Annotated in this window: 53 protein-coding genes, 1 other RNA gene, 1 pseudogene and 2 other annotated features (1 of these 57 cut by a window edge); of the genes and pseudogenes, 46 read left to right on the forward strand and 9 right to left on the reverse strand. The window is 36.2% G+C overall.

The features are described from left to right. The 5 genes from I580_RS17065 to cydC form a co-directional block, all read left to right on the forward strand. On the forward strand, nt 1–1,704 hold a 1,704-nt coding region (locus I580_RS17065; RefSeq protein WP_016249797.1), incomplete at its 5' end, for a hypothetical protein. Between the two features lie 583 nt (nt 1,705–2,287). Further along, nucleotides 2,288–3,703 carry a cytochrome ubiquinol oxidase subunit I gene (locus I580_RS07585; RefSeq protein ID WP_010771371.1) on the forward strand — a complete coding sequence of 472 codons (1,416 nt, stop codon included), beginning with the start codon at nt 2,288–2,290 and terminating at the stop codon, nt 3,701–3,703. Beyond that, nucleotides 3,700–4,725, forward strand: coding sequence for a cytochrome d ubiquinol oxidase subunit II (gene cydB / locus I580_RS07590; protein ID WP_010771372.1), 1,026 nt, complete (start codon nt 3,700–3,702; stop codon nt 4,723–4,725). The genes I580_RS07585 and cydB overlap by 4 nt, the downstream gene beginning before the upstream one ends. Next, nucleotides 4,722–6,452 carry a thiol reductant ABC exporter subunit CydD gene (cydD, locus tag I580_RS07595; RefSeq protein ID WP_010771373.1) on the forward strand — a complete coding sequence of 577 codons (1,731 nt, stop codon included), beginning with the start codon at nt 4,722–4,724 and terminating at the stop codon, nt 6,450–6,452. The genes cydB and cydD overlap by 4 nt, the downstream gene beginning before the upstream one ends. Then, on the forward strand, nt 6,452–8,212 hold the full coding sequence (gene cydC / locus I580_RS07600; RefSeq protein WP_010771374.1) for a thiol reductant ABC exporter subunit CydC: 1,761 nt from the start codon (nt 6,452–6,454) through the stop codon (nt 8,210–8,212). Before cydD ends, cydC begins: the two co-directional genes overlap by 1 nt. Nucleotides 8,213–8,388: 176 nt before the next feature. Here cydC and I580_RS07605 read toward each other — a convergent pair whose 3' ends face one another. After that, nucleotides 8,389–9,369 carry a polyprenyl synthetase family protein gene (locus I580_RS07605; protein WP_010771375.1) on the reverse strand — a complete coding sequence of 327 codons (981 nt, stop codon included), beginning with the start codon at nt 9,367–9,369 and terminating at the stop codon, nt 8,389–8,391. A 118-nt stretch (nt 9,370–9,487) separates the two neighbouring features. On the opposite strand from I580_RS07605, the gene I580_RS07610 reads away from it, so the two are divergent. From I580_RS07610 to rlmN, 8 genes are all read left to right on the forward strand, one after another. Continuing rightward, nucleotides 9,488–10,393, forward strand: coding sequence for a prenyltransferase (locus tag I580_RS07610; protein ID WP_034860177.1), 906 nt, complete (start codon nt 9,488–9,490; stop codon nt 10,391–10,393). 30 nt (nt 10,394–10,423) lie between these two features. Further along, nucleotides 10,424–11,635 (forward strand): NAD(P)/FAD-dependent oxidoreductase, encoded by a 1,212-nt coding sequence (locus I580_RS07615; protein WP_010771377.1) that lies wholly within the window; start codon nt 10,424–10,426, stop codon nt 11,633–11,635. 14 nt (nt 11,636–11,649) lie between these two features. Continuing rightward, nucleotides 11,650–11,870 (forward strand) — a binding site (T-box leader). A gap of 69 nt (nt 11,871–11,939) precedes the next feature. Further along, nucleotides 11,940–13,328: a Na+/H+ antiporter NhaC gene (nhaC, locus tag I580_RS07620; protein WP_010771378.1), complete on the forward strand. Its 1,389-nt coding sequence runs from the start codon at nt 11,940–11,942 to the stop codon at nt 13,326–13,328. A 108-nt stretch (nt 13,329–13,436) separates the two neighbouring features. Beyond that, complete coding sequence (locus tag I580_RS07625) at nt 13,437–15,809, forward strand: DNA translocase FtsK (protein WP_010771379.1); 2,373 nt, start codon at nt 13,437–13,439, stop codon at nt 15,807–15,809. Nucleotides 15,810–16,122: 313 nt separating this feature from the next. Beyond that, on the forward strand, nt 16,123–16,824 hold the full coding sequence (locus tag I580_RS07630) for a GntR family transcriptional regulator (RefSeq protein WP_010771380.1): 702 nt from the start codon (nt 16,123–16,125) through the stop codon (nt 16,822–16,824). 108 nt (nt 16,825–16,932) lie between these two features. Beyond that, nucleotides 16,933–17,682 carry an ABC transporter ATP-binding protein gene (locus I580_RS07635; RefSeq protein WP_010771381.1) on the forward strand — a complete coding sequence of 250 codons (750 nt, stop codon included), beginning with the start codon at nt 16,933–16,935 and terminating at the stop codon, nt 17,680–17,682. Beyond that, entirely contained in the window at nt 17,672–19,498 is a 1,827-nt protein-coding gene (locus I580_RS07640) for an FtsX-like permease family protein (protein ID WP_010771382.1), read from the forward strand. The genes I580_RS07635 and I580_RS07640 overlap by 11 nt, the downstream gene beginning before the upstream one ends. Nucleotides 19,499–19,816: 318 nt before the next feature. Further along, nucleotides 19,817–20,887 carry a dual-specificity RNA methyltransferase RlmN gene (gene rlmN, locus I580_RS07645; protein WP_010771383.1) on the forward strand — a complete coding sequence of 357 codons (1,071 nt, stop codon included), beginning with the start codon at nt 19,817–19,819 and terminating at the stop codon, nt 20,885–20,887. 177 nt (nt 20,888–21,064) lie between these two features. Here the strand turns inward: rlmN and I580_RS07650 are convergent, their stop codons facing one another. The 3 genes from I580_RS07650 to I580_RS07660 all read right to left on the reverse strand — a co-directional run bounded on the left by I580_RS07650 (nt 21,065) and on the right by I580_RS07660 (nt 23,721). Next, a complete protein-coding gene (locus I580_RS07650) occupies nt 21,065–21,994 on the reverse strand; it encodes a LysR family transcriptional regulator (protein WP_010771384.1) in 930 nt (309 codons plus the stop codon). A 180-nt stretch (nt 21,995–22,174) separates the two neighbouring features. After that, a complete protein-coding gene (locus tag I580_RS07655; protein WP_010771385.1) occupies nt 22,175–22,942 on the reverse strand; it encodes a DeoR/GlpR family DNA-binding transcription regulator in 768 nt (255 codons plus the stop codon). 14 nt (nt 22,943–22,956) lie between these two features. Then, nucleotides 22,957–23,721, reverse strand: a complete 765-nt coding sequence (locus I580_RS07660) for a hypothetical protein (protein WP_034860178.1) — start codon at nt 23,719–23,721, stop codon at nt 22,957–22,959. 196 nt (nt 23,722–23,917) lie between these two features. Between I580_RS07660 and ulaG the strand changes: the two genes are divergently transcribed. From ulaG to I580_RS07745, 17 genes are all read left to right on the forward strand, one after another. After that, nucleotides 23,918–24,982 (forward strand): L-ascorbate 6-phosphate lactonase, encoded by a 1,065-nt coding sequence (gene ulaG / locus I580_RS07665; RefSeq protein WP_010771387.1) that lies wholly within the window; start codon nt 23,918–23,920, stop codon nt 24,980–24,982. A gap of 15 nt (nt 24,983–24,997) precedes the next feature. Continuing rightward, entirely contained in the window at nt 24,998–25,456 is a 459-nt protein-coding gene (locus I580_RS07670) for a PTS sugar transporter subunit IIA (RefSeq protein WP_010771388.1), read from the forward strand. Nucleotides 25,457–25,471: 15 nt separating this feature from the next. Then, the gene (gene ulaA / locus I580_RS07675; RefSeq protein ID WP_010771389.1) at nt 25,472–26,950 is read left to right on the forward strand and encodes a PTS ascorbate transporter subunit IIC; all 1,479 of its coding nucleotides are present in this window, start codon (nt 25,472–25,474) and stop codon (nt 26,948–26,950) included. 127 nt (nt 26,951–27,077) lie between these two features. Continuing rightward, nucleotides 27,078–27,377, forward strand: coding sequence for a PTS sugar transporter subunit IIB (locus I580_RS07680; protein ID WP_010771390.1), 300 nt, complete (start codon nt 27,078–27,080; stop codon nt 27,375–27,377). Nucleotides 27,378–27,741: 364 nt separating this feature from the next. Next, the gene (locus I580_RS07685) at nt 27,742–28,380 is read left to right on the forward strand and encodes a 3-keto-L-gulonate-6-phosphate decarboxylase UlaD (RefSeq protein WP_010771391.1); all 639 of its coding nucleotides are present in this window, start codon (nt 27,742–27,744) and stop codon (nt 28,378–28,380) included. A gap of 5 nt (nt 28,381–28,385) precedes the next feature. Then, the gene (locus I580_RS07690; RefSeq protein WP_010771392.1) at nt 28,386–29,246 is read left to right on the forward strand and encodes an L-ribulose-5-phosphate 3-epimerase; all 861 of its coding nucleotides are present in this window, start codon (nt 28,386–28,388) and stop codon (nt 29,244–29,246) included. 16 nt (nt 29,247–29,262) lie between these two features. Then, nucleotides 29,263–29,946: an L-ribulose-5-phosphate 4-epimerase gene (locus I580_RS07695; RefSeq protein ID WP_034860245.1), complete on the forward strand. Its 684-nt coding sequence runs from the start codon at nt 29,263–29,265 to the stop codon at nt 29,944–29,946. Between the two features lie 140 nt (nt 29,947–30,086). Next, on the forward strand, nt 30,087–31,418 hold the full coding sequence (locus I580_RS07700; RefSeq protein ID WP_010771394.1) for an APC family permease: 1,332 nt from the start codon (nt 30,087–30,089) through the stop codon (nt 31,416–31,418). 523 nt (nt 31,419–31,941) lie between these two features. After that, nucleotides 31,942–32,904: a competence type IV pilus ATPase ComGA gene (gene comGA, locus I580_RS07705; RefSeq protein ID WP_010771395.1), complete on the forward strand. Its 963-nt coding sequence runs from the start codon at nt 31,942–31,944 to the stop codon at nt 32,902–32,904. Next, the gene (comGB, locus tag I580_RS07710; protein WP_010771396.1) at nt 32,858–33,904 is read left to right on the forward strand and encodes a competence type IV pilus assembly protein ComGB; all 1,047 of its coding nucleotides are present in this window, start codon (nt 32,858–32,860) and stop codon (nt 33,902–33,904) included. The genes comGA and comGB overlap by 47 nt, the downstream gene beginning before the upstream one ends. Beyond that, on the forward strand, nt 33,901–34,185 hold the full coding sequence (gene comGC, locus I580_RS07715) for a competence type IV pilus major pilin ComGC (protein ID WP_010771397.1): 285 nt from the start codon (nt 33,901–33,903) through the stop codon (nt 34,183–34,185). Before comGB ends, comGC begins: the two co-directional genes overlap by 4 nt. Next, nucleotides 34,182–34,637 carry a competence type IV pilus minor pilin ComGD gene (comGD, locus tag I580_RS07720; protein WP_010771398.1) on the forward strand — a complete coding sequence of 152 codons (456 nt, stop codon included), beginning with the start codon at nt 34,182–34,184 and terminating at the stop codon, nt 34,635–34,637. The genes comGC and comGD overlap by 4 nt, the downstream gene beginning before the upstream one ends. After that, on the forward strand, nt 34,612–34,935 hold the full coding sequence (comGE, locus tag I580_RS07725; RefSeq protein ID WP_010771399.1) for a competence type IV pilus minor pilin ComGE: 324 nt from the start codon (nt 34,612–34,614) through the stop codon (nt 34,933–34,935). The genes comGD and comGE overlap by 26 nt, the downstream gene beginning before the upstream one ends. Beyond that, the gene (gene comGF / locus I580_RS07730; RefSeq protein WP_010771400.1) at nt 34,901–35,374 is read left to right on the forward strand and encodes a competence type IV pilus minor pilin ComGF; all 474 of its coding nucleotides are present in this window, start codon (nt 34,901–34,903) and stop codon (nt 35,372–35,374) included. The genes comGE and comGF overlap by 35 nt, the downstream gene beginning before the upstream one ends. Further along, nucleotides 35,367–35,729 (forward strand): competence type IV pilus minor pilin ComGG, encoded by a 363-nt coding sequence (gene comGG / locus I580_RS07735; RefSeq protein WP_010771401.1) that lies wholly within the window; start codon nt 35,367–35,369, stop codon nt 35,727–35,729. Before comGF ends, comGG begins: the two co-directional genes overlap by 8 nt. A gap of 242 nt (nt 35,730–35,971) precedes the next feature. Beyond that, the gene (locus tag I580_RS07740) at nt 35,972–36,979 is read left to right on the forward strand and encodes a class I SAM-dependent methyltransferase (RefSeq protein WP_010771402.1); all 1,008 of its coding nucleotides are present in this window, start codon (nt 35,972–35,974) and stop codon (nt 36,977–36,979) included. 26 nt (nt 36,980–37,005) lie between these two features. Beyond that, nucleotides 37,006–38,193 (forward strand): acetate/propionate family kinase, encoded by a 1,188-nt coding sequence (locus I580_RS07745; RefSeq protein WP_010771403.1) that lies wholly within the window; start codon nt 37,006–37,008, stop codon nt 38,191–38,193. An 81-nt stretch (nt 38,194–38,274) separates the two neighbouring features. Here the strand turns inward: I580_RS07745 and I580_RS07750 are convergent, their stop codons facing one another. From I580_RS07750 to I580_RS07760, 4 genes are all read right to left on the reverse strand, one after another. Next, on the reverse strand, nt 38,275–38,751 hold the full coding sequence (locus I580_RS07750; protein WP_010771404.1) for a universal stress protein: 477 nt from the start codon (nt 38,749–38,751) through the stop codon (nt 38,275–38,277). 97 nt (nt 38,752–38,848) lie between these two features. Continuing rightward, nucleotides 38,849–39,127, reverse strand: a complete 279-nt coding sequence (locus I580_RS07755) for a hypothetical protein (protein ID WP_010771405.1) — start codon at nt 39,125–39,127, stop codon at nt 38,849–38,851. 69 nt (nt 39,128–39,196) lie between these two features. Continuing rightward, a non-coding RNA gene (gene ssrS, locus I580_RS16730) (6S RNA) lies at nt 39,197–39,390 on the reverse strand. Between the two features lie 62 nt (nt 39,391–39,452). Then, nucleotides 39,453–40,742: a replication-associated recombination protein A gene (locus I580_RS07760; RefSeq protein ID WP_010771406.1), complete on the reverse strand. Its 1,290-nt coding sequence runs from the start codon at nt 40,740–40,742 to the stop codon at nt 39,453–39,455. 257 nt (nt 40,743–40,999) lie between these two features. Between I580_RS07760 and I580_RS07765 the strand changes: the two are divergent. From I580_RS07765 to dtd, 7 genes and pseudogenes are all read left to right on the forward strand, one after another. Beyond that, nucleotides 41,000–41,693: pseudogene (locus tag I580_RS07765) on the forward strand (DNA-3-methyladenine glycosylase). Then, nucleotides 41,635–42,120, forward strand: a complete 486-nt coding sequence (locus tag I580_RS07770; protein ID WP_010771408.1) for a DUF3013 family protein — start codon at nt 41,635–41,637, stop codon at nt 42,118–42,120. The pseudogene I580_RS07765 and the gene I580_RS07770 overlap by 59 nt, the downstream one beginning before the upstream one ends. Before the next feature lie 13 nt (nt 42,121–42,133). After that, nucleotides 42,134–43,081, forward strand: coding sequence for a 50S ribosomal protein L11 methyltransferase (gene prmA / locus I580_RS07775; protein ID WP_010771409.1), 948 nt, complete (start codon nt 42,134–42,136; stop codon nt 43,079–43,081). Between the two features lies 1 nt (nt 43,082). Continuing rightward, nucleotides 43,083–43,832, forward strand: coding sequence for a 16S rRNA (uracil(1498)-N(3))-methyltransferase (locus tag I580_RS07780; RefSeq protein ID WP_010771410.1), 750 nt, complete (start codon nt 43,083–43,085; stop codon nt 43,830–43,832). A gap of 17 nt (nt 43,833–43,849) precedes the next feature. After that, nucleotides 43,850–44,497, forward strand: a complete 648-nt coding sequence (locus I580_RS07785; RefSeq protein WP_010771411.1) for a beta/alpha barrel domain-containing protein — start codon at nt 43,850–43,852, stop codon at nt 44,495–44,497. A gap of 217 nt (nt 44,498–44,714) precedes the next feature. Next, nucleotides 44,715–46,928: a RelA/SpoT family protein gene (locus tag I580_RS07790; RefSeq protein ID WP_010771412.1), complete on the forward strand. Its 2,214-nt coding sequence runs from the start codon at nt 44,715–44,717 to the stop codon at nt 46,926–46,928. Nucleotides 46,929–46,940: 12 nt separating this feature from the next. After that, complete coding sequence (dtd, locus tag I580_RS07795; protein WP_010771413.1) at nt 46,941–47,387, forward strand: D-aminoacyl-tRNA deacylase; 447 nt, start codon at nt 46,941–46,943, stop codon at nt 47,385–47,387. A 628-nt stretch (nt 47,388–48,015) separates the two neighbouring features. Here the strand turns inward: dtd and I580_RS07800 are convergent. After that, nucleotides 48,016–48,951, reverse strand: coding sequence for an aldo/keto reductase (locus I580_RS07800; protein WP_010771415.1), 936 nt, complete (start codon nt 48,949–48,951; stop codon nt 48,016–48,018). Between the two features lie 191 nt (nt 48,952–49,142). Between I580_RS07800 and folB the strand changes: the two genes are divergently transcribed. The 9 genes from folB to I580_RS07855 all read left to right on the forward strand — a co-directional run. After that, nucleotides 49,143–49,508: a dihydroneopterin aldolase gene (gene folB / locus I580_RS07805; RefSeq protein ID WP_010771416.1), complete on the forward strand. Its 366-nt coding sequence runs from the start codon at nt 49,143–49,145 to the stop codon at nt 49,506–49,508. After that, nucleotides 49,505–49,993 carry a 2-amino-4-hydroxy-6-hydroxymethyldihydropteridine diphosphokinase gene (gene folK, locus I580_RS07810; protein WP_010771417.1) on the forward strand — a complete coding sequence of 163 codons (489 nt, stop codon included), beginning with the start codon at nt 49,505–49,507 and terminating at the stop codon, nt 49,991–49,993. The genes folB and folK overlap by 4 nt, the downstream gene beginning before the upstream one ends. Nucleotides 49,994–49,997: 4 nt before the next feature. Further along, on the forward strand, nt 49,998–50,564 hold the full coding sequence (gene folE, locus I580_RS07815) for a GTP cyclohydrolase I FolE (protein WP_010771418.1): 567 nt from the start codon (nt 49,998–50,000) through the stop codon (nt 50,562–50,564). Nucleotides 50,565–50,567: 3 nt separating this feature from the next. Further along, on the forward strand, nt 50,568–51,173 hold the full coding sequence (locus I580_RS07820; RefSeq protein ID WP_143141678.1) for a non-canonical purine NTP pyrophosphatase: 606 nt from the start codon (nt 50,568–50,570) through the stop codon (nt 51,171–51,173). Further along, a complete protein-coding gene (folP, locus tag I580_RS07825) occupies nt 51,170–51,973 on the forward strand; it encodes a dihydropteroate synthase (protein ID WP_010771420.1) in 804 nt (267 codons plus the stop codon). The genes I580_RS07820 and folP overlap by 4 nt, the downstream gene beginning before the upstream one ends. 92 nt (nt 51,974–52,065) lie before the next feature. Next, nucleotides 52,066–52,273, forward strand: a binding site (T-box leader). A gap of 933 nt (nt 52,274–53,206) precedes the next feature. Continuing rightward, nucleotides 53,207–54,508: a histidine--tRNA ligase gene (gene hisS / locus I580_RS07835; protein ID WP_010771421.1), complete on the forward strand. Its 1,302-nt coding sequence runs from the start codon at nt 53,207–53,209 to the stop codon at nt 54,506–54,508. 30 nt (nt 54,509–54,538) lie between these two features. After that, entirely contained in the window at nt 54,539–56,308 is a 1,770-nt protein-coding gene (gene aspS, locus I580_RS07840) for an aspartate--tRNA ligase (protein ID WP_010771422.1), read from the forward strand. Between the two features lie 284 nt (nt 56,309–56,592). Further along, complete coding sequence (locus I580_RS07850) at nt 56,593–57,516, forward strand: WD40/YVTN/BNR-like repeat-containing protein (protein ID WP_010771423.1); 924 nt, start codon at nt 56,593–56,595, stop codon at nt 57,514–57,516. Further along, nucleotides 57,506–57,671, forward strand: the 5' end (the start) of a protein-coding gene (locus I580_RS07855; protein ID WP_010771424.1) for a hypothetical protein. 695 nt of this gene lie beyond the right edge of the window; only the first 166 of its 861 coding nucleotides appear in the window; the start codon lies at nt 57,506–57,508; the stop codon falls past the right edge of the window. Before I580_RS07850 ends, I580_RS07855 begins: the two co-directional genes overlap by 11 nt.

Consider the following 57,671-nt stretch of genomic DNA (forward strand, 5'->3'; position numbering starts at 1 on the left):
TGGTTTCATCAATTTAAAGGCACGAAGGAACCAAAGAAACCAAATCAACCATTCCGTACTATGTATAATTCAGATCAGCCGAAAGATAAATTGATCCGGTTTTACATCGATAAAACATTTGAAAAAGTCGGAAAAACGTATGAATTTAAAGTAACTGTTCTACAAAAAGGACAAGAATTAGAGATAGACGACCACGGAGATACAGGTGAAACAGCAACGAAAATTAAAGCCGGCGAACTAGTCAAAGGAAAAATTAATAGCTCAAGTGATATAGATGTTTTTGAAATGAACATAAAATCAGAAAAGAATCAAACGATCGTTTTAGAATCCCCAAATGGCTATGTACCCGAATGGACTGTTAAAGTAGGCTCTTTCTGGTTTGGTCCATATACGGGAGCAGAAGCTGGTATTGCCAAAGGGATGTATAGAACTACCTATTTTTCCCAAAATCCGTCAGACAACACCGTACGTTTTTATGTAGATAAACGTTTAGTTTCAGCGGGAAAAATGTATGAGTTTACAGTTCGAGTTTTAAGTGAAGGAGAATCGTTAGAAGAAGTGGACGACCACGGAGATACAGGCGAAACAGCAACGAAAATTAAAGAAGGCGAACTAGTCAAAGGAAGAATTAATAGCTTAAGTGATATAGATGTTTTTGAAATGAATATAAAATCAGAAAAGAATCAAACGATCGTTTTAGAATCCCCAAATGGGTATGTACCAGAATGGACTGTCAAATTAGGCTATTCCTGGTATGGCCCATATACGGGAGTAGAAGCTGGAATCGTCAAAGGAATGTATAGAACCACTTATTTTTCGAAAAATCCGTCAGACAACACTGTACGTTTTTATGTAGATAAACGTTTAGTTTCAGCGGGAAAAATGTATGAATTTACAGTTCGAGTTTTAAGTGAAGGAGAATCGTTAGAAGAAGTGGATGACCACGGAGATACGGGAGAAACAGCAACGAAAATTAAAGCTGGCGAACTAGTCAAAGGAAAAATCAATAGCTCAGGTGATATAGATGTTTTTGAAATGAACATAAAATCAGAAAAGAATCAAACGATCGTTTTAGAATCCCCAAATGGGTATGTACCCGAATGGACTGTTAAATTAGGCTATTCTTGGTATGGCCCATATACGGGAGCAGAAGCTGGAATCGTCAAAGGGATGTATAGAACCACTTATTTTTCGAAAAATCCGTCAGACAACACCGTACGTTTTTATGTAGATAAACGTTTAGTTTCAGCGGGAAAAATGTATGAATTTACAGTTCGAGTTTTAAGTGAAGGAGAATCGTTAGAAGAAGGGGATGACCACGGAGATACGGGAGAAACAGCAACGAAAATTAAAGAAGGCGAACTAGTCAAAGGAAAAATCAATACAGATACAGACATAGATGTTTTTGAAATGGCATTACCTGAAGGTGCAGATAAAACAGTTGTGTTGGAATCACCAAATGGACAATCTGAAAAATTCTCGATCCAAAATGGAGCAGGTACATGGTTTCATCAATTTAAAGGCACGAAGGAACCAAAGAAACCAAATCAACCATTCCGTACTATGTATAATTCAGATCAACCAAATGATAAATTAATTCGGTTTTACATCGATAAAACATTTGAAAAAGTCGGAAAAACGTATGAATTTAAAGTAACTGTTCTGCAAAAAGGACAAGAATTAGATATAAATGGTTATAAATAAAAGATGTAAACAATGAGGGAAAACAAACACTTCAATTTAAAATAATTGAATAGTGCCGTGATGAAGTTGACGTGTTCGTTAGACAAAGATAAAAAACAGGGAGAAAAATAATGGAAAGTATTAATTCTCTCTGTTTTTTATTATTCTTGAAAAGTGATATGTATTTTCAATACCTACATGGTATTTCAAAGATAGGTTATTCCTATTATTAAGATGAATTAATGACTGAAATCAATGCTCAAAAGTAAATTAGTCCACTTAAAATGCTTTCCAACAGATATCGATGTGTAACCCATGTTACTCTCTAAAACCACTTTTTTTATTTTTCCACAAGAACAAAGGAATATTTTAATGAAAAAAAGGCAGAAACATTTGTAATTTACAATAAAAGGAGTATACTCTAAATTGGAATCATTCTAAATTTAATAAAAAGAGTTTCCACACACATATTGTCTTTAGGTTTATTTTATTCTGGGTTTTGATTCATTTTGGCAGCACCAACCAACTGCGAAAATGAATAATTATGTTGAATGAAATCAGCTTATTCTTTTTGTGGAGACAGTAAAAACAAGGGGGATTATTGATGTTTGATATTGTAACATTAGCAAGATTCCAATTTGCAATGACAACCGTCTTTCATTACTTCTTCGTACCGTTTTCAATAGGATTAGCACTAGTTGTAGCAGTCATGGAAACAATGTATGTAGTGAAAAAAGATGAACGTTATCGTAAAATGGCGAAGTTTTGGGGCAACATTTTTCTATTAAGTTTTGCAGTTGGAGTTGTAACAGGAATTATTCAAGAATTCCAGTTTGGGATGAACTGGTCAGATTATTCACGCTTTGTCGGAGATATTTTTGGTGCTCCTCTAGCAATTGAGGCTTTACTTGCGTTCTTTTTAGAATCAACATTCTTAGGTTTATGGATTTTTACTTGGGACAAAGTAAATCCTAAATTACATTTAACATTTATTTGGTTGGTCGTATTTGGTTCAATGATGTCAGCGTTCTGGATTTTAGCAGCAAATAGCTTTATGCAACATCCAGTTGGTTACACGTTAAACAATGGTCGTGCAGAATTGATCGACTTTGGTGCAGTTATTGCCAATCCGAAAGTCTGGTATGAATTTACGCACGTGTTAGCGGGTGCTATTGTAATGGGTGGTATGATCGTAGCTGGTCTGGCTGCGTTCCAAATCCTGAAAAAACGTGATGTCAGCTTCCATAAAGTTTCTATGCGAATCGGATTATGGATTGGGTTATTTGGTTCTTTAGGTGTGTTGCTTGCTGGAGATTTGCAAATGAAAGCGTTGATCGAAGGTCAACCAATGAAATTTGCAGCAATGGAAGGTGCTTATGAAGATTCAGGCGATCCAGCTGCTTGGACATTGATTGCTTGGGCAGATGAAAACGAACATAAGCAAATCTTCGGTATTGAAATACCGTATGTATTAAGTATTTTGTCATACAATAGCCTTTCTGGTTCCGTTGATGGAATGGAAACAGTAAATAAAGATTTGATTGAAAAATATGGTGATAGAGATTACTTCCCACCAGTTAATACATTATTCTGGAGCTTTAGATTAATGGCTGGATTCGGCGTATTAATGTTATTAGTATCCGCTTTAGGGTTGTTCTTTACTCGTAAGAAAAAACCATCACTTTATGAAAAACGCTGGATGGTTTGGATCGTAGCGTTATGTACATTCGCACCATTCATAGCGAATACAACAGGTTGGTTGATCACTGAACTTGGTCGTTATCCATGGACTGTTTACGGTTTATTTACGATTGAAGATAGTGTGTCACCAAATGTATCTGTGGCTTCATTGTTAACATCGAATATTATTTACTTTATTTTATTTGCAGGTCTTGGTTCAGTGATGGTTTACTTAGTAACGGTTGAACTTAAAAAAGGGCCAGATTATGAAGAAAAGAAATTAGCAGAGGCAAACTCTACTGATGTAGATCCATTTGATAAGGAGGTCTTTGGCGAATGAGTACGTTACAATTACTTTGGTTTGTGCTAATTGGTATTTTATTCTCAGGCTTCTTCTTCTTAGAAGGTTTTGACTTTGGCGTGGGTATGTCGGTTCAAACATTAGCTCATGATGAAGAAGAAAAAGAACAAATCATCCAAACGATTGGACCGGTTTGGGATGGTAATGAAGTATGGTTATTAACAGCAGGGGGCGCAATGTTTGCTTCTTTCCCATACTGGTATGCTTCATTGTTTAGTGGTTTTTACTTGATTTTGTTTATTATTTTAGTTGGGTTGATCATTCGTGGGGTTTCATTTGAATTCCGTCATCGTATGCCGGATGGTAAAAGACGCAGAATGTGGAACTGGACATTATCGATCGGTAGTTTTATCGTACCATTTTTCTTTGGTGTGTTATTCATCAGCATGGTACAAGGAATGCCGCTTGATAAAGATGGGAATATGATGGCTTCTTTTACAGATTATATTAATGTGTTTTCTGTAGTTGGTGGCGTTGCTTTGGCATTATTGTGCTACCTACATGGGTTAAACTATATTACACTTAAGACAGAAGGTCCTGTGAGAGAACGTGCGCGTAACTATGCGTCATTCTTCTATTGGATTTTATATGTTGGCTTAGTTGTATTTGCAGCATTGTTGTACTTTAAAACAGATTTCTTTGATAATCATTTCGTTGTGACGTTATTATTAGTATTGGGAATCGTTGCATTAACAGTTGTTGCTAATGTGAGTGTCTTTAAGAAAAAAGAAATGTTGGCTTTTCTTGCTAGTGGCTTAACATTGATTCTTTTAGTTGTATTATTATTTAGTGGCTTATTCCCACGTGTCATGATTGGTAGTGAAGGGTACTATGACATCTTGATCAAAGACGCATCAAGTACTCCTTATACGCTAAAAACAATGACTTGGTTATCATTAACAATCTTACCATTTGTACTAGCGTATACAGGTTGGTCTTACTATGTCTTTAGAAAACGTATCAAACATCCAGCTATTGAAGCTGCGGGGTATGAAGGATGATCGATAAAGCCATCTTAAAAATGCCGAAAATCAAAAATATCATGATCTTGCTTGCAGGTTTTTCTTTCCTGCAAGCAGTATTTATTATAGGACAAGCATTTTATTTATCTAAAGCCGTTGTTGGGTTATGGGAAGGTGGTCATTTACGCGACCAGCTGTTGAATATTTTGGTGTTCTTTTTGTTTTATACTGGTAGACATGTTGTGACGTATTTACGTGAGAAAATGTTGGACCAATTTAGTTATGATCGGTCGCGTGAATTAAGAGAAGCGTTGCTGCAAAAAGTTTTTCGCTTAGGGCCAACGGTGGTTCAAAAAAATGGAACAGGAAATATGATCACAATGGCGCTTGAAGGAATCAGTCAGGCAGAAAATTATCTTCACCTGATTTTGATGAAAATCATGAATATGATGATTATTCCGTGGATCATTTTGGTTTTTGTTTTTACATTAGATGTTCGCTCTGGTGTTGTGTTACTCGTTGTCTTTCCGATGATTATCATATTTATGATTATTTTAGGATATGCGGCTCAAAGTAAAGCCGATAAACAATACAAAGCATTTCAGATTTTATCCAATCACTTTATTGATTCGTTACGAGGATTAGATACGCTAAAATTATTTGGATTAAGCAAAAAATACGCAGGCAGTATTTATAATACGAGTGAGCGCTTTAGAGAAGCAACCATGAGTACGTTGAAAATTGCGATTTTATCCACGTTTGCTTTGGACTTTTTTACAACATTATCGGTAGCGGTTGTGGCGGTGTTTTTAGGATTGAGTTTATTAGAAGGTGGGATTTTACTTTTTCCAGCTTTGACAACGTTGATTTTAGCGCCAGAGTTTTTCTTGCCTGTCCGTGATTTTGCGAGTGATTATCATGCAACATTAGATGGAAAAAATTCATTCCAAGCAATTCAAGCAGTTTTAGATTTACCCGAAATGTTTGAAACGGATCGACTTGTTTTAGAGGATTGGACAGCTTTGAGTGAATTATCAGCGGAACAATTGACGTTCCAATATGAAGAAGCAACACAGCCTGCTTTAAAAGGTTTAGAGTTTAAAGCAAAAGGATATCAAAAAGTTGGAATCATCGGTGCTAGTGGTTCAGGAAAATCAACCTTGATCAATGTATTGAGCGGATTTTTGGAACCGAACGCTGAGATGACAAAAATTAAAGTTGATAGACAAGCGATTCCGCATTTTCTACAAAATGCTTGGCAAAAGCAAGTACTCTATATTCCACAGTCTCCTTATATATTCCAAGACACTTTAGCAAATAATGTCCGTTTTTATACGCCTGAAGCGACCGATGAACAAGTGCTAGCTGCTATACAACTAGTAGGGTTAGAATCGCTTGTGGCAGATTTAACGAACGGTATAGACACAGTGATCGGTGAAAGTGGGAGAATGGTAAGTGGTGGACAAGCGCAGCGTGTGGCGCTTGCTAGAGCCTTTTTAGATCAAGAACGTCGTATTTTATTATTTGATGAACCGACTGCTCATTTAGATATTGAAACGGAAGTGGAATTGAAAGAAAGAATGTTGCCTTTAATGGAAGATCATCTTGTCTTTTTCGCGACGCATAGATTACACTGGATGGCAGAGATGGACTATATCTTGGTGATGGATAAAGGGCAACTGGTCGAAGCAGGAACACTAGCTGAATTGACCGAGAAAAATGGTTACTATGTGAAATTAGTGAAGCAAATGAGGGGGACAGAATAATGGAAAATACCCCAACAAATAAAGCATTATACCAAAAAGACAAATGGGTCAAACCGTTCTTGAAAAAGTATAAAGGGTTATTGTATTTAGCATTGATTTTAGGTTTCTTGACGTTTTTTAGTGCAGGTGCCTTAATGTTTAATTCTGGTTATTTAATTAGCCGAGCAGCGTCTCTTCCAGAAAACATCTTGATGATTTATATACCCATAGTATTAACACGTGCTTTTGGGATCAGTCGTCCAGTTTTTCGTTATATAGAGCGTTTAGTTAGTCATAATTGGGTTTTGAAAATGACGTCGGACTTACGTTTGAAGCTTTATATGGTTTTGGAAAAAGATGCGATTTTCTTTAAATCAAAATATCAAACGGGTGATATTTTAGGCTTGTTATCTGAAGATATCAATCACTTACAAAATTTGTATTTGCGTACAATTTTTCCGACTGTAATTGCTTGGTTACTCTATATATTCATCATTATTGGACTAGGCTTCTTTTCATGGTGGTTTGGTTTATGTATGTTATTGATGTTAGGTGTAGTTATTTTTCTATTGCCTTTGATCTCAGTTTTAGTAAATGGAGCCAGACAAGAGAAACAAAAAGCTTCTAAGAATGAATTATACAAAACATTGACAGACAATATTTTGGGTGTCTCTGATTGGGTCTTTAGCCAACGAGGCCAAGAGTTTGTTCATTCATATGAAAATGAAGAGGCAAAGCTACGCCAAATAGATGAACAAATCAAACGCTTCAATCGTTTTCGTGATTTTGTGCTGCAAGTTACTTTTGGGCTAATCACTGTTGCGATTTTAGCTTGGACTAGTATTCGCTTTCCTGGTAATCATGGCGGTGCAGCTAACTGGATTGCAGCCTTTACACTGACTGTTTTTCCGTTGATCGATGCTTTTGCACCACTGCCTGATGCAGCACAGGAAACAACGATTTATAAAGATTCTATCAAACGCTTGAATGATTTACCAGAATTGGAAGAAACAGCAGAAGTATTGAACGATTTCACAATCACAGATACAGAAATTAAAATCAAGGATCTTTCATTTTCATACGCAGGAACATCTAAGCATGTTTTAGAAAAATTGAATTTGACGATCCATTCAAAAGAGAAATTAGCGATTTTGGGACGCAGTGGCTCAGGGAAAAGCACATTAGCAACGTTGATCCGTGGGGATTTACGACCTGATGAAGGGACAATAACAGTAGGTGGGATTTCAACCTATGAATTTGGCGATCAAATTACAAAATCAATCGGTGTGATTCACCAAGCGCCGTATCTTTTTAGAACAACGATTTTAAATAATGTTCGAATTGGACGAGAAGAAGCATCCGAGGATGAAGTTTGGCAGGTGTTGGATCAAGTTGGGTTAAAAGAAATGATCCAAGGTTTGCCAGAAGGTCTGATGACGATGGTGGATGAAGCTGGTTTACGTTTCTCAGGTGGAGAGCGTCATCGTTTAGCTTTGGCTCGTATTTTACTTCAAGATACACCGATCGTATTATTAGATGAACCAACGACAGGATTAGATCCTATTACGGAACAGCAGTTACTGGATACGTTTTTTGAAACACTTGAAGAGAAAACAATTATTTGGATCACACATCATTTGCAGGGAGTTCATATGATGGATCGTGTGATTTTTATTGAAGATGGTCAATTGGAAATGAGTGGTTCTCCTAAAGAATTATTAGCTACAAATCACCATTACCAACAACTTTATGCAATAGATAGAGGAACAAATCAACGATGATTATGTGATGTCAATATTGCGTATTAAGTAAAATAAAAAAAGATGTGAGTGGGACATAACTCGAAGAGTTGTGTCCCACTCACATGGAATCCTGATAAATGGTGGGAGCAGAAGCAATTCCTTCGGAAATAAATACTTCTGTCCCAACCTTAAGCTTGTAAACCTTGATTTGGTTATTAGAATGATCGTTGAAGTAACAATTCAGTCAGCAACGTTAGCTGTTCTTTGCCTAAACAATCAGGTAATTTTTTAATATCAGTCAATGCTTTTTCAGTTACACGTTTTGCAAAGGCCTTTGCATCGTTAACACCGTCTAATTCATGAACTAGCTGAGAAGTTTCAATTGCTTGTTCAGCAGTGATATTCGCTTCTTTATCTAGATAAACAGCGAAGCGTTCGGGTGCTTTTTGCAGTGCAAAGATTAGAGGAAGTGTATAGACACCTTGCGCTAAATCTTCTAAAACAGGTTTTTTCAGGGTTTTCACATCAGCTGTATAATCTAAAATGTCATCGTAAACTTGAAAAGCAATGCCAATGTGTCTACCAATACGGGTAGCCAATCGTTGCACTTCAGTCGATGCAAAACCAAAGTGAGCTCCTTCTAAGCAGCTTAATGAGAACAGTTCAGCTGTTTTACCATTGACGCTCCGTAAGTAATCAAAGACTGTCATATTTTTTTTATAGCGAGTGTGCATTTGATCTAATTCACCTAAAAGTAGCCGTTTCATCGCAGAAGCATTTGTATGTAAGAATTCAGACCCGTTCATCGTGTCGGCAAGTAATTCAAAAAATTCTGTGAATAATAAATCTCCTGTATAAACAGCAATGTCTTTTCCATAGCGAGATTGAATCGTAACGCTTCCTCTGCGAAGCGGTGAGTCATCAATGATATCATCATGGATGAGCGTTGCCATATGCAGGATTTCAATCGAAGCGGCAATTTTGATCAATTGTTTGCGATCTTGTTTTTGTTCATCTCCGATTTGAGCAAATAAAAAAAAGAAAGCAGGTCGTAGTAATTTACCACCGGAACTTGTTAATTCGATCAAGGCGGCTTCAATTTCTTTGTTTCTTATTTTGACTTGGTGTTTGATCAATTCACACGTTTCATTTAATTGTTGTTGGATAATAGGAAATTCTTTCCAAAAATCATTCATAACCAATATTCCTTTCAGTAGTTCAATACTATTGATTGTATACGATGTAGGTCAAGAAACACAAGTAAATTATTCTGTGAGCATAAAACTAAATTTTATAAGGAGAGAAGAGTATAATTTGAATAGAGAAGTGTTTTTTGAAATAGTAGAACTAAAAGCAAAGACTGCCAGTGTTTTACCCTTCCTATTAGGGATGTGTTTTAGCTGGTATCATTATGGAAGTTTACATTTAGGTTATGTACTTATTTATTTTATTGCGATGTTTATTTTCAATATGGCTGTTGATATTTTAGACAACTACAATGATTACCATCATGCCAAAGAGGGACATGATTATAAAGAGAAAACCAATATTATTGGACGTGAGAATTTATCATTATCGATGATTCGTCGTTGGATCATCTGGATGATAGCTATTTCTGCGTTGATAGGTATTGGTCTTTCGATGATTGTTGGTTGGCCCTTACTCTGGATGGGGCTTTATTGTTACTTGATTGGAATCTTTTATTCGTCTGGGCCCAAACCGTTATCCAGTTTACCTTTAGGTGAAGTTTTTTCGGGTTTTACGATGGGGTTTATGATAATGTTGATTTGTGTCTATATCAATGCATTTGATTCTTTCCAATGGACAATGACTAATCTGGGTAGTATTTTTTTAGTGTCATTACCGAATACTTGTTTGATTGCTAATTTAATGTTGGCGAATAATATTTGTGATTTAGAAGAAGATGAAACAAATCATCGTTTTACCTTGGTTCACTATCTGGGGAAAAAGACATCGATTCGCCTGTTTGTCGTGCTGATCGTGATTGCTTTTGCATCGATTATTTTGAGTACTAGTTTAGGTTTAACACCGATAACGATGTTATTAACATTGTTAGTTCTACCATTTGTTTGGAAACAGACAACACTTTTTTTAAACGAACAGGTCAAAACGAAAACATTTATTTGCGCTGTAAGAATTTTAGCAGTTGGCGCACTTGCACAAGTAGTATTTTTCGCCATGGGATTGTGGCTTAAATAATAAATAAAAAGGTTAAGAGGGGATTTTAAAATGAGTAAGCACGTCGTTATTTTAGGCGCTGGCTATGCCGGTTTAAGAGCATTACATGAGTTACAAAAAGGGACTAATGACATAAAAATCACATTAGTTGATCAAAATGATTATCACTTTGAAGCAACAGATATCCACGAAGTTGCCGCAGGAATCCAAACATCAGAAAGAATCACTTACCCAATCAAAGATGTTGTAAAAACAGCTTGTACAACATTTGTACAGGGTAGAGTAGAGAAAATCGATAGTGAAAACCAACTCGTTCATTTAAAAGACCAAGAAGCCATCGCGTATGATTATTTGATCGTAGCATTAGGTTATGAATCAGAATCTTTCGGTATTCCTGGTGTAGAAGAATTTTCATTAAAAATGGTCGATATTCCAACTTCAGAAAAAGTGTACCAACATTTAACTGAGCAAATGGAAGCTTATAAAGAAACTAAAGATGAAAATTGTCTGAAAATCGTTGTTTGCGGTGCAGGTTTTACAGGGATCGAACTATTAGGTTCGTTACATGAAGGAAAGAAAAAACTAGCTGAAATCGCAGGTGTTGAACCTGAAAAAATCCAATTATACTGTGTTGAAGCGGTCACTCGTTTATTGCCAATGTTTAGTGAAAAACTTGGTAGTTATGGAATAGATCATTTGAAAAAATGGGGTGTCAATTTCTTAGTTGGCAAGCCAATCAAAGAAATTAAACAAGATACGGTTGTTTATTTAGATAATCAAGAAACCAATGAACTTAATGAGTTGAAAGCAAAAACGATTATTTGGACAACAGGTGTTAGTGGAAGTCACGTTGTTGGAGACTCTGGTTTTGCAGCAAAACGTGGCCGTGTAATGGTTCAACCAGATTTAACAGATGCCGATCATCACAATGTATACATCATTGGCGATTGCTCTGCTGTAATGGATAAAGAATCAAATCGTCCGTATCCAACAACTGCGCAAATTTCTCTAAAAATGGGTGAACATGCAGGGAAAAATATTAAAGCCCAACTAAAAGGTGAACCAACTAAAGAGTTTACCTTTAAATCATTAGGATCTGTTGCTTCAATTGGAAATAGTCATGCATTCGGTGAAGTTGGAAAGATGGAAGTAAAAGGATATCCTGCTTCTGTTATCAAGAAAATGATCATGGATCGTTCATTATTTGAAACAGGAGGCGTGAAGGAAGTTTTAGCTAAAGGACGTTTTGATTTTTACCGTTAACAGTTATAGTAGTAATAAGCGCGATGAAAGATTCCGAGTAGAGTGTTGTTTTGAAATGACAGAAAGTCAACGGATGATGGAAGTTGACCAAAGCAATGACTTGAATTACAAATCTGGAGCGAAATGATAGAGTCGGGTAAGATCCGTTAGCGTCTTTTGAGAGGAAATTATTTTTTAATTTCAATTATGGGTGGTACCGCGTATAGCTTTTGACCCGTCGCTATTCGTCCCTGACAGTCTTTTTTGATTGTCAGGGATTTTTTTGTTTTCAACAATTAATTTATAAGAAAAATGGGGAAAGTAAATGAAGAAAGAATTAAGTGTAAAAGAAGCATTAATTGTATTTTTGTCATTATTATTGATTATTAGTATTTGTGTGATTGGTGTCGGTATGAGTCCGATTTTTCCAGTCTTATGTGCATTAGGTTTACTGATTGGTTGGAGTAAGTGGCGTGGTGCTTCTTGGGATAAGATTCATGAAGGCATTATCGAAGGGGTGAAAACTGGGATCGTGCCCATGGTCATTTTTATTTTGATTGGAGCGTTGATTGCCATTTGGATTGCAAGTGGTGTCATTCCAACGATGATGTATGCAGGCTTTTCTGTTATCAGCATAAAAATATTTTTGCCTTCAGCTTTTGTTAGTTGCGCAGTTGTAGGAATTTCAATTGGAAGCGCGTTTACAACCGTTTCGACGATTGGTTTGGCTTTGATGGGAATGGGAATCTCAATGGGATTCAACGCTGCAGTTTTGGCAGGGGCTATCATTTCAGGAGCAGTTTTTGGGGATAAAATGTCGCCACTTTCTGATACAACCAATTTAGCTTCAGCTGTAGCTGGAGCAGATTTATTTAAACATATTAGAAATATGATGTGGACGACAGTTCCAGCTTTTGTTATTTCATTTATTTTATACGGAGTTATTGGCTTTCAAACAAAAATCGGACAGACTGATTTAGAAACCAAACAGTTTTTAGAAGTATTACAAGAGAATTTTGCGATTAGTTGGTGGGCAGTGTTACCTATTTTATTACTGGTTGTTTGTTCAGTCAAGCGGGTTCCAGCCATTGCGTCTTTATTACTGACAATTTTAGTTTCCAGTGTGATGTACATGATTCAAACACAAAATGTTGACTTGAAACAGTTGAGTACAATTATAGAAAATGGCTTTGTTTCAGAAACTGGGATGGAGCAAATCGATACCTTGTTGACTAGAGGTGGGATCCAAAGTATGATGTGGTCAGTTTCGTTGATTCTTTTAACATTATCATTAGGCGGCTTATTAATGAAAATGGATGTGATCACTGTTCTGATGGCACCACTTGCCCATAAATTAAAATCGACAGGGAGTTTAGTGGCTGCAACCGTGTTTAGTGGGGCATTAGCCAATTTGATGATTGGAGAACAGTATTTATCGATTATTCTTCCAGGTCGCGCATTTAAAGAGAGTTATGATAAAGCCGGACTTGCTCCGGAAGTGCTTTCTAGAGCATTAGAGGATTCAGGTACTGTTTTAAATTCACTGATACCTTGGGGCGTAAGCGGTGTGTTTATGGCGAGTACTTTACAAGTTTCCACATTGGATTATATTCCATTTAGCTTCTTTATATTACTATGTCCAGTTTTATCCATACTTTCAGGAATAACAGGGATTGGTATCCACAGACAACGGCCAAATGAAATGATCCGTTAATAGGAAAATTATTTTGAATCATTAAATTTTTAAGAGAAACAATGGGGGTACTTTTGTTCGGCTCGTTTTTTAGGTATAATGGATACTGATTGAAAAGAGGGATGTTACATGGCACAAAAACGGAAAAGTGCAAAAAAGAAAAAGACAAAGAAACAACAACAGCAGCAAGAGCATCTTAATTTCATTTTTCTCGGTATCTTTTTTATCTTCTTTGGATTATTTGGATTATTAAAATTAGGATTTCTTGGCACCTTGATCGCCAATGGTTTGCGTGTAGTTATAGGTAATACATTTCCAGTAGCAGCTATTTTACTTATGCTTTATGGACTTTCTTTGGTGATTTTTGGGAAAGACTTTCCTATCAAAAAAAGCCGACCGATTATTGGAGGAGTATTCCTCTACTTAGGTGTGTTACTTTTGCTACATGCTTTTATGTTTCGCAATGTAGGTACGCAAACACCAAATATTATAGGAACAACATGGGAGTTCCTTAGAATGGATTTAAAGGCAAGTACCGTAGCGCAAAATGTCGGTGGTGGTCTGGTCGGTGCGGGACTATATAATCTGACTTTCTTTTTAGTTGCTCAATTCGGCAGCTATTTAATTGCAGGATTGCTGATAGCAACCGGTGTCTTTTTAATGAGTATGCTCGATTTTCAGCAGGTGATGAATGGGTTACAGATCATTCGGGAAAGACTTAGTAGCTTGACGGCTAGAAGTGCAGAACGTCAAGCTGAAAGAGAAGCTAAGCGAGCAGAAAAGCGTGCAGCTAAACAGGAAGAAATCAAGAAAGAGGCTCAAAAACGTCTGAAAAATGATGTCCGAGAATTAACGCCTGGCGAAAAATTAGCGCAAGAAGCATGGGAGCAAGAAGAAAAAGAAATGCAGGAACCAGAACAGTTGACACTGGTTCCAATCGATAGTTTCCAAAATCAAGCCGAAGTGCAGCCTATACAACAAAAAGTAGCGCCAGAATCTGAAATGGATGAAGGCGGTGAGTTAGACTTTGAGATTTCGGAGGAAGCAGAAGATCGTGATTACGAGTTGCCGCCGTCAACCTTATTAGATTCGATTCCATCTGCTGATCAAAGTGGGGAATATCAAAAAATCGAAAAAAATATTGGTGTGTTGGAACAAACGTTTAAAAGTTTTGGTGTTGATGCTAAAGTCGTCAAAGCAAGTCTGGGTCCTGCTGTTACGAAATTTGAAATTCAGCCAGCGGTAGGTGTAAAAGTGAGTAAGGTCGTTAGTTTAACGGATGATATTGCGTTAGCACTTGCTGCAAAAGATGTCCGAATGGAAGCACCGATTCCTGGTAAATCATTAATTGGAATTGAAGTACCAAATAGCACGGTAAGTACGGTTTCATTCAGAGATATTATTGAAGCCCAACCAAGCCATCCTGATAAATTATTGGAAGTACCGTTGGGACGAGATATTTCTGGTATGGTTCAATCAGCTGATTTAGCCAAAATGCCTCACTTACTGATTGCTGGATCAACTGGTAGTGGTAAATCCGTTGCAATCAATGGCATTATTTCAAGTATCTTGATGAGGGCAAAACCGCATGAAGTAAAGCTAATGATGATCGATCCGAAAATGGTGGAATTGAATGTTTATAATGGTATTCCTCATTTATTGACGCCAGTCGTTACAAATCCACGTAAAGCTGCCCAAGCTTTACAAAAAGTCGTACAAGAGATGGAATTCCGTTATGAAAAATTTGCAGCAACAGGCGTTCGAAATATTTCTGGCTACAATGAGTTAGTGATTCAAAAGAATTTAGAGGACGGCGAAAATCGTCCGATTTTACCATTTATTGTCGTAATTGTAGATGAGTTAGCCGACTTGATGATGGTTGCAAGTAATGAAGTAGAAGACGCGATTATTCGTTTAGCACAAATGGCTCGTGCAGCTGGAATTCATATGATTTTAGCAACACAACGTCCGAGTGTGGATGTTATCACAGGAATCATTAAAGCAAATGTTCCTTCCCGTATGGCTTTTGCTGTTTCAAGCGGAACTGATTCGCGGACGATTATCGATAGTAATGGGGCTGAGAAGCTTTTGGGTCGAGGAGATATGTTGTTCTTACCAATGGGAGAAAATAAACCGATTCGTGTGCAAGGGGCCTTTATTTCTGATCATGAAGTTGAACGAATCGTATCGTTTGTTACGGAGCAGCAAGAAGCGGATTACCAAGAAAGTATGATGCCAACAGAAGAAGATACAATGGGCAATAGCAGTGAAGCGTCGCAAGATGAATTGTATGAAGAAGCCAAAGCATTAGTTGTAGAGATGCAGACTGCAAGTATCTCTTTACTACAAAGACGGTTTAGAATTGGTTATAATCGTGCAGCACGCTTAGTAGATGAATTAGAAGCACATGGTGTGATTGGACCATCGGAAGGGAGTAAACCAAGAAAAGTCTTTCTTGAACCACTACCTGATGATGTAACGATGGATCATGGGGATGAATAGGAAATCAGCTTGAAACAAAGGAGCAGTTCTTTAGCACCGCTTATTTGGATTCCTGAAGGATGGGATATGACTCGCAGAGTTATGTCCCATCTTATTTTTTTTATCAATCAAGAGACAAGATAGGATGAGTAGTACTTCCCTAAATAGGTTTTCCATAAATATATTCTTTGGTATAATGTATGAAATCTATCATAAAATGAAGAGGTCAGTTGAATTAAATCACAAATACGATTAGAATTAGAATAATCTAAACAAATAGCCAATAAATCAAAAGAAATCGATCAACTAAATAAAGAATATAAGGATGGATAATATGAGAAGAAAAAGCGTATTATATCTAGATGTTGCGGAACAAATCAAAGCAGATATTATGAATGGTACATATCCTGTAGGATCACTATTACCTACAGAAGCGGAACTTGAGCAATTATTTGATGTAAGCAAAATCACAGTTCGTCGAGCAATTGAGTTATTATCATCAGAAGAATTGGTGGAGAAAAAAAGTGGTAAAGGAACGACTGTTTTGAGTAACCGCCCGTATAACAGATTATCAAAAGCAGGTACATTTACAGAGTATTTAAATGATTCAGGACAAAAAGTAGCAAAGAAAATTTTAAAATTAGAAACAGTTAGGTTAACTCCTGATTCTCCTGTCTATTCCTGTCTTGGAGAAGAAGCTGTTAAGGTGTCACGTTTATACACGCTAGATGATCAACCGTATATTTATTTTAATTATTATTTACCAACTATTTTGTCAGATGTTCCATTGGAAGATTTCGAGCAAGAATCTTTGTATCGTTTAATGGATCAACACGGGATCGAAATTCTAAAGTTTCAAGATAGTTTTCAAACAATTGAATTGACAAGTGAACAGCAAAAAAATCTAGCTACTTCCGAAAAGAATGGACTAAAGAGAATTCGTCAATCAATTGGTCTTTCTGGAAAAGTAGTCGAGTATTCTGAAGCAATCTACAATACAGCTCTTTACCCTTATGTAATTGAATATGAAGCTTAAAAAAATAACAGATTGCTTACAAAAGTGTAAGCAATCTGTTATTTTTTTCTATGGTACGTTTATTGTAATTAGATTAGACTAATAAAGTAGAGAAAAGGAGCGATAATAATGTTACAAGTCGAAAATTTATCGAAAACATATGGAACTGAAATCAAATATGAAGCACTAAAAGAATTGAATTTAACAGTAAATGATGGTGAGTTTATTGGTATTATGGGACCTTCTGGAAGTGGGAAAAGTACTTTTTTGAATCTTCTAGCAACAATCGATCAACCAACGTCTGGACATGTTTTATTAAATGGTAAAGATCCAAATCAGCTCAATCAAGAAGAGATTGCTAAGTTTAGAAGGAGAGAGCTTGGGTTTATTTTCCAAAGCTTCAATTTAATGCCAACATTAACCGTAGAAGAAAATATTGTATTGCCACTAACATTAGATGGAGAAAAAATTTCGATTATGAAAGAACAGCTAAATCGTCTAGCTGCTCGTTTAGGAATTGCTAGTTTATTAAAAAAACGGATTGCAGAAATTTCTGGTGGACAAGCGCAACGTGTAGCAGTGGCTCGGGCCATGATCCATCAACCACAACTATTATTGGCTGATGAACCAACAGGAAATTTAGATACAAAATCCTCAAAAGATGTTATGCAATTACTACAACAATTAAATCAAGAAGAAAAAGCAACAATTTTAATGGTTACTCATGATCCTTTGGCTGCAAGTTATTGCAAACGTATCGTATTTATCAAAGATGGTGAACTGATCGATGAGATCCATCACAATGGAAATCAAAAGAATTTTTACGATGAAATCATGGTGAAACTATCTGAGATTGAAGGTGTCGATAATGAGTTTTAGTCAATTTGTTATTCGGAATACCTTAAGAAATAAGCATCTTTACATGGCTTACTTTTTAAGTACATTATTCTCAGTTATGGTTTTTTTCACGTTTACAGTATTTGCATTTCATCCCGCATTAGGCGATGGATTGAATAAAAATGCACGTATGGGCATGCTGGCAGCGGCGATCATTATTTATGGTTTTGCCTTTTTCTTTGTTTTGTATTCAATGGATGTTTTTATCCAGTCCAGAAAAAAAGAATTTGGTCTGTTAATGATTCAAGGAATGAGCCCAAAGCAATTGAAGAAAATGATTTTTATTGAAAATTTAGTGATTGGTTTTTTTGCTACAATCATTGGAAGCTTCGCTGGAATCGGCTTTTCACAAGTGATTTTATGGTTGAGCAATAAATTGATGCATGTAAATTTTGGCTTTTATTTTCCGACAAAGGCCCTTCTTTTAACCGTTATTTCCTTTGCAATTTTATTTTTGGCTATTTCCTTTTTCATTCAGTTCCGTTTACCAAAATTAAGTCTACAGGAATTATTAAAAGCAGGAGATCTTGGAAAAGGTACGATCAAAAGCTCTCGTATTAAAACTTTTTTAGCTCTTTTATTGATTGGTGTAGGGTATGCGGTGGCTCTTTTAGTCAAAGGAATGTTAGTACCGATGGTCATGATTCCGGTAATTTTCTTAGTAGTTGCGGGTACTCGATTTTTATTTAATCAATTGAGTGTTTCGATTATTGAGAAGCTAAAAAAGAAGCAAACTATCTTTTGGAAAAAAACGAATATGGTCGTTTTTTCTGACCTAGCTTTTCGCATGAAGGACAATGCTCGTTCGTTTTTCTTAGTATCTATTATTTCGACTGTAGCTTTTGCAGCTATTGGTACGTTGTATGGGTTTCAAAATATGATTTTAAATGGAATGAAACAAATTCCGTATGAGTTCGAGATTACAGGAAAAGCCGAAGACACTGCTTCCATAAAAAAGAACTTCACTCAATTATTGGCTGATAAAGGAATCCAAGTAGATGAAGGAGAATTGACAACCTATACAAACGCAGATCAAGTTGATTTTATTAAAGAGTCTGACTATAACCGTTTAGCTGAATTGTTAAAAAAACCAATAATCCAAACCAAAAGTAAAGCTGTTCAATTATTGCCAATGATTGCTCTGAGTGGTTCAGAAGAAGGAACGATAAAAGAAGTGAATCTGTCAGATGATGTGTCGCTACCTGTTGGTCAATCAGAAAAAACGAATGTTGTTTCAGCTTACGGAACAACTCTTGTAGTACCAGATGAAACGAATCTACAGGGCTTGGAAACGAGAGTAACGACTGTCTGGGAACCTAAAAACGTAAGCTACGAAGAATTGGTTTCTGTTGGTAAATTCCAAGAAAAAAACATGCCATTTATGGCAAAAAGTTATTCGCAACAAATGATCACGGATGAATATGCACCAATTCTATTTGTAGGAATCTTTATCGGAATCGTCTTTTTTGTTTCAGCTGGAAGCTTCTTATATTTCAGATTGTATAGTGATATGGATGTTGATGTTGAGAAGTTCAAGATGATTTATAAAATGGGACTGGCGAAAAAAGAATTGAAAAAAATGATTTATCAACAAGTAGGAATCCTGTTCTTTACCCCAATCATTGTTTCGGTAATCCATGGGGCAGTAGCATTAACTGCAATGTATCACATGTTTAACCAAGGAATGCAGCTGGCAGGCTGGCAGGTATTAGGTGTGTTTGTATTGATTCAACTTGTTTATTATTTGATTGCTCGTGTGTTCTACTTTAAAAAAATTTATCGATTAGTTCGAGCGTAAATACAGATGAGGAGGTTGGAACGGAGTTGCTTCTGTTCCAACCTTCCTTTTGTATAATTTTTAGTGTAAAGCGATAAACATGTTTTATCGGTGTCGTAGTTGCAAAAAAACATACTATAAAAAAACTCTTTTCTTACCCTTGGTTATAGTAACGAAATTAAGGAAAAGCGAACAATATGCGCTAAAGTTACTGAAAGTGAAATCAAGGGGATGAAAAATAATTATTTTGAGTGACGAACCTAGATAATATATAGACAAATCCAGTACAATACGTTATAGTATGAAGCGAATGTTTAGAAGAAATGAGGAAGAAAACTAGTGGAAAAAGCATCCATTTATGGCTTAACCAAAGAAGAACTGATCGCATGGTTCATCGAACATGACGAGAGAAAGTTCCGCGCTACTCAAGTTTGGGAGTGGCTTTATATTAAACGTGTCATGGCCTTCAGTGACATGACGAACCTATCAAAAGATGTCATTGAATTATTAGAAGAAAACTTTATTATCAACCCATTACGTCAAGTGATCATCCAAGAAGCGAAAGATGGTACTGTAAAGTATCTGTTTGAGTTACCAGATAAGAACATGATCGAAACGGTCTTGATGCGTCAAGAATATGGGATGTCTGTTTGTGTGACAACCCAAGTTGGTTGTAACATTGGCTGTACTTTCTGTGCAAGTGGTTTGTTGAAAAAACAACGTGATTTAACGGCAGGGGAAATTGTTGCTCAAATCATGCTCGTTCAACATTATTTTGATGAACGTGGACAAGGTGAACGAGTAAGTCATATTGTTGTGATGGGAATCGGCGAGCCGTTTGATAATTATGATAACTTGATGAATTTCTTACATACGATCAATGATCCAAAAGGGTTAGCAATTGGTGCTAGACACATTACTGTTTCAACCAGTGGTCTAGTTCCTAAGATCAAAGAATTTGCGAACAATGGCTTACAGGTCAATTTAGCGATTTCTCTGCATGCACCAAATAATGATGTCCGCACATCAATTATGCGAATTAATCGCAGTTTCCCTATCGAGAAGTTAATGGCTGCAGTTGATGAGTACTTGGAAAAAACGAATCGTCGAATTACGTTTGAATATATTATGTTGAGCAAGGTGAACGATCTTCCTGAACATGCGCAGCAATTGGCAGATTTATTGAAAGACAAGAAAAAGTTAACCTTTGTCAATTTGATTCCGTATAATCCAGTGAGTGAACATGATCAATATAGTCGGAGTGACAAAGCGGATGTATTGAAATTTTATGATATTTTGAAGAAAAATGGTATTAATTGTGTGATCAGAAAAGAATATGGAACAGATATTGATGCTGCTTGTGGACAGTTGAGAAGTAAGCAAATTAAAAAAGCGGATAAAGCTCGTTAATACTAAAAAAAGAGATTGAATAAAAGCGTTTATTCGGATTCCTTGGGACAGGTCTATAACTCTACGAGTTATAGACCGTCTTTTTTAACTCAGAATAAATGGTCAAAAATAACTTGCTAAAGAACTAAGAAAGAAAGGTCTTGGTTCTTGGGGAAACCATTTTTGTCATTGTTTTTTCTATTCATTAGTTAAAATAGTGAATCCATAGTCAATAATATGTTCTTTTAAGTAGCGCAAATATTCTTCTCCCATCGGAGATAAAGACATCTGAGCAGGGTGAATCCAACCAATTTCCATTACTTCATCAACCTCTAGGGGCAAAGCAACAATGTTTTCATCATTCAATTCCCGACTCAAAACCCCAGAGCTGATTGTATAGCCATCCAGACCAATCAAGAAATTAAATAAAGTTGCCCGATCACTAACACGAATACTTTTTTTATGATAAAGGGTACTTAATATTTCTTCAGAAAAATGAAAGGAATTAAATTGTCCTTGCTCGAAAGACAGATAGGGAAAGTTTTCTAAATCACTCAACGTTACTGATGTTTTTCCTACTAAAGGGTTTTTCTTACTGACAAAAACATGTGGCTGAGCTGTAAATAATGGGTGAAAGATCAGTTGTTTTTCTTTTAGTAGTTTACGAATGACTTTTTCATTAAATGTGTTTAAATAAAGAATGCCTAACTCACTTTGAAAAGTGCTGACGTCTTCAATGATGTTGTTTGTTTGGGTTTCTCGAAATGTAAATTCATATTCATTTTTTTCATAGGATTTGATCAACTGAACAAAGGCGTGGACGGCAAAAGCATAGTGTTGGGCAGAAACAGAAAATAGTCTGCGCCGTGTTTCCGTACCTTTGTATTTTTCTTCCATTAAGTCAACTTGTTCTAGGATTTGCCTAGCATACGATAAAAACTCAGTTCCTTCAGTTGTTAGGATCATACCTCTTTGCGTGCGCTGGAAAATTTGAATCCCCATCTCCAGTTCCAATTCTTTAACAGCAGTTGAAAGGCTCGGTTGAGTAATAAAAAGATGCTTAGCTGCTTCATTGATTGAACCTAATTCAACGATTTTGACGATATAATCCAATTGTTTGATTCGCATAATGCAATCCTCCTTGATCTAAAAACGTAGTAATCTCAGCTAAATGTGTTCCTAACAAAACTGTAAGTTATTTTTTACTAAATTATAGCATGAAAGTGGCTGCTGTATTTAACAAAAATACTCTGAAAAACGAAGTGTTTTTCAGAGTATAATTTTTATATTAGAAAAATAACAAGCATCTTAAACTTCTACTTGAATCACTTGTACACCTTGCTTTTCGATTTCTCGAATCACTTCAGGTGATGCGAAGGTATCAGTAATCAAATAATTGATATCTTTAATAGTACCGCTCGTAAAATTAGATGAGAATCCAATTTTACGATAGTCTGCAACGACAATCACTAAACCATTGGTCCGCTCAATGATCAGCGAGTTGATTTTCGCTTCATGCAAAACAGGAGTTGTAATACCATTTTCGATACTCAATCCAGAGCAACCGATTATAGAAATGTCAGAGGACATTTTTGAAAAAGAATCGATTGCAATATCCCCAACCAAAGCTTCCTTAGGGAATCGGATTTCACCACCAGATAAAATAACGGTTGAATTTGGATTATGATCTAAATTAGCCACTTTGACGTTATTTGTGACGATCGTAACGCGTTTGTCTTCTAAATTTTTTAAAGAGGACAGAGCTGTCGACCCTGTATTGATAAATAAGGTATTACCGTCTTTTACAAACTCTGCTGCTTTTTTAGCAATTGTATTTTTTAAAACTTCAATTTCTTCATTGTAATCCTCTGTTCCTATTTCCTGAACGATTTGAGCTTTTCCATGTGCTCGCTGGACTAATCCCATCTTTTCCAAAGCAATCAGGTCACGGCGAACAGTTATTTCTGACACTGCTAGTTCCCGACTTACTTCTTTTACAGGTAAGGTGTTTTCCGTTTTCAATAATTCAAGAATCTTATCTCGACGAGCTTTAATTGTTTTGTGCGAACTTTTCATTTTAATTCCTCCTTTCAAATCACTTGTGCAACCACAAGCGTATTGCCTAACGCTTTTGCTTCTTTTAATAAACGATGTCCCTCCGATTGTTCATTTAGTTTAAGTAAACATTGAGCTTTTAGATATAAAATATAAGTCATTTCCCGATTATTTAGTCGATTTTTGTCGATTAAATCTAATTCGCTTAAACATTTTTTATTCCTACCTTGCCGAAAATAGTTTATTCCAGCAATTTCATGCCATGAAAATAAGTGGTGCATTCGTTTCTTTTTAACCTGTTTTAATTTAAATAAATTTTCTAAACAAGTAGCCAAATTCTTTTCATCCTTTAAAAAAAAATAACAATACATTTGCGTATGATAATAGATGAAGAGGTAATCCAATGTGGAATGGAAAAAATGTTGGTTCACATGTAAGTGCTCTAAGCAAGTATCATATTTTCCTCCGTCTAGTAAAAGTAAGCTGTCAAAAATAATAATAGACTGTTTAAAGCCATTAAACAAATCTTTTTTCTTCAATCGTGTTTTTAATTCAATCGCTTTATTCAAATCGCACTCAACAGTTAAAGCATAAATCATTTTTTCATATAGATTTTTTAGATATTCAAACAATATAGAAATACCCAATAAGATGAATCCTAAACTCCCGAAAATCAATTTTGCACCTAAATCCTGAGAGTTTATAACTAAATTGCAGATATAGAGGGCAAATAGTATATAAATTCCCCAAAGTAACCCTTTTTTCCCGACATAGATTCCTTTCCAAACAAAATTTCTCATCATTATCACCTCATCGAAACTATATCATAAAAAAGTTTGTATGAACATAAAAAAAGAATATATTCTTTTTGTTTTTCTTTTTTTGTCTAAAAACATTCGTAAAAAGGTTAAACGATCGTAAAAAAAGATTGAAAACGGTTTAATATGTTGTAAAATGAAAAGTGTAATCAAGATTGAGATAATGTGGAGGGATCATATGGCAACAATTCATGATGTGACAAAAGAAAGCTGGATTTTAAATACGTTTCCTGAATGGGGGACCTATTTGAACGAAGAAATCGAGCAAGAAGAAGTACAAGCAGGAACAGTCTCTATGTGGTGGTTAGGATGCACAGGGATTTGGTTGAAGTCACATGAGGGAACGAATATTTTATGTGACCTATGGTGCGGCACTGGAAAGCAAAGTCATGGCAATGGCAAGATGAAAAAAGGACATCAGATGATGCGGATGAGCGGTTGTGAAAACATGCAACCTAATCTTAGAACACAACCATTTGTTTTAGATCCATTTGCGGTTAAAAAGGTTGATGCATTGGTCGTAACCCATATTCACTCTGACCATTTAGACATTAATACTGCTGCGGCAGTTCACAAAAATTGCCCTGATGCACGCTTTATAGGTCCTAAAGAAGTAGTTAATACTTGGTTGAAATGGGGGATTCCAGAAGAAAAAACAACAATCGTAAAACCTGGTGATCGTGTATCAATCAAGGATGTGGAGATTGTAGCTTTAGAAGCATTTGACCGAACAGCATTAGTGACTTGTGAAAATCCAGAAGTAACACTTAAAGGAAAGCTACCTCAAGATATGAATGAAATTGCTGTTAATTATTTATTTGAAACAAGTGGCGGAAATATCTATCATGCAGGTGATTCACATTATTCTAATATGTTTGCCAAACATGGTAATGAATATAAAATCAATGTTTGTTTAGGTGCTTATGGTGAAAATCCCCGAGGAATCACAGATAAAGTAACATCGGTCGATATGTTACGAATGGCAGAGTCATTGAATGTTGATGTGGTCATCCCGGTTCATTATGACATTTGGGCAAACTTTATGGCTGATCCCAAAGAGATTACTGAAATCTGGAAGTTCAAAAAGGATCGTCTGAACTATCAATTTAAACCATTTATATGGCAAGTCGGTGGAAAATTTACGTATCCCAACGATAAGGACAAACTTGAATTTAATTTTTATCGAGGATTCGATGATGTATTTACGACGGAGAATGATACACCATTTCCATCATTCTTATAAGAAAGGAGCAAGTGAATGTTAAAGTATTTTTATGCTAATGATTTGATTCGATTTTGTGAAGAAACACCAGACAATTGGGAAGAAGCTATCATCTTGAGTTGTCAGACACTTCTCGAAAAAGGGATCATTACACAGCAGTATATTGAAGAAATTGTAGAATGTGTTCAAAAATATGGACCGTACATCGTGATTGTACCAGGTGTTGCGATGCCGCATTCTTCAGAAGAGAGCGCAGGTGTTTTAGGAACAGCAATTTCATTTACAAAAATGAGTCAAGATGTGGTGTTTGAAGCTGAAAATTCTGAAAAGAATGCTCGTTTATTTTTTACTTTAGCTGCAAAAAATAGTGAAGAACATGTAGAAAATATTTCAAAATTATCCGAAATGTTAATGACGGATGGTGTGATAGATGCATTGATGGCCGTAGAAACGATAGAGGAATACAAAAAAGTGATGGCTACTTTTGATATATAGAAAGAAGGGGAGTAAATGACACAAGTATTAGATTTTCTACTGGGGATTTGGGATTATTTTGCTGCAAATATATTGACACAGCCAGCGTTTTTAATTGGGTTCATCGTTTTGTTAGGCTACGTTTTACTTAAAAAGCCTTTGTATGAGAGTATTGCAGGTTTTCTAAAAGCAACTGTAGGATATTTGATTTTGACAGTAGGCTCAGGTGGATTAGTCAACAATTTTCGACCAATTTTGGTCGGCCTAAAGGAACGGTTTAATCTGGATGCGATGGTCATTGATCCTTATTTTGGACAAAATGCTGTGACTGCAGGGATCGAAGAGACTTTCGGTCGGACGTTCAGTGATACGATGATTTTATTATTGATCGCGTTTGTTATGAATATTTTATTGGTCCGCTTTAAAAAATATACAAAATTGCGTGCTGTTTTTACAACCGGCAATGTTCAAATCCAACAAGCAGCGACAGCATTTTGGATTTTGTTATTTTGTTTTCCAGATTTAGGCCAGATTCAAATATTATTGATTATGGGGCTTATTTTAGGCTGTTATTGGGCGGTAGGATCGAACTTAACTGTAGACATCACACAAGATTTGACAGAGGGAGCAGGCTTTGCAATTGCGCATCAACAAATGTTTGGTGTCTATATCTTTGCCCGATTAGCTGAAAAGATGAAAAAAGATAAAAATAATCGAAAATTAGAAGATATACAATTACCTGGTTTTTTATCGATTTTCAATGAGAATATGGTTGCAACTTCGATTTTAATGCTCTTTTTCTTTGGAATTATTTTAGTGGTATTGGGACCAGCTTATTTGATTGAGGCAGGTTTTATGGAAAAAGGGCAAAGTTTCCTGTTCTATATTTTACAAACAGCACTTTACTTCGCTGTTTATCTAGCGATTTTACAATTAGGCGTCCGAACCTTTGTTTCAGAACTGACCGAATCATTTCAAGGAATCTCAAATACACTATTGCCAGGTGCAGTTCCAGGGATTGATGTTGCTGCGACGTTTGGGTTTGGTTCTCCCAATGCAGTGACGATTGGATTCTTGTTTGGGGCATTGGGGCAATTTATAACGATAGGATTACTGATTCTATTTAAGTCTCCAGTGATTGTTATTGCTGGATTTATTCCATTATTTTTTGATAATGCGGTAATTGCAGTGTATGCCAATAACCGTGGCGGCTTTAAAGCAGCTTGCATTTTCCCATTTATTTCAGGCGTGATTCAGGTATTAGGTTCTGCTTTGATTGCTGCTTTTATCGGATTGTCTCAGTATGGCGGTTATATTGGCATGTTTGATTGGGCAACAGTTTGGCCAATGATGACATTAGTAATGAACTATTTAGGTTATGTTGGAGTGGGCTTAGTAGTGGTTTTATTGCTAGCAATTCCTCAGCTCCAATACCGAGCAAATCCAGAAGGGTATTTCTTGATTGCGGAAGATTATGATGAATATGTAAAAAAAATGGCGGTAAAAACCGCATAATTATCTAGTTTCGCAGGCTAGTCCCTTGAAAAAATAACATTTGATTGTGACGAAAAATATCACATTCCTATTTTTTACTTGGTGCTAAACGAGCGTGCTACACTTTTAAATTTAGGAGGAAATTAAAATGAGAGTATTAGTATCATGTGCAAATGGATCAGGAACAAGTTTAATGATGAAAAAAAGCGTAGAAAAAGCTTTAAATGAGTTGGGGTTCAATATTACAAATATTCACCATTGTGCTATATCAGAAGGGAAGAGTACAGCAGGGCAATATGATGTTGTTTTTTGCCCAATGAACTTTTTGAATATGTTTGAAGACGCTAAGAAAAAAGGGATCACAGTAATTGGGGTTAAAAATGTGATGTCAGCAAAGGAAATCAGTGAGCGTGTTCAAGAAACAGATTTAGGAATGAAATATAAATAATTTTCGTAAAAATAGAGGCTGGATAAAAGCGCCTAGTTTCGAGAAATAAGAAGGAATTCACGAAAATTGTTAAGCACCAAAGTGAGCATGAGAATAGATGTTAATGAGTATCTAACTGTTTTGTCAATTTTTTATGACCAAGTAGGTATTGTGCGACATCAGTTTAGTACATTCACTATGTTTTACAATAATTTCCACTTATTTCCGAAGCCTTCAAATCTTAGTGTTTTAGTACTTAGAATTTGAAGTGATCGAAGTATTGCGTAGTAGCTGCTTTTTACCACCATTTATTGATTTTTAGAAGGTGAGATATAACACAAAGAGTTGTGTCTCACCCTTCTAATCAAGGATAGGAGCGAATTAAATGAGTAGACCGAATTTACAGGTAGCATTAGACCATTCAGATTTACCGAGTGCCCTTAAGGATGTAATGGCTGTCGGTGATATTGTTGATATTGTAGAAGTTGGTACGATTCTTTGTTTACAAGCTGGTGCAGAAGCAGTCCGTTGTATTCGCGCATTGTACCCCAATAAAAAAGTAGTGGCAGACACAAAATGTGCTGATGCTGGTGGGACTGTGGCGAAAAATTGTCAAGAAGCCGGTGCAGACTGGATGACAGTTATTTGCTGTGCAACAATTCCAACAATGAAAGCGGCTGCAAAAGAAGTAGAAGAAGTTCAAGTAGAACTTTATGGAGAGTGGACTTATGAGCAAGCTCAGAATTGGTTGGATGCAGGAATTTCTCAAGCCATTTACCATCAAAGCCGAGATGCACTTTTGGCTGGTGAAACATGGGGCGAAAAGGACTTGACTAAAGTGAGAAAATTGATTGAAATGGGCTTTAGAGTTTCTGTTACGGGTGGTTTAGATGTTGAGACTTTAAAACTATTTGAAAATCTTGATGTCTACACGTTTATTACTGGACGAGGTATTACGGCATCCGAAAATCCTAAAAAAGCAGCACAAGACTTTCAAGATGAAATCAAGCGGATTTGGGGGTAATGTCCATGACTACGATAGGAATTTATGAAAAGGCACTTCCAAAAAATATGACTTGGAAAGAGCGCCTATTGCTTGCAAAGAAGTTAGGCTTTGATTTTGTTGAAATGTCCATTGATGAAACAGACGAACGGCTCAAAAGACTAGATTGGACTAACAAGGAGCGTAAGGAAGTACGGGAAGCAATCCATGAAAGTGGAGTAAAAATATTATCAATGTGTTTAAGCGGACATCGACGTTTTCCTTTTGGATCTGAGAATCAAGAAACACAAAAAATGGCTTTGATTTTGATGGAAAAAGCGATAAACTTAGCGTCCGATTTAGGAATCCGTACAATTCAATTGGCGGGCTATGATGTTTACTATGAAAAGAAAACTTTGGCCTCAAGAGAATACTTTATTGAAAATTTAAAAATAGCGGTAGCGATGGCTGCCGCGAAAGAGGTTGTTTTATCAATTGAAATCATGGACGATCCATTCATTAATTCGATTTCTAAATTTTTGAAAATCAAAGAGCAAATTCGTTCGCCATACTTACAAGTCTATCCTGATCTTGGTAATTTATCAGCGTGGACAGAAAACGATGTTGGCTATGAATTAGAAATTGGCATCGATCAGATTTCTGCAATCCATTTAAAAGATACTATAGCAGTGACTCAACAGTTTGCTGGGAAATTTAAAGAAGTTCCTTTTGGAACGGGGTGTGTGGATTTTTTAGGATGTTTGAAAACATTAAAACGTTTAGACTATAATGGTCCCTTTTTGATTGAAATGTGGAGTGAAAAAAGTGAAACACCTGAAAAAGAAATTGAAGAAGCAAAAGCATTTTTATTTCCTTATTTAAAGGAGGTTGGATATCTTGGTGAATAACGCATTGCTTAAAGAAATGAAAGAACGGGTTTTTGATGCAAACCTTGCTTTGCCTAAGTCAGGCTTAGTCAAACTTACTTGGGGGAACGTGAGTGAAATTAATCGAGAGGCGGGTTTGATTGTAATAAAACCTAGCGGTATTCCTTATGAAACGATGAAAGTTTGTGATATGGTCGTAACTGATTTAGATGGTAACTTACTGGAGAATGGTTTAAAGCCTTCGTCTGATTTAGCTACTCACGTTGAATTATACAGATCGTTTGAGAAAATTAATTCAGTCGTGCATACACATTCAAAAAATGCAGTAATGTGGGCGCAAGCAGGTAGAGAAATTCCTGCTTATGGTACTACCCATGCAGATACTTTTTATGGAGTCGTTCCTTGTACTCGTCAACTAACCGTAGAGGAAGTTACTTCCGCATATGAATTTGAGACAGGGCGAGTAATCGTCGAAACATTTCATGAAAGAAAGCTTGATCCTGTAGCAGTTCCAGGAGTCCTAGTGAATGGGCATGGACCATTCACGTGGGGACGGAATCCACAAAAAGCTGTTGAAAATAGTATTGTATTAGATGAAATAGCTGAGATGGCTTGTATGACAGAACTAGTAAATAATATTGTTCATCCAATTCCACAGTATCTTTTAGATAAACATTTTTTCAGAAAACATGGTTCAAATGCGTATTATGGACAATTATAAATTATATGTCTTTATTTTTATTGTGTAGAGAAGTCGATTATTGGCTTTATCTACACTTTTTTTGTTTTAGTAAATACTTGAAATTAAACTCAGAAAAGCTATACTAGAAAAATAACTTTAAAGAGAGAAAGAGGATGGGCATGGGAAAGAACAGTTTAAAGCGTGAAATTTCTTTATTTGGCGCTTTTTCAACAGTTATGGGAACTGTTATCGGGGCTGGAGTATTTTTTAAAACAGCAAGTGTAGTTAGTTTTGCTCAATCACCTAGTTTAACAATTTTTGCTTGGTTTTTAGGTGGTATACTTACATTGTGCGCAGGTTTGACAAGTGCAGAGCTAGCCACAGCAATTCCAAAAACGGGAGGAGCTGTCAAATATATTGAATACACTTATGGAAAGTTACCAGGATTTTTATTAGGATGGGCTCAAAGTGTTATTTACTTTCCGGCAAATATCGCTGCATTATCAATCATTTTTGCTACTCAGTTTATTCACTTATTTCATTTATCAAATGATTTTTTGTTGCCTATAGCGTTTTGTACTGGATTAAGTGTGACTGTGGTCAATCTATTGGGAACAAAAATAGCAGCAAATATGCAATCATTCACATTGATTATCAAGATGATTCCAATTGCATTGATCGTATTGGTAGGACTTTTTATGCCCGCTAATGTGGAAGTGTCATTATTTCCTGTTAAAGCTGGTGGCGATACTGGTTTTATCCAAGCACTTAGTGGTTCTTTACTAGCGACAATGTTTGCTTATGATGGTTGGTTAGGTGTGGGCGCTGTGGCAGGAGAAATGAAACGACCAGAAAAAGATTTGCCGAAAGCGATCTTTTTAGGATTGACATTTATTACGATTGTTTATATTTTGATCAACTTTGTTTTCCTTAAAACGTTACCAATCGAGCAACTCTCAGGAAATCTTAATGCTGCATCAGAAGCTTCAAATCAAATTTTTGGTTCGATTGGTGGCAAGTTAGTGACAATTGGTATTTTGATTTCAGTTTATGGCGCGTTGAATGGTTATACAATGACGGGTATTCGGGTTCCTTATGCGTTGGCATTAGAAGATATGATTCCCTTTAGTCAACAATTTCAGAAATTATCTACAAAGTTTGTTGTTCCTTATGTCGCTGGAATTTTCCAATTTAGCATTGCTGCTATCATGATGTTTTTGGGAAGTTTTGATTTGCTGACTGATATGTTAGTTTTCGTTATGTGGCTATTTAGTTTATTGATATTTAGTGCTGTATTGATTTTAAGAAAAAGAGAACCAGCGCTAAAGCGGCCCTATAAAGTGCCATTTTATCCGATTATACCGATCATAGCCATTTTGGGCGGGTTATTTATTTTGATTACCACACTGTTTGCACAAACAAAGCTTGCTTGTGTTGGGATTGGAATCACATTGCTAGGGATTCCATTCTATCTAGTGAATCAAAAAATAAAAGAAGGAAAAACCAAATAGGTGATTATTATTGTCAAAAATTAATGGTTTAAACGAATAGATTGAGAGAATCAAATCAGATTATTTGATATAATAAAGATGATCTAAGTCTTTGTCGTTAGATAAAGCGAGTGCTTCTACTCACCCCTTTTGAGTAGAAGCAACTTTTTCTCAAAAATTTTAGTAAAATTAACAATTTCTGAAAATTATTCTGGTCGATTTTTTAGTATAATGGATATATCAAAACGATAAACTATTTTGGGGAAGATAGTGCATCAGAACTCTTGGTAAAGCTAAAAGTGTTGATTTTTCAGCGCTTTTAGCTTTATTTTTTGTTTCTAAAGAAAATAATTGGTTATTTATTTTCAACTGATATTGATTTAACTTAGATTAATTAAGAGATATGAATTGGAAAAGTTTGAAAAATGATAGTGATAAGTAAGATATTTTTTTGAAGCTAAGGCAAAACGCACCTGTTTTGTTTTAGTTTTTTTTTCACTAGTTTTACATTTTAGTGCGTATATTACAGTAAGGAGGGAAAACAATGGATATTAAAGAACTTTCTTTGAAGTTGATTGAATGGGGTGTGAAGGAATACCTACAGGATATCTATATTTTGCCCATTGAAAATAAGATTCAAATCTTTACTAGAAAGGGGAAAAAACGAGTAGTTTTTCAAGAATTAAACGAACGAGAGGGTGAAAAACTGATTTTCCATTTTAAATTTATTGGGAGTATGGATGTTGGCGAGAAAAGGAAAGCGCAAGTTGGTGCTGTAACCTATACAATCAATAGAGAAGAGATACGATTACGTTTGTCAACAGTTGGCGACTTTAGACAAAGAGAAAGTTTAGTTATTCGCTTTTTGCATGTTTTTGGTAATAGTCGCGAAAATTATTTTTTACCACAACAATTAACAACGGTTAGAAGTCAGGTTAAACGTCGTGGTTTGCACTTGTTTTGTGGTCCTGTTGGTTCTGGTAAAACTACATTGATGTATAAATTGGCGAAAGAAACAGATCAATTTCAACAGGTGATTACAATTGAGGATCCTGTTGAAATTGAAGAAGAGACTTTTTTGCAACTTCAGACAAATACTAAAATTGATTTGACATACGATGTATTGATTAAGGCTTGTCTACGTCATCGACCAGATATTTTAATTATTGGAGAAATTCGAGATGGACTTACTGCACAAGCGGCAATCAGAGCGGCACTTACAGGGCATACGGTATTTGCAACGATACACGCAAGAAGTATTAGTGGCGTATATGAACGCTTAGCTGAATTAGGTGTACAGCAAAGTGAGGTTAGTGAATGTCTAGCAAGTATTATTTATCAGAGATTGTTACCCTTTCGAGGAACGAGTGATGAAGAAATCTGTGGACTGCTATTGGATTATAATTTTTCTAGAGAAATGGCGTCTAAATGGTCGCAAGAATTAAGAAAGGTTTGGGCGTATGGATTTATTGATGATCAAACATTTGAAGAAGAAAAAGAAGACTAAACTATCAAAATCACAACAACAATTGTTTATTCAATTACTTGCGGATTTATTAAGTAATGGTTTCACGATTCAAGAAAGCTTACTGTTTATGAAGAAATCTCGTTCAATGACAATAGAAATAATTGATTGTCTTATAGCTGGTATGGAGCGAGGAGATTCACTGCATGGCGGTTTGGCTCAATTAGGATTTCCTGGAACAGTTATTACACAAATTGAATTTGCTCAGGCGCACGGAGATTTAGCAGGAACACTAAAAAAAATAAAGCAACATCTTAAAATAATCGATAAGCAACAGCAAAATTTTTATAAAGTAGTTAGTTATCCTGTATTGCTTTTACTTTTTTTAACGGTTGTTTTAATTAGTATTCGCCAAATTTTATTGCCGCAACTGATGGCAAATGGAACGATTCAAGCAAACAATTTAGGAATCATGTTTATCCAACAAAGCCCATATTATATACTCTCATTCATATTTGTTGTCTTCATTCTAATCATTTTGACAGGCTGTTTTTTTAGAAAAAAGACGTATTTACAGCGGGCTGTAATTATTTCAAAACTGCCTATTTTTGGGAAGTTCTATCAAGAATATACTTCTGCTTTTTTTGCTCTAGAATGGGGGAAATTATTTTCGCAAGGCTTGGAAATCAAAACCGTTATTCACCTGATGCAAACGATAGATCAACGTTCACTAATGAGTGAACTTTCTGAGAAAATCGAAGAACAATCAATGTTGGGGCAAACTTTTTATGAACAGCTACCAAAATTTGCATTTTTTTCTCCAGAATTGTCTTTGATTATTCAACAAGGGCAAATTAAAGGGAACTTAGGAAAAGAATTGATTTTATATAGCGAGCTTTGCTGGCAACGTTTTTTTAATCGAATGGAAAAGCTGATTCAATGGATCCAGCCAGTCATTTTTTTAGTCGTTGCATTGTTAGTTGTTAGTATCTACGCAGCCATGTTGTTGCCGATTTATGGCGGAATGGAGGAATTTTTATGAAGATAAAAAAGAAAAAAATGAATTATGAAGGATTTACCCTGTTGGAAATGTTAGTTGTTTTACTAATTATATCTATTTTGATTCTTTTGTTTGTTCCTAATTTGTCTAAGCACAAAGAAGGTGTAGATAAGAAAGGCAATGAAGCAATCGTTAAAATAGTCGAAACACAAATGGACCTCTATACTATGGAAAAAAATCAATCACCAACGATAGAACAATTGTTAAATGAACAGTATATTACAAAAGAACAATATGATAAATATCAGGCTAGCAAGAAATGAGTCTAAAAAATAGAAGTGGCTTTACGTTGATAGAATCGTTGGTCGTTGTGTTTATTTGTACGCTATTTTTGTTGTTGCCAACACTCACTATAAAAAAGTCGCAACAAGTATTGGAAGTGAAGCATTTTTTCTCTTCTTTTGAAAAAAATATATTATTTACGCAACAAATGGCAGTTGTAGAGATGGTAGATACACAAGTTTTATTTTTTGAACAGAACCAGCAAATCCAGTTTTGGCTATCTAAAAGTGAATCTTCAACGGGGAAACATATTTTAAAGGTTCCAGAGTCATTAAAGGCTACAGGGCCAGATAAAATTATTTTTAAAAATAGCTCGGGAAATAACGGGAAACTAGCTAAATTTTCATTTTTATGGACAGAAAAAAAACAAGTAATCGAATTTCAATTTCAGTTAGGAAGTGGTCGGTATGTTAAAAAAATTAAGCAGGTATAAAGGCTATATCTTACTTGAAAGTCTCATTGCACTTGGTCTATTATGCTTAATGATTGGAAGTTATATTTCATTAAATACACTCTTACTTAAAAAGAATAATCAAGCGAATGAACAATTGCGAATGTATCGAGCATTGTATGAACAGGTGAAGGTTTATGAGAATTATGGAGGACAATCTTTTCAAGAAATCCATCTAGCTAATAGCAATTACCAAGTGCGCTTTGATAAGACCAATAACAAATTGACCAAAGTGGAGATTACGGATGGAAAAGAAAACATTATCCTTAAAAAAGAGTAACGAACAAAAAGAATTTTCAGGATTTACATTAATTGAATGTTTGTTTGCCTTGTTGTTACTATCAATTATTTGTATGCTCTTTTCTGCAACAATCAAGAATGCGACTGTTGTGACCACCCAACTAAAAAGTGAACGAGAGAAAGAGTGGCAAATATTTGTGATCCAGATAGAGAATGAAATGAAAAACAGTTCCTATGAAAAGACTCAGCCAAATAAAATAATACTAAGAAACAAACAAAATAATAAGTCTGTTTGGATTGAATTTAAGTTAGGGAAGATTGTAAAAGTAGAGAATGGCGGATATCATCCACTTCTCATGGAGGTTAAAGAAGCGAATTTTAGAGAGGATGGTAACTGTGTCATGATAGAAGTGATTTTTGAAAATGACTTGGCTGTTACAATGAAGTGGATTATTCCTAAGGAGCATAATTATGAATAAAAAATATAAAGGAGGTGTTCTACTTACCACATTATTATTTATTTTTTTATTTAGTTTTATTTTCGCCCTTGTTTTGGAAGAATTTCAATTAACCCAACGTTTTACGCATAAAACCAAAGAGTATTATATCGCTAAAACTATGGTAAGTATGCTGCTTTTTGATATCAAGGAGGGGCAAAAGGGACTCGAAAAAAAGGGACATCAGGATTTTTCAAGCGGAAAAGTACAGTATGAGTATGATCGTATAAGACTGAAATTTATTGTTCAGTTAAATCAGAAAACGTATCGATTTCAAGAAGACTATCGAGAGGATGAAAAAGAAAAAAATAAGTTGAAAAGTAAAAAAGGCGAGTAATAAAATTTGAGCTTTTTAAAATTTGTGAAACGTGTTTCAAACTTAGATTGAAAATAACTGATACAGAAGTTCATTTTGAAAAGGAATCACACTTGCAACATTTGATAATTTAAATAAAAATGAGACTAGTTCTGTGTTTTATAAATATTATTAGGAAATTGATTGATTATTGTCAGGTTTTTCGTTAAAATAGAACAGGTATGAAAATTGTTATATTATAGATGGAAATTGAGGTGTTTCTTTTGTTCCCTGAGAAAATAGAAAAGGCTTTCGGTTTAATGGAACAGTCTATCCAATTGCTTAAACAATCTTTAGACACATCTTTCTTGGATGCTTATACTGAAAATGGTGAGAATATCATTGATAATTTTCAAGTACGCGTCTTGGATGGCGTCCCTGATGAGCAAACTGCCCAAAAACTCAAAACTATTTATCAACAGCTTCAAGCAATCGAATTGGAACCAGAAGAAATTAGACGTTTGTCACAGTTGATTTTACTTAAAGGGAATAAAACAGAGTCCTTGCAGGCAAATCATCAATTAACGCCGGATAGTATCGGTTTCCTATTTGTTTATTTGATTGAACAACTATACAGTCCTGAACAATCACTAAAGATATTAGACATTGCAACAGGAATGGGCAATCTTCTCTTAACAATCACCCTTAACTTGAATATTGCGAAGTATACAGTTCAAGGGTTTGGTGTGGATATTGATGATACATTGCTTTCAGTTTCTGCTACTAATAATGAGTGGACAAAAGCTACTATACAATTATTCCATCAGGACGGCTTACAAGATTTACTTGTCGATCCAGTAGATATAGCGGTCAGCGATTTGCCAATTGGTTATTATCCAAACGATGAGAAGGCGAATGAATTTGATTCTGCTGCAGAGGAAGGTCATAGTTATGCACATCATTTATTGATGGAGCAGGCAATGAAGTTTGTTAAACCTGATGGGTATGGACTATTTTTGATACCAACCAATATTTTAGAGACAGAACAGAGTTCTTACTTCAAAAATTGGCTACAAAAAAATGTCTATCTGCAAGGCATGATTCAATTGCCAGATGAATTGTTTAAATCAGTACAATCAAGAAAGAGTATTTTGTTTGTCCAAAATAAAGGGGAACATAGTGAACAAGCACCAGAAGTTCTTGTTGCTAAATTAGGTTCATTGAAAGACCCTACAAAAATCACACAATTTTTTCAACAATTTGAGGCTTGGAAGTCTTCAAATTTAAAATAAAACAACTGATAAAAGAGGAGAGTATTATGTCTAAAACAATTGCAATCAATGCTGGAAGTTCAAGTTTAAAATGGCAGTTATACCAAATGCCAACTGAAGAAGTCATCGCAAAAGGAATCGTTGAGCGAATTGGTTTAAATGATTCAATCTTTACAATTAAATATGGCGAAGATGAAAAATATGAAGAAATCGTTGACATCAATAATCATGATGTTGCAGTAAAAATGTTATTAGATAAATTGACTGAATTGAACATCCTAGCTTCTTATGATGAAATTACAGGTGTTGGACATCGTGTAGTTGCAGGCGGAGAAGACTTTAAGGATTCTGTTGTTATTGATGACGAAGTTTTAGCGAAAATCGAAAAATTAGCAGATCTTGCACCATTGCACAACCCAGCAAATGCAATGGGAATTAAAGCGTTCAAAAAAATCTTACCTGAAATTATCAGTGTTGCGGTTTTTGATACAGCATTCCATACAACAATGCCAAAACACAACTTTTTATACAGTATTCCAACTGAATACTATGACAAATATGCCGCTCGTAAATATGGTGCACATGGAACAAGCCATAAATATGTTGCTGATCGTGCAGCAGAAATGCTTGGACGTCCAATTGAAGAATTAAAAATCATTACTTGTCATTTAGGTAACGGTGCTTCAATCACAGCTGTTGATGGTGGTAAATCTGTTGATACATCAATGGGCTTCACGCCACTTGCAGGTGTGACAATGGGAACTCGTTCTGGGGATATCGATCCTTCTTTACTTGCTTACCTAATGGAAAAACTTGAATTGACAGATATCAAAGATATGATCGATATTTTAAATAAAAAATCAGGTCTACTTGGCTTGACTGGTATTTCTAGTGATATGCGTGATTTAGAAGCAAATATGGACAAAGAAGCTGTTCAAGTTGCTTATGACATCTTTACAGACCGTATCCGTAAGTATATTGGTAGTTACGTAACTGTATTAAACGGTGTAGATGCAATTGTCTTTACTGCTGGTATCGGTGAGAATGACTCACACGTTCGTAGTGAAGTAATCAAAGGCATGACTTGGTTCGGTTGTGAATTAGATGAAGAGAAAAATAATGTTCGTGGAAAACAATCAGTGATCTCTACGGATGATTCTAAAGTGAAAGTATTATTGATTCCAACAGATGAGGAATTAATGATTGCTCGTGATGTTGAACGTTTAAGAAAATAGTTTGTAATCAAAAAGGGGCTGAGATATAACTCAAAGAGTTATATCTCAGCCCCTTTTTGATCCGAATCAACATTGGTAAATCTAGTCTTCATCTTGATTAACAGGGATTTTGTTATCTAAATCAGTTCTTACAACTAATACATCACAAGCGGCATTGCGAATAACATATTCAGAAACAGAGCCAATGAATAATCGTTCGACAGCATTTAAACCAGTAGCACCTAACATGATCAAATCAACTTCCTGATCTTGAGGTAATTGTTTTGCAATCAAAGGCTTTGGAGAGCCGTATTCAATGACACTAGAGACCTTTTCACAACCATGTTCTTTTGCTTGTTTCTTGTAACCTTCTAGTGTTTGTTTGGCCATTTCGGTAGCTTGTTCAGCTAGGACCCCATCAAAAGAAGAAACGGATTGGAATGCTCGTGTATCGATAACATGAGCGAGCAATAATTCTGCATCATTTCTCATAGCAACATTCATTGCTTTTTGAAAAGCTAATTCTGCCTCAGAAGATCCATCAACAGCCACCATGATTTTGCGATAATTTTGTAACATTATAACCACTCCTTTTCAAATAATTGAAAATACATAGTTCTTGATAGTTTAATTGTAGAACAAAATCTTAAAAAAGCAAATAAAAAAGAAGAGACTGTTATAGAATCTTCTTGGCAAACATAACACTAAATACAGCTGAAATTACAAGTAAACTAAAAATATAGAACAAGGAAAAAAACTTCAAATTAAAGATTCCAACTAGGATACCAATAGCAGCTAAAATCAAATAAAAGACACCAAACTGATGTAAAAATTGCATATTCTCATCAGGTTCACCGTTGTGCATCAAGGGTAAAAAAATAGGTGCTTTTTTTAATAAATAGATACCAATAATAATCAATAATGCTACAGATACAAAAATAAGTACGCGAATCATGCATTGAACCTCCATCAAATAAAAAACAATTTGCAAAGTGCAAATTGTTTAAAAATCTAAAATAAAAAGGTAAAATCCGTCGATGCCGTTATTCGTCCTATAGTATTGAACCCGCAAACAAAGCAGGTGGGTTCCACGACTGACAGCTTCGAACTACCAAGTGATAAGGCATGTTACCAGCTTAGGTACCAGAAGGATCCCTAGATATCAATAAAATGTTCGGTCAACACACAAAAAAGACAACGCGTACATCACAGATTTACCATCTTTATAATAGCACAACATAGAGCAAACAGCAATGAGAGTGCTTTATATTGAAAGCGGATTATTTTGCATTTTTCTTACCTTTTTTCCAGTTTTGAATTCTTTGATACTGCTGGTGTAATGCCTGTTCATACTTTCCTGTGTCTATGGGCTCATAATAATGAGCATTTTTTATTTTATCAGGAAGATACTGTTGGTTTACCCAAGCATTTTCAAAATTATGAGGATACTGATAACCAATTCCTCGATTTAAATCTTTGGCGCCTGAATAGTGACTATCACGTAAATGATCAGGAACATCTCCAGCTTTTCCTTCACGAATATCAGCTAAGGCAGCATCAATTGCACTGATAGCAGAATTTGATTTTGGTGATAAGCATAAATCGATCACTACACTGGCAAGTGGGATACGAGCTTCGGGGAAACCCAGTTTCTCTGCTGCTTGAACAGCTGTAATCGTGCGTGCGGCAGCGGGAGGATTACCTAAACCAATATCTTCATAAGCAATCACCATCAAGCGACGACAAATAATCGGCAGATCACCTGCTTCGACTAATCTGGCTAGGTAATGTAGTGCTGCATCGACATCACTACCTCGGATCGATTTTTGAAATGCTGAAATCACATCATAATGAGCGTCACCATTTTTATCATGAGTCAATGCTTTGCGTTGCACACATTCTTCAATGATGGAGAGGCTAATCTTAATTTCTTTATCCTCGTTTTCAGGTGTTGACTTTACAGCTAATTCCAGACCATTTAAGGCACTACGCAAGTCACCGTTTGTTGCACGAGATAAATGCTGCAAGGCTTTTTCTTCTATGACAACAGGAAATTCGCCTAAGCCACGTTCCTTATCAGCCAACGCTTCTTTAATTGCTTTTTGAATATCTAGTTCAGATAAAGGCTTTACTTCAAAAATTTGTGTTCTGCTGCGAATGGCTGGATTAATCGTGATATAAGGATTTTCCGTAGTTGCTCCGATCATAATGATCCGACCACTTTCAAGGTGGGGCAGTAAAAAATCTTGTTTTGTTTTATCCAAGCGATGAACCTCATCTAGCAACAAGATTACAGTACCACTCATTTTTGCTTCTTCAGCGACGATTTGCAAATCTTTTTTTGTATCAGTCGCTGCGTTCAATAAACGAAAAGCATAATTTGTAGAACCCGCAATTGCACTGGCGATACTTGTCTTACCAGTACCAGGGGGACCATATAAAATCATGGATGAAAGCATACGTGCTTCGACCATTCTACGAATGATTTTTCCTGGTCCAACAAGATGTTGTTGACCAACGACTTCATCTAAATTACGTGGTCGCATGCGATAAGCTAATGGTTTTTGCATCGTTGAACCTCCTTATTTTAAACGTGTAGCAAGCTTACCTAGTCTCGCATAAAAATAAAAAAATCAGAGAGTGGCGTTTTTTGCTACCATTATATTCATCTATATGTATCTATTATATCATAAAGAACGTACGTTTGTACTAGGTGTTGGTTTGTCAATTAAAACAAGAAAAAAATCATAATTTATCTTACGAATCGTTTCTTATTTAAATGGATAATAGGGGTAGATTCGTGTATTATAGGAGGTGGTGAAAAATAATGAATGAAACAATACAATTTTTTAATACAAAGTCGACAGAAGAAATTGCTCAATTTTTATTGGGAATGTACTTAGAACACGAAACAGAATTTGGGATTCTTGCGGGATATATCGTTGATACAGAAGCTTATCTCGGACCAGAAGATGAAGCGGCTCATAGTTTTGGCTTGCGCGACACGCCTCGTCTCAAAGCAATGTATGAAAAACCAGGAACCATTTATCTATATACTATGCATACACATCTGATTTTAAATATGGTGACACAAGAAAAAGGGAAGCCACAGGGTGTGATGATCCGGGCGATTGAACCTGTTGAAGGCATTGAAAAAATGGAAATAAATCGCAATGGACGAAAAGGCATTGAACTGTCTAATGGGCCTGGGAAGTTAGTTGCTGCTTTAGGGATTGATCGAGCTTTATATGGGGAATCCATTTTTGATAGTGCGTTACGAATTGTTCCAGAAAAAAGAAAAACACCAAAGAACATCATCTCACTTCCTAGGATTGGGATTCCCAATAAAGGTATTTGGACAGACTTGCCTTTGCGATACGTCGTTGCAGGAAATCCTTATATTTCTAAACAAAGAAGAAGTGATGTCGATCAAAAGGCCTTGGGCTGGAAGGAAGAAACAAAATGAAAAAAGCAACAATGTTAACATACTTAGATCAACAAATCACCAAAAATATTACTGAATATGATGTCGCTCTTGACTGGAATACAAGAAACCATTCCATTGAAGTGGTTTTTCGCTTATTTGCTGAAAATCAAGCACACGAACAAATTGACGATGCGACAGGAATCGTTTCTGAAGAAGAAATCATTGAATTTGAAGATGGTGTATTATTTTATAATCCTGAAAAAACAACTGTAGATGAAGACGAGTACTTGGCAGTGATCCCTTATGAAGGAAAAAAAGGCATTAAACGATCTGTATTGGATGGTTTTGTCACGTATTTAAACGATGTACTAACTGAAGGTCAAAGCGACTTGCTAGACTTTTTGACAGATGAAAATCAGGAAGTGTTCGAGTTGAAATGGTCAAAAGAAGAGTTTGAAAAAGCAGTTCAACACTACCAAAAAGTAGATGGCGATGAATATATCGCTTATCCAAGCTATTAAAAGAGGTGATCGTATGAAATGGACAGAAGTAAAAGTTGAAACAGCTAGCGAAGCGGTTGAAGCAATTTCCAATATTATGATGGAAGCAGGTGCTAGTGGTGTAGCTATCGAAGACGCTTTAGATGTGGAAAATTTTCAAAGTGATCTTTATGGGGAATTATTAGATAAAGAACAATTTACACATATTAAAGATGGTGCGTTGGTAATGGCTTATTTTCCGGAAACAACTTTTTTACCAGAAATATTACCTTTTATCAAGGAAAGTATCACTCGTTTACCAGAATTTGGCTTAAGCATTGGTAAAAATGATGTAACTGTTAGTGAAGTCGCTGAAAGTGATTGGGCAACGGCGTGGAAAAAATATTACCATCCAGTTCGTGTCACTCGTTTTCTAACAATCGTTCCAAGTTGGGAGAAATATGATGCACAAGATGAGGGTGAAAAAATTATTACCTTGGATCCAGGAATGGCTTTTGGAACAGGTACTCATCCAACAACTCGTTTAACCTTGCAAGCTTTGGAAACTGTATTACGTGGAGGAGAAACGTTGCTTGACGTGGGAACAGGTTCTGGTGTACTGAGTATTGCTAGTAAATATCTAGGAGCTAAAGAGGTGTATGCCTATGATCTAGATGAAGTTGCTGTGTCTGCAGCTAAAGAAAATATGGATATGAATCCGATCGCAAGTGATGTTCACGTTTCAGCGAATGACTTATTAAAAGATGTATTGATTGAAGCTGATGTAATCGTCGCAAATATTTTAGCTGATATCATCACTCTAATGATCAAAGATGCTTGGCGTTTATTGAAAAATGATGGAACATTGATTGTTTCAGGGATTATTCATGAGAAAAAAGCGATGATTATTGAAAAAATGACTGAAATGGGTTTTCTTGTGGATCAGATTTTCCAACAAGGAGATTGGTATGCGATTATTTTAAAGAAAACAGAGGAAGAGTAAGATGCAGCGTTACTTTTTAGCAGAACCTTATGAAGCGAAAGATCATTATAGGATCACAGGAGAAAATTATCATCATATCGTTCGAGTAATGCGAATGGAGCCTGGTCAGCAAGTTTTTTTAGCGTTTAGAGATCGTTTGGCAATCATTGCAGAAATCACTGACATAACAGAAGAAGCGGTTGTTTTGAAAGAAATAAGTAAAGAGCTAGTAGAAAAAGAGTTACCAGTTAATGTTACGATTGCTTGTGGCTATCCTAAAGCCGATAAATTTGAATGGGTTGTTCAAAAAGGCACAGAACTTGGCAGTCATAAATTTGTGGGCTTTCCTGCTAAAGCTTCAGTCGTAAAGTGGGATCATAAAAAGTTAGCAAAGAAGACAGAGCGGTTGAAAAAAATTGCTACAGAAGCAGCTGAGCAGTCTCATCGCCAGTTTGCACCAGATATTTTATTATTAGAAAAAGAACAAGACGTGATCGATATTTTTTCTAGTTACGATAAAGTGTTGATTGCGTACGAAGAGTCTGCGAAAATTGGGGAACGCAGTCGCTTTGCAACAACACTTTCGGAGATGGTTGGTGGAGAGTCGATTCTATTTATTTTTGGTCCAGAGGGTGGTTTTTCACCCGCAGAAATAACAGAATTTCAAGAGCACGGTGGTATTGTTTGTGGGTTAGGCCCGCGTATTTTACGTGCAGAGACGGCGCCACTATACGTTTTAAGTGCAATTAGTTATCATTTTGAATTAGTGTAAGAGTTAGGGGGCTATTTATGGAGTTAGAGTTGCAAAGACTTTCAATCATGTTAATGGATCCAGAACTAACGGATCAACAGTTTACAGAAGAGATTCTGTTTCTAAAGGAATTTCCTGTACGTTCAATTTTTGTTTTACCCTATAATGTTGCAAGAGCGAAACAATTATTAACTGGAACAATGATCCAGGTGGCTAGCTTTGTAGATTTTCCGTTGGGTGGCGGGACGTTAGCCAAAAAGGCGTTTGAAACAGGACAATTATATAGAGATGGAGCAGCCGATGTTTTTGTGACAATGATTCCAGATCAGTTAGAAATTTATGGCAATGAAAGCTATCAAGCATTAGAACAACTGTCATTTGGACGAAATGCTCTAGGCTTCTTTTTAGATAGTAGCCAGTTAACAAGTAATCAAAAGCAGCAGTTGACGATGGATTTGGCAGAACTAAAAGTCAATGCGATTGCGCTAGGACTAAATTTAACGATGGAACAAGCAATCAATGATATGAGTATATTCCGAACAGGAAGAAGAAAACAATTGACCTTTCAAGTAAATGTAAAAGCACCAACATTACTTGAAATTGAACTTCTTTTTCAAGCAGGTGCTACGTATATTGGAATTAGTAATGGTCGTGAGATATTACCGTTAATATCAAAATGGAATTAAACCTTGAGGAATTGAAAATCCAGAAAAATGTTAGTATAATAAAAGATGTTGGAAGTGCTACTGTTTCAAGTGGTGCTTTTCTTTTTTTCAATGTTTGATTATTTACATAAATATAAGGGATACTTGACCCATAAGTTGAAGGAGTATTTCTATTTAGGAAGCGAATCTGACTTAGAGATAAAAAATATCCAACCTATAAGTAAAAGGAGTGAGGATCATGCCAAAAGAGGAAATTATGACTGGACCTGGAGTTATTAAGCTTGTGTCAAAATATATGGACCCAAAACATGTTGCTTTTGTTCAAAAAGCGTGTGATTATGCGGAAAAAGCTCATGAAGGCCAAGTCAGAAAATCAGGTGAGCCTTATTTTATCCATCCGATCCAAGTTGCGGGGATTTTAGCAGAATTACGGATGGATCCACATACAGTTGCAACAGGTTTTTTGCATGATGTAGTAGAGGATACGGATGTAACGCTTGAAGATTTAGCGAATGAGTTTGGTGCGGATGTTGCAATGTTAGTTGATGGCGTGACCAAGCTTGGAAAAATAAAATATAAATCGCATGAGGAACAATTAGCAGAGAATCATCGGAAGATGTTACTGGCAATGGCGCAAGACTTACGAGTGATTATGGTAAAATTGGCTGACCGTCTGCACAATATGCGTACATTGAAGCATTTGAGAGAAGACAAACAACGTCGAATCGCCCAAGAAACGATTGAGATTTATGCACCGCTTGCTCACCGTTTAGGGATTAGTCGCATCAAATGGGAATTAGAAGATACTGCGTTACGCTATATCAATCCAAATCAATATTATCGTATCGTTAATTTGATGCAAAGCAAACGGGATGAACGAGAAGCTTATGTTGAAGAAGCTGTGGAAGATATTCGTTTAGCTACAGAAGATTTAGATATCTATGCTGAAATTTATGGTCGTCCAAAGCATATTTATTCGATCTATCGCAAAATGAAGGACCAAAAAAAGCAGTTTAATGAAATCTATGACTTACTGGCGATTCGCGTTATCGTTGACTCCATTAAGGATTGTTATGCTGTATTAGGTGCGATTCATACTAAATGGACACCAATGCCAGGGCGCTTTAAAGATTATATAGCGATGCCTAAAGCGAATATGTATCAATCAATCCATACGACGGTTATCGGGCCAAAAGGAAATCCAGTAGAAGTACAGATCAGAACCCATGAAATGCACCAAATTGCTGAATTTGGGGTAGCCGCTCACTGGGCGTACAAAGAAGGCAAGACTGAAAAAGTTGATGAAGATAATGATACAAAACAATTAAGTTGGTTTCGTGAAATTCTTGAGTTACAAGATGAAAGCTACGATGCTTCTGAGTTTATGGAGAGTGTTAAAGGTGATATTTTCAGTGATAAGGTATATGTTTTCACTCCCACTGGGGAAGTCACTGAATTACCTAAAGGATCTGGCCCGCTTGATTTTGCTTACAGTGTACATACTGAAATCGGCAATAAAACTACAGGTGCCAAAGTTAATGGTAAAATGGTTCAGTTAGATTATACACTGAAAAATGGTGATATCATTGAAGTATTAACTTCACCAAATTCTTTTGGTCCAAGTCGTGATTGGCTGAAAATGGTAGCAACAAGTAAGGCACGAAACAAAATTAAACGATTCTTTAAAGTCCAAGACCGTGAAGTTAATATTATCAAAGGACATGATGCAATTAGTAAATATTTGATTGAACACGGTTTTACGCCAAAAGAATTTTTAAGCAAAGCAAAAATGGCAGAAGCGTTGGATCGATTTAATTTTCAAACAGAAGACGATTTATATGCCGCTGTAGGGTATGGTGAAATCAGTGCTCAAGTAGTCTTTAATCGTTTAACTGAAAAAGAACGAAAAGAACAAGAAATTGAACGCCAAAAGCAAGAAGCAGAAGAATTGATGACACAACCAATCAAAAAAGAATCGGATAAAATGAAAGTTCGTCATGAAGGTGGCATTGTCATTCAAGGTGTTGAAAATCTACTTGTTCGTATTAGCCGTTGCTGTAATCCTGTACCAGGTGATGAAATCGTAGGGTATATCACAAAAGGTCGTGGTGTTTCAATTCACAGAGCAGATTGTCCTAATGTACAACATCAAGAAGAACTCGCGCAGCGATTGATTGAAGTTGAATGGGAAGATACGGATAATTCTCATAAAGAATATGATGCTGATTTAGAAATATATTGCTATAATCGCAGTGGATTATTGAACGATGTTTTACAAGTGATTAGTTCAATGACCAAAAACTTAGTCAGTGTGGAAGCAAAACCAACAAAAAATAAAATGGCGATGATTCATGTTACTGTAAAAATTCAAAATCTGGCTCATCTAAAAACAATCGTTGATAAAATCAAAAATATACCAGACGTTTATAATGTTCGTCGAACCAATGGCTAGGAGGTACAAAGCATGAGAGCAGTCATTCAACGTGTAACACAAGCTGAAGTGATGATTGACCAAAAAAGTGTTGGGAAAATCGACCAAGGATTTATGATTTTACTGGGAATTCATGAATCCGATGATGTAGAAGATGTTGCCTACTTAGTGCGCAAAATTAGTAAACTTCGAGTATTTGAAGATGATGAAGGTAAAATGAATCTAAGTATTCAAGAAATTCAGGGAAGTATTTTAAGTGTTTCTCAATTTACCTTATATGCGGAAACTAAAAAAGGAAACCGTCCAAGCTTTACAGCTGCGGCTCGACCAGAGAAGGCTATTCCTTTATATGAGTTATTTAACGAACAGTTAAAAGAACGAGAGATTCATGTAGAGACGGGTGAATTCGGAGCTGATATGGCAGTGTCATTGATCAATGATGGTCCAGTAACGATTATTATTGATACACGAGATAAATAGTAGAAACATCATTCCTGTTGCTGAGTGCTGCAAGAATGATGTTTTTTGCACAATATTGAAAAAAGGTTAAAAACAAGGCAATGAATCTTTGAGAGATTTAGGGATGAAATACATAAAAATACTGGAAATAATGAACAGGACATCTGTTATGTCTTATCGTTATTCTCAGTATTTTTTTGAAATGTATATCTTAGTTAGAGCTCGGGACAAAACTAAAAAGCAGTTTTATTTTGGGCTTTAAATACGAATAAACGGTGGGATCAGAAGCAATCCCTTCGGAAATAAGCCGAAATTGCTGTAAAACACAACGAGGAACGAGTTGATGCTTTCTCGCTAAAGACTCGTCGCAGATAAACATTGTTGCACAGTACCTACTTGGTCACAAAAATTTGAAGAGCACCGATTAGGAATCATTCAACATCTGAATGAAAAATTCCGTGTTTCTTGTCATTTTCGTGAATTCTTTCTTATTTCTCGGGATTAAACACTTCTGTCCCATCCTCACTTCGATTATATTGTTGTAAATCCCAAAGAACGAAGTGCTTCGAATGATGCACCATACAAGATGTCTTCATTTTCAAGTGCGAAAGCACCAAGAATTGAAGGCTTCGGAGCTAAATACGTTTGTCTAGGCCTTGAACAAGGTGTCAATATGTTGATAATCTGCCTCAGTCAAATGGACATCTAGTGCGTGTACATTGTTGATCACTTGTTTTGGTTCTTTAGCACCAGGAATAACAACATCTACAAAAGGGTTTTTGATATACCAAGCAAGTACGATTGCTGCAACACTCACATTATAGTCAGCGGCGATCAATTTAAGTTGGCTAACTTTATCGATAATAGATTTAAATCGTTCCCCTTGAAAATCTGTTTTTTTACTACGTAAATCTTCAGGTGGGAAAGTAACATTTCTGTTATATTTTCCTGTTAACAAACCTGAAGCTAAAGGAAAATAAGGTACAAAAGAAATCTGATTTTCTTTTAGATAAGGAAATAATTCATTTTCAGCTTCACGGTGAATTAAACTGTATTCATCTTCGACGATGTCGATGAAGCCTTCTTGGTTCGCCTCTTTAATTTGTTCTAAAGTAAAGTTAGAAACACCGATTGCATGAATTTTTCCTACTTCTTTTAGTTTTTGTAAGGCAGCTATCGCTTCATTTTTAGGCGTTGTTTTATCCGGAAAATGAATATAAAAAATATCAATATAGTCTGTTTGCAATCGTTTTAGGGCATCTTCGACGGAATGTGTCAAAAACTCAGGTGTATTATTAAATGCACCGTCTTTAGCTGGATCATGTGCAGCTTTAGTTGCAATAACGACTTTATTTCGGTCAAACTCTTTTAAAACTTCACCAATCAATTCTTCGGAACGCCCCATTCCATAGGCGAACGCTGTATCGATCAGGTCAATACCATGAGTCAATGCTGTACGAACGATTTCTTTGCCCATGTCATCATCTAAGTTGGGGAATAAATTGTGTCCACCCACTGCATTAGAACCTAATCCAAGTGGCTTTGAGTAAACAGTTGTTTTCCCTATTTGAATAGTTTCTGTCATTATGATTCCTCCTAACTTTCTAATTCTAGTGTAGTTGATTGAAGAGAAAGAAGATAGTTTTTCCACTTATTATGGCAACAGATTAACAAAATGTCTTAAAAAGCAGAAAGCTAAAGTTTTCTTACGTATCTATAGTATAATGGGTGCAACTGAGTTTATCAGTGACTAAACAGATGAAGGATGGGAGCAAATTGGGAAAAATTAGAATCAATAACATGAAGTTTTACACTAAAAATGGAGTCTTACCAGAAGAACGAGTTTTAGGACAACAATTAGAAGTTGATGTTGAGTTAAGACTGTCTTTAGACCAGGCTGGTAAAACGGATGATGTGAACGACACCGTTAGTTATGCTGAAGTGAATGATCAAATTGCTGAACGTTTAACGACACATTCTTACAACTTAATAGAAGCTGTGGCTTCAGCTATTTTAGATGATATTGAAACAGAACATGGCAAAAAGTTAGAAAGTGCTCTTGTTCGTGTTAGAAAATATAGTGTACCGATGCCAGGAGTATTTGATAATATTGAAATTGAAATGGAAAGAGATTTCATATGACGATTAGTTATTTAGCTTTGGGCAGTAATTTAGGAGATCGTTTAGAAACACTGCAAAAGGCAGTGGAATTGCTGGATCAAGAAAACGATATTCAAGTAATGAGAAAATCAAAGCTTTACGAAACATTACCTTATGGAGATGTTCCACAAGAAAATTATTATAATGCTGTGATTCAAATCAGCACAACTTGCGAACCTCTTCAATTACTCGAAAAAACACAAGCAATTGAAAAAACTCTTGGTAGAGAGCGCTTGATTCATTGGGGACCGCGAACGTTAGATATCGATATTTTATTGATGGGTGATGAACAAGTAGCAACAGAACGTTTGACAATTCCTCATAAAGAAATGCTTAAGCGTTCATTTGTGTTAACTCCACTAAAAGATGTCTATCCAGAAGCTACATTCCAAGGAAAGTCTTTTGATGAGCTGATTACAAGTACAGGGAATCAAGCTGAGGTTTGGCTTAGTAAAGAAAGTTGGTAAAAAGATGGATGAAAAACAACTAGCAGCAATTGAGCAGGCAGTAAAACAAATCCTAAATGCAATCGGTGAGGACCCCGATCGAGCGGGTGTTAAAGATACGCCAAAACGTGTAGCCAAAATGTATAACGAAGTATTTTCTTCTTTAAGAGCGCCAGAATTTGACGATTATGCTCTATTTGACAGCCTGAATGAAGACGATATGGTGTTAGTCAAAGATATTCAATTTTATTCTATGTGTGAACATCACTTGTTGCCGTTTTACGGGAAAGCACATATTGCTTATATTCCTGATGAAAGCAAAGTCTTAGGCTTAAGTAAGTTACCACGATTGGTAGAATATTGTGCCAAACGTCCAAGTGTTCAGGAAGATTTAACGATTATGATCGCAAACAAACTTGTCGAACATGTACCTGTTAAAGGTGTGGCAGTTGCAATTGAGGCGGAGCATATGTGTATGACAATGCGTGGTGTTAGATCACCGCACAGTTTAACAAAAACCTTCCATTATCAAGGGGTGTTCAAAACGAATCGAGAGTGTAAGGATGATTTTTTAAGAGCGATTGAAGCGTAAAGGATGAATGGAATGGATATTATTGTCGGCACAAATAATCAAGGGAAGCTACAAGAAATACAATCTGCCTATCCTAAAGAGGAAATTACGTTTGTTCCATATACGAACTACACGAAAAAAAGCTACGATGTAGCAGAAACAGGCAAAACATATACAGAAAATGCACTGATCAAAGCGCAATTTTATGCCAAAATGCTTGGAAAACCAGTATTGGCAGATGATGGTGGGGTAGAAATGGAAGCTTTTCCTGATCTTTTGGGAGTTGAGACTGCGAGATTTTTTAAACCGAATATGACAGATTCAGAAAAGAACCACCAGCTGTTTACATTATTTGAAGGACAAAAATCATTGACACGAGCAATTAGTCTACATGCTGTATTAGTTTATGCTTGGCCAAATGGAGAGTACCTTATTTCAGAAGATGAGCTGAAAGGGGAACTAACAACAAAGGAAGTCGGCGAAATGGGCTATGGTTTTGATAAAATTTTTTATTTACCGAAAAAAGATAAAACCCTTGCTCAATTAACAAAAGGACAACGTAATCATTTAAGTCCAAGGGTGTCAGCCTTGAAGCGATTGATTGAAAAGTTAAAGGAGCAGCAAAGATGACAGAAAAAGGATATTTTGCTAAAAAATCAACTCAAATCATGGGGATTTTAAACGTGACACCAGATTCATTTTCAGATGGTGGGCAATTTAATGCGCTAGATAAAGCGCTAGCGCATTGTGAAGAAATGTTGGAGGCAGGCGTTGATATCATCGATATCGGCGGACAATCCACCCGTCCAAACTATCAAGAAATTTCAGCTCAAGAAGAAAAAGAGCGGATCTTGCCAATAGTAGAAGTTATCCGAAACAAAACAGACAAACCTATTTCTATTGATACGTATTTTCCAGAAGTTGCAGATGCGGCATTAGCAAAAGGCGCCAGTATCATCAATGACATCAAAGGTTTGGATACAAAAGGAATGATCGAAATTGCGCAAAAATACCCAGATAGTGGTTTGGTAATCATGCATTCTCGTAAAAGGCGTAGTGACCTGTCAGTAGAAGAGGATATTCAACAGTTTTATCAAGAAAAAATCAACCTCTGTCAAAAGGCCGGGATTGAGTCGAAGCGGATTTGTTTTGATCCAGGTATCGGTTTTGGCAAATCACAGGAAGAAAATATTGAGATTTTAAAATATCCTGAAGTGTTTCGATATAAAGAGTATCCCTTGTTGTATGGCGTATCTAGAAAAAGAACGATTGCTGCATTAACAAATGAAAAAGATCCATTAGAGAGGGACTTTGGCTCGATTTCCGCTTCATTATTTGCTGCCAATAAAGGAGTAGAAATTGTCCGAGTTCACCATGTTAAAGGAATGCGGGATGCGTTAAATGTTTGGGAAACCTTGAGTAGTCAGTAATAATCGTTGCTCGCCTTACATTGGTTATTGTAAACTAAACTGAAATTCTGCTTGACTTTATTTACAATTTCTAGTAATTTATAGATACTATAAAAAAATCGATGAAAGAACGAGTAGATTTTAAACTGATCGTAGAAGAGAAAGTTGCCGTGGCTGAAAGCAACTTCGTTAGAGAAATCGAAAGACATTCTGGAGATGAACGGAGGAAAAGCCGTTCCGTTGCGAGCGTTAATCGTTGGAGGAAAGAGCAATCTTTCGAACTTAGGTGGTACCGCGTGTGTCTATTCACTCGCCCTTGTATTTATACAAGGGCGAGTTTTTGTTGTGAATCACCACGATTGGCTCCGCCAGAGTAGATGATGAACAATACTTGGCGAACGAAGAGAGCGAAGTCACCGTACTAGTGAATCACCAAACGCCTGAGGCAAAAAAAGAAGCGGATATGTATCTACAAGATGCTTACTAGGTCTTGAAGAATCACGATTGGCTCCGCCAGAGTAGATGATGAACAATACTTGGCGAACGAAGAGAGCGAAGTTACCGTACTAGTGAATCACCAAACGCCTGAGGCAAAAAAAGAAGCGGATATGTATCTCCAAGATGTTTACTAGGTCTTGAAGACTCACGATTGGCTCCGCCAGAGTAGATGATGAACAATACTTGGCGAACGAAGAGAGCGAAGTCACCGTACTAGTGAATCACCAAACGCCTGAGACAGAAAAAGAAGCGGATATGTATCTACAAGATGCTTACTAGGTCTTGAAGACTCACGATTGGCTCCGCCAGAGTAGATGATGAACAATACTTGGCGAACGAAGAGAGCGAAGTCACCGTACTAGTGAATCACCAAACGCCTGAGACAGAAAAAGAAGCGGATATGTATCTACAAGATGCTTACTAGGTCTTGAAGACTCACGATTGGCTCCGCCAGAGTAGATGATGAACAATACTTGGCGAACGAAGAGAGCGAAGTTACCGTACTAGTGAATCACCAAACGCCTGAGGCAAAAAAAGAAGCGGATATGTATCTCCAAGATGCTTACTAGGTCTTGAAGACTCACGATTGGCTCCGCCATAGTGAATCACCAAATAGCGTAATCCAAACAAAAAGCAATGATCTAATGAAGGAAAAGCATAATCTAATCATACAACCAGCTCTAAAGCTATTTCAAACCAATCAATCTTTACCAAAATAAAATACAAACAATGAACAATAATTAGGAGATGAAAAAAATGAGTTATCAAAAACCAAAAGGAACCAATGACTTATTGCCAGGAACTTCAGAAAAGTGGCAATTTGTTGAAGAAACAGCTCGTTTGATTTTTCGCGATTACCAATATGAAGAAATCCGCACGCCGATTTTTGAACATTATGAAGTCATTTCTCGTAGTGTCGGGGATACGACCGATATCGTTTCAAAAGAAATGTATGATTTTTACGATAAAGGAGATCGTCACGTAACACTTCGTCCAGAAGGAACAGCACCGATCGTTCGTTCGTTTGTTGAAAACAAATTGTTTGGACCTGAATTTGCAAAACCATATAAAACATATTATATGGGACCGATGTTTCGTTATGAACGTCCTCAAGCTGGACGTTTAAGACAATTTCACCAAATTGGAGCCGAAGCTTTTGGCAGTGTAAATCCAGCTGTGGATGTTGAAAGCATGGCAATGGCTCTAGACTTTTTCAAACAATTGGGAATCAATCAAATTCGATTAGTGATCAATTCTTTAGGAGATAAAGCAACCAGATCGGCTTATCGTCAAGCTTTGATCGATTATTTAGAACCGAGATCAGCTGAACTAAGTGAAGATTCAAAACGACGTTTGCATGAAAATCCTTTACGAGTTTTAGATAGTAAAGATAAAAAAGATCAAGCAATCGTAGCTGATGCACCATCGATTTTAGATTACTTAAGTGCTGAGTCAAAAGAGCACTTTGAAACAGTTCAAACAATGCTGAATGAATTGAATATTCCATTTGAAGTGGATAGCAATATGGTTCGTGGGCTAGATTATTATACGAACACGATTTTTGAAGTCATGAGTGAAGCACCAGGAATGGGCGCTCAAGCGACGATTTGTGCGGGTGGACGCTATGATGGTTTAGTCGAAGAATTGGGCGGCCCTGCGACTCCTGGTTTTGGTTTTGCAATGGGAATCGAACGTGTCTTGATTACGATGGAGGCAGAAGGTGTTGTCGTTCCAGTCATCAATGAAATCGATGCTTATGTGGTTGGTATTGGGGAACAAACGAATATTGCGTCCCTAAAACTTGTTCAAGCAATCCGTAACTTTGGTTTTTCAGCAGACCGTGATTTTATGGATCGCAAAGCAAAAGCACAATTTAAAACAGCGGCCAAGCTCAATGCGAAACTTGCCTTGACTTTAGGAGAAACGGAACTAGCAGAAGGCGTTGTAAATGTAAAATCAATGGCAAGTCGTAAAGAAAAAGCATTTCCACTCTCAGACATTTATGAACGATTTGACGAAGTCTATGATGAAATGATGATTGTGATGTTTGATGAATAAATAGTAAAAAATGAAGAGGAGCAAAGACTAATGACAAAAAGAACAGTATACTGCGGGGAAGTCTCAGCAGATTTAGTAGGTCAGGTAATCACATTAAAAGGATGGGTCCAAAAACGTCGTGATTTAGGCGGAGTTATTTTTATCGACTTACGTGACCGTGAAGGAATCGCACAAGTTGTGTTCAACCCGGCACATTCAAAAGAAGCGTGGGAAATTGCGGATAAATGCCGTAGTGAGTATGTGATTGAAATTACTGGAGAGTTGACTTATCGTGATAAAGAAGCCATCAATCCTAAAATGAAAACTGGTGAATTTGAAGTGATGGCAACAGCTATCACAATTTTGAATACAGCGAAAACACCACCGTTTTTAATCGAAGATGAAAATAATGTCGGCGATGAAATTCGTATGAAATATCGTTATTTAGATTTACGTCGTCCGCAAATGACAGCAAATCTAAAATTACGTCACGAAATCACAAAATCGATTCGTCACTATTTAGATGACACTGATTTTATCGATATCGAAACACCTTATTTTGGTAAATCAACACCAGAAGGCGCTCGTGACTATTTAGTTCCTTCACGTGTGCATGCAGGACACTTTTACGCATTACCGCAATCACCGCAAATTTTCAAACAGTTATTGATGAACGCTGGTTTTGATCGTTATTACCAAATCGTTCGCTGTTTCCGTGACGAAGATTTACGTGGCGATCGTCAGCCAGAATTTACTCAAGTGGATTTAGAAACAACCTTCTTATCACCTGAAGAAATCCAAACAATGACTGAAGAAATGTTAGCGAAAGTGATGCGTGAAACAAAAGGTATTGAAGTAACACTGCCATTCCCACGTATTAGCTATGACGAAGCAATGGCTCGTTACGGTAGTGATAAGCCAGATACTCGCTTTGATATGGAATTGATCGATATCGCTGATGTAGTAAAAGATGTTGATTTCAAAGTTTTCCAAATGGCTCTAGAAAATGGCGGACATGTGAAAGCTCTGAATGCTAAAGGTGCTGCAGATAAATATTCAAGAAAAGATATGGATAACTTAGGTACTTATGTAAGCCAATTTGGTGCCAAAGGATTAGCTTGGTTAAAAGTGGAAGAAGATGGTCTAAAAGGCCCAATCGCAAAATTTTTAACAGAGGTTTCTGACGAATTGATCAAAGCAACGAATGCTGAGGTCGGTGACATTTTAATGTTTGGTGCAGATAAACCAGAAATCGTTGCCGCAGCATTAGGTGCCGTGCGTTCTCGTTTAGGGAAAGAATTAGGCTTGATCGACGAGTCTAAATTCAACTTCTTGTGGGTCGTTGACTGGCCATTGTTTGAATATGATGAAGAAGCAGGTCGTTATGTTTCTGCTCACCATCCATTCACGCAACCTAAAGAATCTGATATTGAATTACTTTCAACAGACCCAGCGAAAGTTTATGCTGAAGCATACGATATCGTTTTAAATGGTTATGAATTAGGTGGCGGTTCATTGCGTATCCATAAACGTGAGTTACAAGAAAAAATGTTCGAAACATTAGGGTTCACTAAAGAATCAGCGCAAGAACAATTTGGTTTCTTATTAGATGCTTTAGATTATGGTTTCCCTCCACATGGCGGAATTGCGTTAGGTTTAGACCGTTTAGTAATGTTGTTAGCTGGGGAAAATAATATTCGTGAAGTAATTGCTTTCCCTAAAAACGGAAAAGCAGCAGATCCAATGACAAGTGCACCAAGTGTGGTTTCACCATTACAATTATTTGAATTGAATATCGACGTAACAGCGATAGATGAATAAATGTTGACATAGTTAGATAATAGGGTGTGGGACAAAAGTAAAAAATACTTTTGTTTCACACCCTAAATGCGAATAAACGGTGAGATCAGAAGCAATCTTATCGGAAATAAGTTGAAATTGCTGTAAAACACAACGAGGAATGAGTTGATGTTGCACAGTACCTACTTGGTTCTCGGGATTAAACACTTCTGTCCATCCTCTTTTTCCTATCTCACAAGCACAAAATAGCCCTTTCAATAAAAGAATAGTTCCTCTATACTTAAACTAGGAGATTGGTTAAAGGAGTGAGTAAACTGAAAAATAAACAACATGCACTTTTTTTGATTATTGTTGTCGTATTAACGGTTTTTTCGGGATTGTCTTTATATATATTCAGACCTACAAGTATTGAAACGTATAATAAGGAAATCAAAGGGATACAAGAAGCAGAGCAAAGCGATCGAGAAGAACAAAAACAACCACCCAAAATCACGGTCGAGAATAAAATAGATGTATTGGTCAAGGGCGAAACATTATATGTTACCTATGATTCAGGTGAGAATTGGGTGAAAGTTCCTGAAAGCTTAGAAAAGATTCAATTTGGCGAATACACGCCTTCTTATGATAATGACTTGATGGAGAAAAGCTATTATTTAACAAAAGAAAATACTTCATTTCTATATGAAAATCTAGGATTAAAGCTCCTGCAAACGCTGGATCAAGGAAAAACGTGGCAAAAATATGAAATTTCTCAAGAAAATGTAGGCATTCGTTTTAGAAAAATTGACTTTCTAAGCAAAGATTTTGGCTATGTGATTTACTCTGGTGGTCGAGTTGCTCGTCAAGAAGGAACGATAGCATATTTGACACACGATGGTGGGAAAACTTGGGAGGAAACGGCAAGTACCAATCAAACATCATTGGTTCAAGATGGTGGTTTTGTTGATGAAAATATAGGCTTTTTGTCTTTCGGAGCAGCACCTAATCTACAAGTCACAAAAGATGGTGGGGTTAGCTGGCAAGCTGCGACGATTCAGGTGCCGGAAGAGTATAAAGCTATTTTTTTAGTGGCTGAAATGCCATCTAAAACTGGGGACCAACTAGAACTTTTACTGAATCAAGGAGAAGTTGGGGACTACAGAGGTGGCTTAGTAAAAGGAAAATTTATTTCAAAAGATAATGGTGAAAATTGGGTTTTTGATCGTGAGGTAGAGGCAGATGAGGAATAAGAAAACGATAAAAAAAGTTAGTGGGATCATATTTTTGATTTTGATGATTCTATGTCTGCTGTTTTTAGGTGGATTTATGGTTATTTCTTCTAAAGGATTTGATTTAATTAGTGATTGGCTTCTTTTCGTTGCAATAATAGGTAGTTTCTTGTTTT

Origin of the sequence: Enterococcus caccae ATCC BAA-1240 (genome assembly GCF_000407145.1) — a bacterium.
Classification (GTDB): Bacteria; Bacillota; Bacilli; order Lactobacillales; family Enterococcaceae; genus Enterococcus_L; species Enterococcus_L caccae.

Coding starts and splice junctions, on each gene's coding strand:
- folK (WP_010771417.1), top strand. CDS start 49,505: ATGACGATTAGTTATTTAGCTTTGGGCAGTAATTTAGGAGATCGTTTA.
- I580_RS07640 (WP_010771382.1), top strand. CDS start 17,672: ATGAGTTTTAGTCAATTTGTTATTCGGAATACCTTAAGAAATAAGCAT.
- cydD (WP_010771373.1), top strand. CDS start 4,722: ATGATCGATAAAGCCATCTTAAAAATGCCGAAAATCAAAAATATCATG.
- I580_RS07780 (WP_010771410.1), top strand. CDS start 43,083: ATGCAGCGTTACTTTTTAGCAGAACCTTATGAAGCGAAAGATCATTAT.
- prmA (WP_010771409.1), top strand. CDS start 42,134: ATGAAATGGACAGAAGTAAAAGTTGAAACAGCTAGCGAAGCGGTTGAA.
- comGA (WP_010771395.1), top strand. CDS start 31,942: ATGGATATTAAAGAACTTTCTTTGAAGTTGATTGAATGGGGTGTGAAG.
- comGG (WP_010771401.1), top strand. CDS start 35,367: ATGAATAAAAAATATAAAGGAGGTGTTCTACTTACCACATTATTATTT.
- I580_RS07700 (WP_010771394.1), top strand. CDS start 30,087: ATGGGAAAGAACAGTTTAAAGCGTGAAATTTCTTTATTTGGCGCTTTT.
- I580_RS07650 (WP_010771384.1), bottom strand. CDS start 21,994: ATGCGAATCAAACAATTGGATTATATCGTCAAAATCGTTGAATTAGGT.
- comGF (WP_010771400.1), top strand. CDS start 34,901: ATGGAAAAGAAAACATTATCCTTAAAAAAGAGTAACGAACAAAAAGAA.
- I580_RS07745 (WP_010771403.1), top strand. CDS start 37,006: ATGTCTAAAACAATTGCAATCAATGCTGGAAGTTCAAGTTTAAAATGG.
- I580_RS07660 (WP_034860178.1), bottom strand. CDS start 23,721: ATGAGAAATTTTGTTTGGAAAGGAATCTATGTCGGGAAAAAAGGGTTA.
- ulaG (WP_010771387.1), top strand. CDS start 23,918: ATGGCAACAATTCATGATGTGACAAAAGAAAGCTGGATTTTAAATACG.
- I580_RS07790 (WP_010771412.1), top strand. CDS start 44,715: ATGCCAAAAGAGGAAATTATGACTGGACCTGGAGTTATTAAGCTTGTG.
- I580_RS07605 (WP_010771375.1), bottom strand. CDS start 9,369: ATGAATGATTTTTGGAAAGAATTTCCTATTATCCAACAACAATTAAAT.
- I580_RS07670 (WP_010771388.1), top strand. CDS start 24,998: ATGTTAAAGTATTTTTATGCTAATGATTTGATTCGATTTTGTGAAGAA.
- I580_RS07770 (WP_010771408.1), top strand. CDS start 41,635: ATGAAAAAAGCAACAATGTTAACATACTTAGATCAACAAATCACCAAA.
- I580_RS07760 (WP_010771406.1), bottom strand. CDS start 40,742: ATGCAAAAACCATTAGCTTATCGCATGCGACCACGTAATTTAGATGAA.
- I580_RS07690 (WP_010771392.1), top strand. CDS start 28,386: ATGACTACGATAGGAATTTATGAAAAGGCACTTCCAAAAAATATGACT.
- dtd (WP_010771413.1), top strand. CDS start 46,941: ATGAGAGCAGTCATTCAACGTGTAACACAAGCTGAAGTGATGATTGAC.
- hisS (WP_010771421.1), top strand. CDS start 53,207: ATGAGTTATCAAAAACCAAAAGGAACCAATGACTTATTGCCAGGAACT.
- I580_RS07755 (WP_010771405.1), bottom strand. CDS start 39,127: ATGATTCGCGTACTTATTTTTGTATCTGTAGCATTATTGATTATTATT.
- I580_RS07685 (WP_010771391.1), top strand. CDS start 27,742: ATGAGTAGACCGAATTTACAGGTAGCATTAGACCATTCAGATTTACCG.
- I580_RS07655 (WP_010771385.1), bottom strand. CDS start 22,942: ATGAAAAGTTCGCACAAAACAATTAAAGCTCGTCGAGATAAGATTCTT.
- I580_RS07800 (WP_010771415.1), bottom strand. CDS start 48,951: ATGACAGAAACTATTCAAATAGGGAAAACAACTGTTTACTCAAAGCCA.
- cydC (WP_010771374.1), top strand. CDS start 6,452: ATGGAAAATACCCCAACAAATAAAGCATTATACCAAAAAGACAAATGG.
- ulaA (WP_010771389.1), top strand. CDS start 25,472: ATGACACAAGTATTAGATTTTCTACTGGGGATTTGGGATTATTTTGCT.
- comGE (WP_010771399.1), top strand. CDS start 34,612: ATGTTAAAAAAATTAAGCAGGTATAAAGGCTATATCTTACTTGAAAGT.
- I580_RS07585 (WP_010771371.1), top strand. CDS start 2,288: ATGTTTGATATTGTAACATTAGCAAGATTCCAATTTGCAATGACAACC.
- aspS (WP_010771422.1), top strand. CDS start 54,539: ATGACAAAAAGAACAGTATACTGCGGGGAAGTCTCAGCAGATTTAGTA.
- I580_RS07680 (WP_010771390.1), top strand. CDS start 27,078: ATGAGAGTATTAGTATCATGTGCAAATGGATCAGGAACAAGTTTAATG.
- folP (WP_010771420.1), top strand. CDS start 51,170: ATGACAGAAAAAGGATATTTTGCTAAAAAATCAACTCAAATCATGGGG.
- I580_RS07635 (WP_010771381.1), top strand. CDS start 16,933: ATGTTACAAGTCGAAAATTTATCGAAAACATATGGAACTGAAATCAAA.
- I580_RS07750 (WP_010771404.1), bottom strand. CDS start 38,751: ATGTTACAAAATTATCGCAAAATCATGGTGGCTGTTGATGGATCTTCT.
- I580_RS07695 (WP_034860245.1), top strand. CDS start 29,263: ATGAAAGAACGGGTTTTTGATGCAAACCTTGCTTTGCCTAAGTCAGGC.
- folE (WP_010771418.1), top strand. CDS start 49,998: ATGGATGAAAAACAACTAGCAGCAATTGAGCAGGCAGTAAAACAAATC.
- I580_RS07785 (WP_010771411.1), top strand. CDS start 43,850: ATGGAGTTAGAGTTGCAAAGACTTTCAATCATGTTAATGGATCCAGAA.
- I580_RS07820 (WP_143141678.1), top strand. CDS start 50,568: ATGAATGGAATGGATATTATTGTCGGCACAAATAATCAAGGGAAGCTA.
- I580_RS07630 (WP_010771380.1), top strand. CDS start 16,123: ATGAGAAGAAAAAGCGTATTATATCTAGATGTTGCGGAACAAATCAAA.
- comGB (WP_010771396.1), top strand. CDS start 32,858: ATGGATTTATTGATGATCAAACATTTGAAGAAGAAAAAGAAGACTAAA.
- I580_RS07625 (WP_010771379.1), top strand. CDS start 13,437: ATGGCACAAAAACGGAAAAGTGCAAAAAAGAAAAAGACAAAGAAACAA.
- comGD (WP_010771398.1), top strand. CDS start 34,182: ATGAGTCTAAAAAATAGAAGTGGCTTTACGTTGATAGAATCGTTGGTC.
- comGC (WP_010771397.1), top strand. CDS start 33,901: ATGAAGATAAAAAAGAAAAAAATGAATTATGAAGGATTTACCCTGTTG.
- cydB (WP_010771372.1), top strand. CDS start 3,700: ATGAGTACGTTACAATTACTTTGGTTTGTGCTAATTGGTATTTTATTC.
- I580_RS07615 (WP_010771377.1), top strand. CDS start 10,424: ATGAGTAAGCACGTCGTTATTTTAGGCGCTGGCTATGCCGGTTTAAGA.
- nhaC (WP_010771378.1), top strand. CDS start 11,940: ATGAAGAAAGAATTAAGTGTAAAAGAAGCATTAATTGTATTTTTGTCA.